The organism is Mycobacterium sp. NGS33, assembly GCF_059812885.1.
Window position 1 is genome coordinate 338899 of sequence record NZ_JCALDN010000003.1, and the last position, 55425, is coordinate 394323.

Sequence of the window (55425 nt, forward strand, 5' to 3'; positions counted from 1 at the left end):
GCGGCCACGCCGACCCAGGGGCCCGTCATACTCTTGTCGAGCGGCGCACCGCTGCTGTCGACGGCGCCCACCGACAGGACGTAATCGGAAAACCACGACGGCGCCGAGACGATCTTGACCTCATGCCAATCTCGCGGATCCGACGGGTCCAGCGGGTCATACATCGGGTTGTTGTTGCAGCCCGCTTCCCCATCGTTGCCGGCGGCCGCGACGATCACCGCGTCCTTCGCGGTCGCCGCGTACCACAGCGCTGCACCGAGGGCGCGCTGATCGGCCGGGGCCGCCGCGGGCAGGCACGCGGTGACCGAAATGTTGATCACCTTGGCCCCCATGTTGGCGGCGTGAACCACCGCGCGCGCAACCGAATTCAGCGTTCCGGCCTTGACCTTCTCGTCCGAGTAGGGATCCCCCGGCGGCGGGTTGACCGGCTCGAAGGCTCGTGACGACTGTCGGATCGAGATGATGGTCGCGTGCGGGGCCACGCCCACCACCCCGTCGGGCGCGCCCGGGGGAAGCGGCGGCACCGCGGGCTCGTCCTCGGTCTGCGGGTCGGGCGGTCCGTTCGACGCGGCCGTGGCACCGCCCCCCTCCGGCGGCGGGGGCGGCGGTGGTGGCGGGGGCGGAAGCACCTGGGTGATCGTCACCGGCGGCGGCGGTGGTGGGGGAGCCACCGGGGGCGGAACCTCGACCGGTGGGGGCGGCGCGCCGACGACCGGCGGCGGCGCGGCCGGCGGGGGGAATGCGGGAGTGGCGGGCATCGGTCGCGGCATCGGCAAGATCCCTTGGGGCGCAGCGCCGATGATCGAGCTGACGATCGTGCCGTGGGCGTCGCAGTCCGATAGGCCGTCCTCTCCCATGATGTAGTCGCCGCCGGGCACCACCGGCAGCCGCGGGTTCGGGGTGACGCCGGTGTCGATGACGGCCACGGGGACGCCGTTGCCGGTGCTGTACTGCCAGGCCTTCGTGATGTTGAGCAGGTTGAAGCCCGGGGCCATCTGCGCCACGTCGGGGTTGCGCACGGTGATCGGGGTCGAGCAGCTGTTGGCACGGCGCATCGGCTGATCGGATCGTGGCGGCCCGTCCGGCGGCACCATTCCCGGATCCACCGCGGGCGGTGTAATGGCAAGTGCGACAGGGGTATTGGCTGCTAACGCGACCAGGGTGACAGCGGCGGTCATCGCCGCGGCCCTTCTCAGTGGCGAATCCACGTGAAGAGCCCTCCCAAGGCCGCCGCCGCTGGCAGCAAGACGATGAACGCGAGCACTTCCACCCATTCCACGGTCAACCGGATGAATGGCCGAAACCTCATGGCCGGCACCAAAAGGGCTGCGGCCAAACCCAATGCGGCGAAGGTCGCCACCGCCACCGCGGGCCACATCAACCCGGTCATCACATCCCTCGGCGCGGCGACGGCGTATTTGACCACGCCCGCGCACACCGCGGCCGATGCCCCGCACACCAGGGCGATGGCCTGGTATTTGGCGGCGAATCCGCGTCCCTGGGTGAGGAAGATGCCGGCCACGAGCCCGGCCACCACCAACGCCAACCATGCCCATGGGCGTCCCGGCGCCAGAACCCCCCACACCGCGGCGGGCAACACGATCGACACCCCGACGCACAGGCCCACCTGCACCGCATTGACCAACCGCGCCGAGGCGGCGATCGCGGCGCCGCGCGCGGTGATGTCGGTCAATTCGTTGTCCTCGTCCTCGGATTCGTCCTCGCTGACCGGGGAGACCGTGTCGACGGGCATTCCCTCGCGCCGTGCGAACAGGTCCCGACCGGTGATCGATCCGAAATGCGGCGGCCGGACCCGTGCGACCCACAGCGCGATCAGCGGAGCCATCCGGACCAGCACCAGCAGGCCTACCAGGACGCAGACCGCCAGCACCTGGGCCGAGGCCGGCCGGAACATCCGGACGGCGGCGACTGCGGCCAGGACCCCGCAGACCGTCACCACCGCGGTGACCACCGCGGTCTGCCAACGGTTCCGCGCCGTGATCCCGATGGCGATGGCGCCCAGGATCACGATGACGGCGCCGATCAGCCCGTGCGCCGCGCCGAGCCTGCCTGGCGGCGCGCAGCCGCCGGCGGTGGCCAGCGACAGGACCGCCAGCCACGCGAAGCCGCTGAACAGGTCGCGCCGCTCCCGCCACCCGCTCCGCACCACCAGCGTCGCCACCAACAGCAGGAGACCGACGGCGCCCGCCACCGCGGCCGGAATCGGGCCGTCGGTGAATGTCCGGGCCCGCAGGGTCAGGGCCACGACGACCCCGACCGCCATTGCGATCACCGCGACCGCGGTATGGGCGGCGGTCAGCGGCGTCACCGGCGCGAACATCCGATCGCCGCCGTCGCGGCCCAGCCACTTTCCCATCGCCGCCAAACCCGTCGACAGCGACTCGTACTGCGGTTCGAAGGACTCGCCGTCCACCCTGGGCACCAGCACCAGGGTGTCGCCGTCCTGGACGCCCAGCTCGTCGAGGCTTTTGTTGATATCGAGCCGGACCCCGTTGATCTTGTGTAGTTCGTAGCTGCCCGCGGGCAAGGCGATGCCCTCAAAGCCTTTGCGCTTCAGGTCGGCGTCGAACAGCTCGACCATTCCCTCGAAGAATCCCTCCATCGGAATTCCGGCGGGAAACACCTGGGAACACAGGTGCTTTTCGTAAGAAATGTTGACCGCACAACGCGCCGGGAAAGCGACCTTATGCGGCGCTGTCACGGCACTGACCGCTCGGCGTCAGGAATGTATTTGTCCGCCAGCCCGGCGGTGATTTCGAAGAGGCGCAATCGCGTTTTCTTCTTCAGTTCGTGAACGGTATCGATGATGCCACCTTTGGCGAGGTGGGGATCAAACGGCAGCGCTTCGACCGTCGCCCCCACCTTGGTGAAACGCTCGGTCAAGTACGCCAACGCGTCCTTGTCGGTGATCTGGTCGGTGTGGTTCACAATTACGGTGCTGCGCGAAACCAACTCGTGGTAGCCCTGCGAGCGCAGGTAGTCCACCGCCCGTAACACCGGACGGGACCGGTCCGCGGTGATGCCGGAGACGAAGACCAGGGTGTCGGTGTTCTCCAATACCGGCTTCATCACCTCGTGTTCGAGGTCGGGCGAGGTGTCGACGATCATCACCGTGTGGGTGCGACGCAGGCGCGACAGCACCCCGGAGAACATCGCGGGCACCAACGGCCTGGGCTGGTCGGAAGTGCGGTTGCCGGCCAGGACGTCAAGCCCAATGACGTTCTGTCCCAGATGTTCTCGAATATCCGCGTAGCCCTGGACATCGGTGTCGTTGATGATCGCGGTGTAGTCGCCGGGCGGGGATTCATCGATGCGGTCGGCCAGTGTCCCGAAGCCCGGGACGGCGTCGATCGCAATCACGTTCTGCGGGCGGCATTCCCGGAACACACCCCCGAGGCAGGCGACCAGCGTCGTGACGCCCACGCCGCCCTTGCCGGAGACGACCGTGATGACGTATTGCCGTCGAATATGCCGCCGGATGCGATTCTGCAAATCCCGGTAGTGCCGTTCCCGGGGGGACTCGCCCGGATTTATTTGATGAAAAGAGATGGTGTAAATGAATTTCCGCCAGCCCGACCCTGGTGGAATTTTCCGCGGCGCGGCCAGATCGGTAATACGCATGGTGTCCGATACCGAATCCGGGAAGTTGCTGGCCCCTGACGGATCCCCCCGTCTGAGCGCTCCTTCGTCCGACATATTCGGGTCATTCCAAGGGCTCGTCACGACGAGATGCTAACACGGTTGGGGATACCGCGTTTACCCGTTCAGAAACCTTTCAAGTTCGACAGACGTTGCTATTCCAAGACTTTGGTTATCTAAGTTACTTTCGTCAGTTCGCTTCCGGCGCACCGTCACACGACTCGCCGATACGAGTGCCACTCGTCGCCGGCGGGCAGCCGGCGGATGAGCCGTTGAATCGCTCCGCCGATGTCCGTGCGCGACCCGGGCGAGAGAATCTGGTACTGGCGCTGCCCCGAGGTGACGCTCTCGATGCAGATTCGCCCCGCGGGGGTGTCGACGATGGACACCGTCGCATCCCCGACGGCGATCCGCGCCAATGCGTCCGGCCCCACACCGGCCTGCAGCCCGACGATGTTGGCGTGTGCGGACCGCGCAGGATCGGCGGCCGTCAGCACCATCTGCAGCTGGTCGGCGTCGAGGCGTTGTTCCAGCAGGAACGATCGCAGGCTGGCGGTGTCGCGCACCGAGTTCAGCAGCTGCTCGGTATCTAGGGTGACCGGTTTCAGCGGCGCCGCCTCGGCCACCCCGCACAGCCGCTCGATCTGACCGACCACCAGGTCCCTGGCCGATGCTTCGTTGGTGGCCGTGCCGGCGGGATACAGCCGCACCATGTCGGCGTGGCGTTCCAGGACCACCCACCACGTCGCGAAGCGGCAGATCGATGCCCGGGTCGGCTCGCGGCCCGGGACGCCGATCATCAGCAGCAGCCCCAGGTCGCGCCGCAGCAGGACCGTCAGCCACTCGCGAATCATCGGGTCGACGTTGCCGGCCTCGTCGAGCGCCCCGGCGGCCACCAACTCGGCGGCCGCGGGGTGGCTGCGCGCGCGCTCCGGGGTGTCCAGACGCGGCAGCATGGGCCGCAGCCCCAGTTCAGGGCAGGTCTGCTCCACCCCGGTGATCGCCTGCAAAACCCATAAGCCGTCGACCGTGGTGGTCAGCATGTCGCCTTACCCTCACTCAGTGGGTCCCCCGACCGGTGGATAAGAGACCAAAAGGTGGGGCACACACGCCCGGCGCATCTGCCCCACCCCCGCTTGTCGGTGTGGTCGAGCGGGCTCAGAACAGCCCAGCGATGTGCTGGTCGGTGCTGAGCGCGTTGTCCAGCACGTGGGAGGTCGTCACCCCGTGCTGGCGGATGGTGTCGATGAGACCCTGAAGGCCGGACAGCATCTGGGCCTGCGCCTCGAAGAAGCCCGATGCGCCGTGGCCGGCGAAGAATTCCTGCAGGGCGTGCGTGCGGTTGGAGGTGTCGTCGAAAATCGACTGCAACTGGCCGGCGCGGGAGGCGACATCGGTGGCGAAGTCGGCGACGGCTCCCGGGTTATAAGTGATCGGGTCGGACATGATGAAAATCCTTTCAAAAGACCATTAATGAATTGATGAATGACTGGGTGATCAGGAGCCGTGGCCGCCGAATAGCGCGCTAAAGGCGTGCGAGGAATCCGCCTCGTGGCCTTCCATCAGCGCCGCCGCCTTCGTCAGGCCCTCGGCCAGACGGGTGCCGCCGGTCAAGACTTTGTTCAAGTCGTTTTGAACCTCGATGGCCGTCGCGTGCGACGCCGTCACAGCAGAACCAGACCAGGTGGACGGGTTCATCACGTTTTCTTGATTCGCGACGTATCCCTGGCCAATCCCGATCGCGTGCTCCATGTTCGCTTGGATAGCGTTGGAAGCATCGCGAAGCATTTGCGGTGTTACTTTGATTGTCACGGAATTCTCCTTCTCCGGTGGGCCGCCCCCCGTGAGGGCATGAAGCGAAGTGTATGGCGGCTATTTGGACCTGTCGATTCACCTTTCACCAGGGGTTGGCTTCACACTCGAGCGTCGACGACCCGCACGGTCGCGGGCTGGTCGGCCTTGTCACGGGAGCCGCGGTCGCCTCCCGCCCCGTGCCCCACGGGCATACCGCCCATCGGGGCACCACCCATCGTCGTGGTCTGCGGTCGCATGGCCTCGGCGCCTAATGCCCCGGCCGGTCGCAGGCCCACCGGCCGGCCACCGGTGGCCGGCTCGAAGGCGCTCACCGGGCGGGTGAAACTCGTCGCGGGCACGCCCGCGCCGCCCACGGATGCGCCCCCGCCGGCACCGGCCTCCGCCGCGGAAAGCCCCGTGGTGGCCGACACCGTCGAAACGGCGGGGGTCGCCCCGCCCATGCCGAGGGCGCCCGGATTGGAGAACATGCCCATCAGCGGCTGCATCATCTGCATCGGCGCCTGCATCATCTGCATGGGAGCCTGCATCACTTGCGGGACCGCTCCCATCAGTTGCTGCGCCGGCTGCATCAACGAGGTGGCCTGACTCATGAAGTCCTGTCCACCCGAGGCCGCCCGACCGGCTCCCTGCGTCCCGGTCTGCGCGCCCTGCATCGCGGCGCGCATGCCGTCGCCGGCCCCTTGTTCCGCGGCGGATTCGCCGATCGCCGCGGCGGCCTGGGCGGGTGCGGCCGGTGATGCGCCCATGGTGGCGATCGGCGGCGGAATGGTCAGGCTTTGCGACAAGGCCGTCAGGATCGTTCCGTAGCTGGCGCCGACGGCGGAGTTGTTCGGCCACATGGACCCGAAATACTCGAGCTCCAGCGACGTGATGCGCGGCGTCAGCGCGCCGAGAACCAGCGGGTTGATGCCATAGTCGGTGGCCGTCTCGGTGCGGTTCTCGATGCACTCGGGTGCGGGACGCATCGAGCCGTACGCCATCTGGTACGCCGAGACCGCGGTCGACACCACCGCCGGCTTGACATCGACCCAGCCGGCCAGCCCATGCAGCGATGCGTTCAGTGCGGTCGCGTTCGCCGCCGAGGCCAACGAACCCGAGCCCGTCCAGCTCGCCGACGTCGCGACGGTGTTGATCGTTGACGCGATGCTGGAGCCGTGATGGGTCGCCGCCAGGACGGTCCAGGCCGCCTGGTTGGCCAGGTGCGTGATGACGCCGGCCCCCGCCTTGAGTAACAGGTCGTTTTCCTCAGGCGTACGCGCAGCCCACCCCGGATCGGCCATGCGTACTTCCCCCTTTTACGTCCCTAGGTCCTAGGCCCCGATCGCCATCGTCAGGCTGCGCATGAGCTCGGTGACGACGTACGTACTCGACGCGATGCTCTGCGCGCCGGCGAACAAACCGCGCTGGGTGGCGTGCTCGGACACTACGCCCAGGTAGCTGCCGCCGCAGGCGTTGAGCGCCGCCGCGAACATGGCCGAATCGGGGTCGCCGCCCATGGGCAGCACCCCCAGCAGGACGGGTGCCGCAGCCGAAGCCGCGGCCTCAGTCTCCGCGCTGATCGCCGTCTCGGCGCTCGACGACGCCAGAACCGCCTCGGGCTGCGCTGACAACACCATGATTTCCCTCCGAACGCTCAACCCAAATCCACGTGCTTGGGGCCTTAGTGTAGTGCGCTTTCACTGATCTTGTATTCACTACGGTTTTGGCCGGACTTAAGGCCCGGAATTCGGTTATCTAGCGCTGGTCCCGCGCGTGAAAGCACTGGATTCCCAGACGGAGTCGTCAATAAACCCCAGTCGCCACTCAGGACCCGGGAGCCACAAATGCACCTCGACCACCTTCCGTGCGGCGCAACGGTCGCATTGTTTAATCGCGGTCGTGGTGGCATACGGCTTCGAGTTTGATGCCGAATGGGTCATACCAGAATGTGGCGTAGTAATGGCCGGGATACTGCGGGAAATGACCGGGCGGATGAATGACCGTACTACCGATTCCCACGACATGGTCGTGCACGGCGCGCACCGACGACCGGTGCCGCACAATGAAAGCCAGATGTTGCAGCCCGGTTTGTTGCGCCGAGTAGTCATGCGACTCCAGCGCCGGATAGAAGAACAGGAATGCGCCGGGCTTGTTGCCGGCGGGCCGATACGAGAATTCGTCGACGGCATGAAAAAACGGCTCAAAACCGACCAGGGGCATCAGCGCGTCGTAGTACCGCTTTGCGGCTGACAGATCGGGCACGTTGATCCCGAGGTGGCCGAGCATGCCTCATTGTCCGATATCCGCGGCGCGGGTGCGGGGCCGGCCCGGCCGGGGCGATCCGCCGCTAGGCCGGACCGCGCCCGTCGCCGGCCAGCCGCAGCAGCAGCCGGGTGCCACCGAGCGGACTGGTCTGCAATGCCGCTGTGCCACCGTGCAATTCGGCCTGCTGGGCGACCAGCGCCAGGCCCAGCCCGGAGCCCGACCGCGAGGCTGTCGAGCCCCGGGCGAACCGTTCGAAGACCGTGGCGCGTTCGGATTCCGGAACGCCGGTGCCGTCGTCGTCGATCGCGATCTCCACGCCCTCACCGGAACTGCCGACGGTCAGCAGGATCTTGCCGGCATTGCCGTGCTTGACGGCGTTGGCGATGGCGTTGTCGATCACCAGCCGCAGCCCGGTGGGCAGCCCGATCATCAGCACCGTCGGCGACGGCACCAGCGAGACCTCCACGTCGGGATAGACGCGCAGCGCGTCGTGAGCGGCGCGATCGAGCAGCTCGGTGATGTCGAACGGGACGAAGTCGTCAACGGTCGTCAGCTCACCCTGGGCCAGCCGTTCGAGCGCGGTCAGCGTCGCCTCGATGCGGCTTTGCGTGCGGATGACGTCGCCGATCACCTCCTGGCGCTGCTCATGCGGCAGATCCAGCGTGGAGAGCACCTCCAGGTTGGTGCGCATGGCGGTCAGCGGCGTGCGCAACTCGTGGGAGGCGACCGCGGCGAAGTCGCGGGCGGACTCCAGCGCGGCCTTGGTGCGCTGCTGCTCCTTGCCGATGCGGGCCAGCATCCCCTCGACCGCTTCGGCGATCTCGACGGCCTCGCGCACGCCGCGAACCTGCACCTCGTCGGGACTGGACTGGGCATTGATCGCGCGGGCCTGCTGGGCGAGCAGCAGGAACGGGTTGACCATGATCAGCGAGATCACCCAGCCCACCACCACGGTGCCGCCGATGACGCTGGCGCAGATCAGCAGCACCCGCAGGTGCAGTTCGTTGATCCGATGCTGGGCTTCGGCCAGCGGCGCGGCCAACGCTATCGAGGCGGGGCCCGCGGTGAAGGTGCGGACCCGGTACTGCACCCCGTTGATCGTGGTGTTGGCATAGCCGTCGGGAAGCTGAGGCAACACGATGCCGCTGGGCACCGACACGGTCACCCCGCCGATGCGCGCGGTGCGCACCAGGTTGCCGTCCGGCGCCGGCCGATCGGGACTCGCGTGCTGCGCGTTGTTGAGCAGGCTGCTGATGTCACCCAGGCTGCTGACCGAATCGAGCCGACGATCGAGCTGGTTGTACTGATCGTTGGTCACGCCCACCCACACCCAGGTGCCCAGCAGGACGACGAGCGTCATCACCGATATAGCGGCGACGATGACGATGGTGCGCAGCGACAGCACCCGCATCGGTAGCTGTACACGCGGTAGGACGCGAATGTCAGGCTCCTTCGGACGATCGCCGGTCCTTCTCAATCAATCCGGCTACCACCCTCACAGGGGTACCGGTCCGGCGCGATCAAGCGCGGTGGCGTTTCGCAAGAATTTAACGCTAACCGCATCGCCTTCCCCTCCGTCACGTGCCAAAACCGCTCCGATTTTGCCCTGACCAGGGTGAGTGAGTACTCTCTCACCATGCTCACCGAGCCGGGCCGGGGACGCGACCGGCTGCTCTCCGCGGCCCTGCGGCTGTTTGCCGCCAAGGGCTATGCGGCGACGTCGGTGGCCGACATCCAGCGGGAGTCGGGGCTGGCGCCGGGGTCCGGGGCGCTCTACAAGCATTTCGGCTCCAAGCGCGAACTGCTCGAGGCGGCGGTCGCCCACCGGATCGACAGCATCGTCGCCGCGCGCGAGCAGTACGACGCCGGGCAACCGGGCAGCGTCGAGCGGGCGGTGCGCATCGCTGGCCAGCTGATCTGGAGCAACCTCAAGCAGAGCGAGGATCTGCTCAAGGTCATGCTGCGCGAACCCGACGAGCTCGGCGATCTCGGTGAGAAGACGTGGCAGGTCATCACCGACAACGCCTACCAACGCTTCGCCGACGAGCTCGCCGCTTCGAATCGGTCCGGCCGCACCAGCATTCCCGACCCCGAGGCGGCCGCCGCCGTCGCGATCGGGTCGCTGTCCTATGCGGCGACGCTGCAGGCGCTGACAGGTCGCCTTCCCGGTAACACCGACGAAGAACGCTATTTCGAGGCGTGGGTCAACCAAACGGTCAGCGTCCTCGCCCAGTACAGAAACCCTCAAAACCCTTGAACACCAATGATTCAGGAGCACAGCTGTGACATTTTCCATGCAACTGTCCGACGACGTGATCGAAGTCCGCGATTGGGTGCACAAGTTTTCGGCCGACGTCATCCGCCCGGCCGCGGCCGAATGGGACGAACGGGAGGAAACCCCGTGGCCGGTGATCCAGGAGGCCGCGAAGGTGGGGCTGTACTCCCCGGACTTCTTTGCGCAGCAGGCCGCCGAAGAGACCGGGCTGGGGATGCTGACCGCGTTCGAAGAGATGTTCTGGGGTGACGCCGGCATCGCGCTGTCGATCATGGGCACCGGCCTGGCCGCGGCGGCGTTGGCGGGCAACGGAACTCCCGAACAGCTGGGCCAGTGGCTTCCCGAGATGTTCGGCACGCCCGACGACCCTAAGCTCGGCGCGTTCTGCTCGTCGGAGCCCGACGCCGGTTCTGACGTCGGCGGCATCCGCACCCGGGCGCGCTACGACGAGGCCGCCGGCGAATGGGTGCTCAACGGCACCAAGACCTGGGCCACCAACGGCGGCATCGCCAACGTCCACATCGTGGTGGCCTCGGTTTACCCCGAGCTCGGCAGCCGCGGCCAGGCCAGCTTCGTCATCGGACCGGACACCAAAGGTCTGGCGCAGGGCCAGAAATTCAAGAAGCACGGGATCCGCGCTTCCCACACCGCCGAGGTGGTCCTCGACAACGTGCGCCTGCCTGAGGATGCCATCCTGGGCGGCCGGGAGAAGTTCGAGGCCCGGATCGCACGGGTCAAGTCCGGTGCTTCCACCGGCGGCCAGGCGGCGATGAAGACGTTCGAGCGCACCCGGCCCACGGTCGGAGCGATGGCCGTCGGCGTCGCGCGGGCCGCCTACGAGTACGCACTCGAATATGCCTGCCAGCGTGAGCAATTCGGCCGCAAGATCGGTGAGTTTCAGGCGGTGGCGTTCAAGCTCGCGGATATGAAGAGCCGTGTCGACGCGGCCCGCCTGCTGGTGTGGCGGGCCGGCTGGATGGCGCGCAACAACCAGAACTTCGACTCCGCCGAGGGGTCGATGGCCAAGCTGGTCGCGAGCGAGGCCGCGGTCTACGTCACCGACGAGGCCATCCAGATCCTGGGCGGCAACGGCTATACCCGTGACTACCCCGTGGAGCGCATGCACCGTGACGCGAAGATCTTCACCATCTTCGAGGGCACCAGCGAGATCCAGCGGTTGGTGATTTCGCGGGCGGTGACCGGTCTGCCCATCCGTTAGCGGGCGTACCCGTCCCTGACGTCTGATAGCTTCTGCGGCACACCAACCGTTAGGGGCTGACGTGAAGCGTGCGGTCATCGCGGCACTCGGATTCGTCCTCGTCGGCTGCTACGTCGGCGCGCCCCGCGCGAGCGCGGATAACCCGGCGTGCACGGCGTCGATGTGCGCCTTTTTGTCCCCGTCCCGCAACATCAGTTGCGAGATCAATTACCAGCGCGATCCCGGCATCCCCGACGAGGCCTACTGCCAAACCAACGAGCCGCCCGCGTCGGTGCGCCTGTCGAGCACCGGTGCGGTGACGAACTGCACGGGCATCTCGTGTCTCGGCAACGCCGGGACCGGCACTCCGGTTCTCCCCTACGACCACACCGCCGGAGTCGGCCCTTTCGGCTGCGCTTCCAAGACCGACGGCGTCACCTGCACGGTGCCCTCGGGCCATGGCTTCACGATCTCCAATACGGGCATCACGCCCATCGGGTGATCGGGTGCGCCAGGCAGACATGATGACCGAATGAGCACCGAGATCCGGGTTCTCGACACCGAGGACGACCTCCTCGCCGCGGCCAAGTTGTTTCGCACCGCGATGGTGGGCCTGCCGCCCATCTCGAACCTGCCGCCTGGCCAGATCACCACCATGCTCGACCCCGGCCGCACCATCGGCGCATTCGTCGACGGACGACTCGTCGGGACCGCGGACGCCGTGACGAGCACGCTGACCCTGCCCGGCGGAGCCGCCGTGAACCATGCCGCCGTGACCCACGTCGGCGTGCTGCCGTCGCACACCCGACGGGGCGTCGCCACCGCGCTGATCGGTCACCAGCTGCACGACATCGCCGCGCGCGGTGAGGTGGTGGCGTCGTTGCGGGCCTCGGAGGCCACCATCTATGAGCGATACGGCTACGGCGTGGCGAGTTCCTTCCAGAGCGTGGAGATCGCGACCGCGCGGGCGGCGTTTCGCCCCGACGTCGGGTCGGGCGGTCCGGTGCGGTTGCTCGACGCCGCCGAGGTGTGGGAGGTCTTGCCCCGTGTCTATGACGCCCATCGACCGTCCCGTCCCGGCACCATCGCCCGCCCCCGGACGTGGTGGGGCAGTGCGCGGCGTCGCACCGAATCCTCGTCGGGCGCTTGGTATGTCGCCGTTCATGGCGAACCGGGCGCCGAGTCGGGGTTCGCCCGCTACCGGCCCGTCGACACCGCGAATTGGTTCGTCAGTGACCAGCGCACCGTCGTGGTCGAGGATTTCTTCGCGCCGACCGCGGACGCCTATCTGGGATTGCTGCGTTTCCTGCTCGGCCTGGATCTCGTTCACCGCGTGCTGTTTTGGATGCTGCCCCTCGATGACGCGTTGCCCTGGCTGTTCCTCGATCGCCGGGCGGCGAAGGTCACCGCGGTCCACGACGAGACGTGGCTGCGGATCATCGATGCGCACCGGGCGCTGGCGGCGCGCTCCTATGTTGGCGGCGGAACCGTCACGATCGCGGTGAATGACCCCCTGCTACCGCACAATTCGGCGACTTTCGTCATCACCGGGGACGGTGCCGAACCGACGACCCGCCGCCCCGATGTCCGGGTGGGGATCGAGGGGCTGGGCGCCGCGCTGCTCGGCGGCACGCGCTGGCGCAGTCTCGCGGCCGCGGGGCTGGCCCGGGCTGACGATCCTGTCGCGCTCGACGTGGCCGATCGACTGTTCGCGGTGCCCGAAGTGCCGCATGCCGGCACGTTCTTCTAACGGGCTCAGCGCTGGGGGTCCGACCTCTGCATCGCCAGGCGTATCCCGGCCACGACCAGATCGGGCTGGTGAATCTGGATGAAGTGGTCGCTGCCGGTGGCGATCAGGTGCGGGGTCTGGGGCCGCAGCGCGATCAGATCGGCCGAGGCCTCCCGCCATGCCTGCTCCAGCTTCGCGCCCTGCTCGGGCGAAGCGGTGCCCGGGATCGCGAACGGCTCGGTCCTCGTGAGCACGACGGTGGGGACGGGCGGAAAAGCCGGTGCCGCACCGACTTGTTCGACGCTCTTGTCGATGTCGATCTCCTCGAACGACGGCGCATTCGCAAACTGGGGCAACGGCTGGTCGAGCGCCTGGCGATAGGTCGGCCAATCCGGTCCCAGCAGGCCCGGTATCTCGACCGGGAAGGCATCGACGAACGCCAGCGCCCGCACCTGATCCGGATGCGTCTGGGCGTACAAGCGGATGAACAACCCGCCGAGCGAGTGCCCGACCAGAACGTACGGCCCCGGCAGGTGGGCGGCGGCCAGCAACGCATGCAGATCCCCGACAACGTCCTGCGCGGTGCGCGGCATCGGAACCGGTGAGCTGCGGTCGGTGATGCTGGGCGGATCGGGATAGCGCAGCGTGCCGGGTCGGTCGTAGGCGCAGACGCGGTGGTCGGCCGCCAGGGCAGTCAGTACGGCCGGGCCGGTGGCCGGTGCGGTGGCGTCGGAGTGACTCCACGGATCCGACGAGTTGTGATAGCCGGACTCCAAAATGACTGTGGGGCCGCCCTTCCCGTGGCACTCAAGATACAGGTGCCGACCGTTGCCGATCTCGACCGGACCGGCGAAGACACCGCCGGACGACGGTGCGCCGCGCTGCGCGGGATTCGCGCAGCCCGCCACCGCAATCAGCAACGCGAGGGTCAACAGGTGCCGCGGAACACCCGCAGCAATTCGTCGGATCTCCCGCACGGCGTGCATCGCGCTATTGTGCGGGTAAGCCGCCCCGCGTGAAAGCGTGGCCTGCCTATTGCCGCCCGGCGGGCCCACCGGCGCTGCTGACGCTGTGCCCGACAACGCAAGGGACCGCGCCGTTTTGGGTACCGCTTGCCTGCTGAGGCAAGCCGGCCGGCCGCGGTCAGCCGTGCGGCGCCTCAGAGATCTTGGTGTCGGGCTTGCCGAGCGTCTGGCAATACGTCGTCACCGACAGACGCGTCGCGGAAATCTCCACATTGGTCGGGTCGGTACCGCTCTTGTCCTTGAGCATCTTGCTCACTTCGTCGTTCTGCTTCTTCTCGTCCTGCGTGGTGAAGTCCTTGCACTTGGTGTCCCCGCCGGTGTTGATGATCTGTGAGGCCGAACACGCGCTGGACAGCAAGGCGGAGATCGCGATCGCGGCTGCCGCAATGTACTTCATCATTTGCCTTCCTAGGTGCGAGTAGTGGTATCAGTACACCAAATGACCTGATTTCAAACCCCGAACGGTGACCCGGACCGAAGACCGCCGTGTTTGCAGGACGGCGTGGAATCGGCCACATCGCGGTGCGATGCCCCCAGCGGGAATAACCGCCCGGGTGACCTCGCGTTCTACCATCGGCGGTCGGCCGCGCACGCACTCGGTGGGAAAGGGGAGAATCTCAGTGACCTCATCGAACGTGCGCGCCGGGCGCGCTGGCGCCACCGGAGCTCGCCGCGAGCCGACGGGTGCCCGGGCGCTGTTTGTCAGCGTGCTGGCTCTGCTGCTGGCGACGGGATGGGTCGCCAACCACTTCGTCGGGTTGATGCCGGTGATCAGCGACCGGGCCCACCTCAGCACGACCACGCTCGACGGGATCTTCGGCATTTACGCGCTGGGGTTGCTTCCCGGGTTGCTCGTGGGTGGGCGCGCATCCGACGCGCTGGGGCGCCGCACGGTGGCGCTGGCGGGTTCGGGGGCCGCCCTGACGGGGACGGCGGTCATGCTGTCGTCCCAGCACGCGGACGCGCTGCTGCTGGGTCGCCTGATCGTCGGGATCGGTGTGGGCCTCGCCATCAGTTCGTGCACCGCGTGGGCCTCAGACTTGCGCGGCCCCGCCGGCGCCGCGACCGCCGGCGCGGTGCTCACGGCGGGTTTCGCGATCGGGCCGTTCGCGGGGGGATTCATCGCGTGGGCCGGACGATCCGGGATCCGGGTGTCGTTCGGTGTCGCCGCCGCCATCGTCGTGCTGGCCACGTGTGCTGTCATCGCCGCGGCCCGGCGCACCGAGGTGGCGCGCCCGGCTGCCGAGTACGACTCGGCGGGGGCACCGCCCGCGCAGGGAATCAGCCGGGCCTTGAGTTGGGCCCTGCCCCTCGCGCCGTGGGTATACGCCTCGGCGACACTGGGATTCGTGACCATCCCCACCCGGTTGCACACCGCCCTCGCGGCTCCCCTGGCCGCCGGCACCGCCACCCTGATCGTCAACGGCGTCAGCGGCGTCGTGCAGGTCGTGGCCCGCGCGCTGCGGTGGGGTCCGCAGTCCGGCACCGTCGGTGCGGTGCTGGCGGCGCTCGGCTACGCCATAGCCGCGCTGGCGCCCCCGGGTCTGACGCCGGCGCTGGGCCTACCGCTGCTCGTGGTGCTCGGCTGCGCGTCGGGCCTGTGCCTGCGCGAAGGCCTCATCGATTTGGAGGCCGCCGCGCCGCCGCACCTGCGCGGCGCGCTGACCGGAGTGTTCTACGTCGTCACGTACGTCGGTTTCGCCCTGCCGCTGATCCTGGCCACGGTCGGCTCGGCGGTGTCGGTGATGATCCTGTCCGTGATGGCCGTGCTGGCTTCGGCAACGGCGGTCGCCCGCGCGGTGCGGTTACGGCGAGACAGCCACCGCCAGGACTGATTCGAGCCCGGCGGGTGCGATCAAACCAAGTCGCGCAGCGTTTCGATCAGCCTGATCCGCTCCGCCGTCGTCGACGCGATGGGCGCCACGTTGAGGGTGGTGACCCCGGCGTCGCGGAACGCCGCCAGGCGCTCCCTGACGAATTCGCGGGTGCCGATCAGATTGACGTCGCGCACCAGATCGTCGGGCACCACCTTGGCGGCGCCGTCCTTGTCACCGGCCAGGTAGAGCTCCTGAATCCGGTCGGCCTGCGGGCCGTAGCCATATTTGGTCGCCAGGGCATGGTAGAAGTTCTTGCCCTTGGCGCCCATTCCGCCGATGTAGAGGGCCAGGTGCGGTTTGACGAATTCCCTTAGCGGCTCGACGTTTTCGCCGATGGCCAGGACGGGACCGGCATAGATGTCGAGCTCGCCCAGGGCCGGATCGCGCTTGGCCCGGCCCGCGGCCAGGGCGTCTCCCCACACGTCCTGCGCTTTTTCGGGCAGGTAGAAGATCGGTTGCCAGCCCTCCGCGATCTCGGCGGCCAGTTCGACATTCTTGGGGCCCAGGGCGGCTACCAGTATCGGGATCCGTTCTCGGACAGGCGTATTGATGAGCTTGAGCGGTTTGCCGAGCCCGGTGCCCTGGTCGGGCGGCAACGGGATCGTGTAGTGCTTGCCCTGGTGTTGCACGGCCTCGCGGCGCCACACCTGGCGGCAGATGTCGATGACTTCGCGAGTGCGGCCGATCGGGGCGTCGTAGGGCACGCCGTGAAAGCCCTCGATGACCTGCGGGCCGGACGCGCCCAGGCCGAGGGTGAACCGGCCGTCGGAGACGTAGTCCAGGCCGGCGGCGGTCATCGCGGTCAGGGTGGGGGTGCGGGTGTAGAGCTGCAGGATGCCCGAGGCCAGGCCAACCCGTTGGGTGCTGGCGGCCAGGTAGCCCAGCGCGCTCACCGCATCGAACGAATACGCCTCGGGCACAAAGACAATGTCGAGCCCGGCGCGCTCCAGGTCGGCCACCTCGGCGGCGACGTCCTTGAAGCCGCCCGCATAGTTGATGCTCAGTCCAATCCGCATGGTCATACTTCTACGCGGTGCCGGATTGATTGGCCAATTCCAGCGCCTCCTGCTGGATGCGACCGAATTGGGCACCCATCGCCTCGGACAGGGCCGTCGCGCCCGACAGCGGCCGCACCATCACCATGAAGTCGTCGATGCGCCCGTCGTCGTCGAAGTGCAGGAAGTCGCATCCGGTGATCGTGACCCCCGGCGCCCCGACTATCCCGGTCTCGAACACGAAGGCGTGGTCGCGACCGCCGGGGTCGTGAATCTCGCGGACGTAGCGGAAGTTTTCGAAGATCCGTAACACGCCGCGCAGGATGGCGGCGGTGATCGGCTTGCCGACGTAGGGCTTGAACGCCACCGGGCTGGTGAAGACCACGGTGTCGGCGAGCATCGCCTGGATGGCCCCCTCGTCTCGCTCTTCGACGGCTTTGCGGAATGGGTGCATGAGGCGGCCTCACATAGTCAACTAGTTGAGTAGGTGCGCGTCTGACGCTAGGGCGCCGGCCGCGCCATGTCCAGAGTGCGATTAGTCACTTTGTTGAATAGTCGCACCGTTGTAGCATCGACCGATGTCGCTGCGTGACGCGGTGTTGGCCGCCCTTCTCGAGGGCGAATCGTCGGGTTACGACCTGGCCAAAGACTTCGACGCTTCGGTCGCGAATTTCTGGCCGGCCACCCCGCAGCAGCTGTATCGCGAGCTCGACCGGCTCGCGGAGCAAGGGCTCATCCAGGCCCGGGTCGTGCATCAAGAACGCCGGCCCAACAAGCGCATGTTCTCGTTGACCGAGGCCGGCCGTGACGCGATCCGGCAGTTCACGACCAAGGCGCCGAAGCCCTCGGTGATCCGTGATGAGCTTCTGGTCAAGGTGCAAGCCGCCGACGCCGGCGATATCGAGGCCGTCCGCGAGTTCATCCGCGAACGACTGCACTGGGCGAGCGCCAAAGTGCAACGCTACGAACGTTTGCGGGCGCGAATGCTGGACGACCGCAGCGAAGAGGAATACCTGCTCCACACCGAACGAATCGGCCCCTACCTGACGCTGAGCCGCGGAATCTCGTTCGAACAGGAGAACATTCGATGGGCCGAACGCGCGCTGAGCATCGTCGAACGCCGCCTGTCGGCCACTTCCCGCTGAGTTCGCCGGCCACCCCCGGGTTCAGCGTTCCCGGACCGCGGTGAAGAACCTGGTGCGCAGCAACCGGTCGAACACCACCGGCAGCTCGTGGAAGGGCCGTCCGTATTCGGTGGCCGCTTTGTCCACCAAGTCCACGCCGGTGACCCGCCAATGATGTTGGGCAAGAAACTCTTTGGTGTCCGAACGCGGATCGTCGTACCACAGCTCGGCGACCGGCGGGTGGTCGGTGTCCTGGCTGATGGTGGGGACGTTATCGGCGAACTCCTGCACTTCACCGGGGGCCGGCCCGAGCTCCGCGGCGATGTGGCTACCGGGACCCGAGAGCTCCTGCAGCGTGTCGAACAGCGCATCCTGCGCGGCCCCAGGCAAATAGGGCAGCAGGCCTTCGAGCGCCCATGCCGTCGGTTGGCCGGGGTCGAACCCCGCCGTGATCAGTTCTCCCGCCCAGTCGTCGCGCAGGTCGGTGGCGACGGTGACGCGCCGGGTCGACGGTACGGCGCCCCGCTGGTCGAGGACCCGCTGCTTGAACTCGAGCACCCGGGGCTGATCGACCTCGAACACCGTATGGCCGGCGGGCCATTGCAGACGGTATGCGCGAGAATCCAGCCCGGCCGCCAAAATGACCGTTTGGCGGGTGCCGGACCGAGTGGCGTCGCCGAAGAAGTCGTCGAAGAAACGCGTGCGCACCCCCACCCACTGTGCGTTGAAGGCCGCGGCGCTATCCATGTCCGCGCTGCCCACTGCCGCAATCAAATTCGGCTCGCCGGCGGCGGCCACGAAGCCCGCGGCGAAGTCGTCGTTCGCCAATGGCGGCTGCATTGCGGCGTCGAGGGCGCGCGCTGCGCAAACGGCCAACGCGGTGAAGCCGACGCTCGTCACGATGTCCCAGGTATCGCCGGCACTTCGGGCCATCACAACCTCCCATCGAGTCATCAACCAGGCGCGTCACGAGTTCGTTCGCACGGCTAACGATATCGTACGCCGGCCGGTCGCGGTGCCCGAGTCGGCCCGCGGCGCGACGCCCGGGCGAGAGGCTGGTCGGTGCCCGGGTGCGCCGCCGAGCGCGGCGTTAGCCTGAGGAATGACCGAATACCGCTCGCCTTCGACCGGCCGGGTCGTACGTGCCGTTGTGTTCGATACCTTCGGGACGGTCGTCGATTGGCGATCCGGAATCGCCGCCTCGGTGCGGCAATTCGCGCAACGCCACCACGTTGACCTCGACCCGGACGCGTTCGCGCTCGACTGGCGGAGTCGCTACCTGCCCTCCATGTCCGAGATCCATTCGGGTCGCCGGGAATTCGTCTCCCTGGATGTCCTGCATCGAGAGAACCTCCTGGCATCACTCGAGGAGTTCGGCGTCGCCGCCGAAACGCTGCCCGCCGACGAGGTGGACGCGCTCGCCCGCTCGTGGCGCTGGCTACCGCCGTGGCCGGATAGCGTCGCGGGCATCGCGGCCATGAAGCGGCATGTCATTGTCGGGCCGCTGTCGAACGGCAACACCGGACTGCTCGTCGACATGGCCAAGTACGCCGGGCTGCCGTGGGACGTGGTGCTCGGTTCCGATGTCGAAAAGGCCTACAAGCCCGACCCGCGCGCGTACCACGCCCCGGCACGCTTCCTTGGTCTGGAACCGGGCGAAGTGATGCTCGTCGCGGCGCACCCCTCCGACCTCGAGGCCGCCCAGAACAGCGGGCTGGCGACCGGTTACGTCGCGCGGCCAGACGAATACGGCCCGGGCTCCGAACCGCAGCTCGACTCCACCCGCGCCTGGGACGTCTCGGGCGCATCGCTGGGCGAATTGGCCGGCTTGCTATTCGATGCGGCGGGTCCGCGGTGAGGTGAGCCCAACCACGGGTGCGGTCCAGGGTCCTTGCAAAGTGGTTGTGCTCTAGCTACTTCCATGCAAACACAGGTTGTTCCAGCCCGTCGACCGGATCGGGCCGCCCTTCCAGGCCCAGCCAGCGCAGCTGCAGCAGCACGGCGCCGGTCGGTGCGTGGATGAGGTCGTTGCCCAGCGGGATCTGCACGACCGGTCGTGGGCTTTCCGGGATGGTGATGAACCGTGGCGAGTCGTCGCGCTGAAGTTGGTGCAACCCCACCCGATACACGGCCACCACCTCGTCGGGCGCCGGATGCAGATCGAGCCGTCCACCTCCCCACAGCACCACCGGGGTGATCACGTAGCCGGAACGGGTGGGGTAGTCGTCGAGCAGGCCCAGGACGGCCGACTCGGGCAACTCGACGCCGACCTCCTCGCGCAGTTCGCGCAGCGCGGCGTCGACAACCGTCTCGTCCGGGTCCAGCCGGCCACCGGGCAGAGCCCACTGTGCCGCATGCGTGCTGAGCCGAGATGCCCTGCGGCACAGCAGGAACGCGGCGCCGCCGGAGACATCGACCATGCGGCCATCTAGGTGAGCGGCCGGCAACGGGCGGCCCGCGTTCCAATCGTCGACGGCCACCGGGTCCACCCGGTCCTCCCCCACCTCGGAGTCCACGAGCACCACCGCGACGGCCGCGTGGCGCTTCGTCGGGTCGGTTACTGCCCGGCGGCGGTGGCCGGCCAGATTGTTTCGTATCCGCTCGCGCAGCGCCCGGTCATAGGGGATGGTCACGGCTCGAGCCTAAGCCGAGGCGTTTTCGCGCCGCGGAGGTCCGTGCTTGGTCGTCACCGGCGCCAGTGGTTAACTGCGAACATGCGACGACAACCGGTGCTGGCCCGACGCTTCTTCGATCGCTACGAACCGGTGCATGCGGTGACATATTTTGCGCCCGAAGCGCGGGCGGCGTTGGACGCGCTGGGTTACCGGGGTTTTTGGATGGGCTATTTCGCGGCCCGGTCGGCGCCGTTGGGTGAGGCACCCCGGGAGTTGGTCACGGCGATCTTCTACAACTTCGCGCCCGAACGGGTCGCCAAGGCGCTGCCGGCGGCATGGGAGGTCGCGGGCCCGCAGGCCGCCCTGCAGGCGCGGCAGGAGTCCGCGGTGGCGGCGCTGCGCCGCTACGGCCTCGGCGCGGACGAAAACGTCTGCGTGGCAGCCGAACTCGCCGGCAAGGCGGCCCGCCACGCGCCCCTCGATGCGCGTCCGCTGTTCGCCGCGAATCTGGCGTTGCCCTGGCCGGAGGACCCCTTGGCCGCGCTCTGGCACGCCACGACGCTGCTGCGCGAACAGCGCGGCGACGCGCACGTGGCCGTGCTCGCCGCGGCCGGCGTATCCGGCCGGGAATCGAACGTCTTACATGCCGCGGCCGGCAACGTCTCTCGCGACTACATCGCCCGCACCCGTGACTACGACGAGACATCCTGGCGGCAGCACGAGCAACGACTCGCCGAGCGGGGGCTGCTCGACGCAGAAGGGGCGCTGACCCCGGCCGGACGGCAACTGAAGGACCGCATCGAATTGATGACCGACACGCTGGCCCTGTCCGCGCTCGACCCCCTCAGCGACGACGAGGTGGAAACGCTGTTCTTGGCGCTCACCCCGATCACCCGCGCCGTGGTCGCGCGAGGCGACGTCCCCGCCCTCACCCCGATGACGTTACGGCGCGACGAATTGCACGACGACAGCGCGCATTTGGCGGCCAGATGAGCGGCCAGCGGCTGCCCGGTGGGGTGGTACACAAATTGCCCGCGGATCTGCGCGACGCGTTGACCGGCAACGCCACCGCGCTCGCCGCCTGGAAGGACATCACGCCGTTAGCCCGCAACGAGTTCATCTGCTGGGTCGAGGATGCCAAACAGCAGGCGACACGGGAGCGCCGCATCCGCCGGACCCAGGAGGAGCTGGAGGAGGGCAAGCGCCGTCCCTGCTGCTGGCCGGGCTGCAAGCACCGCGAGCGCACCGGAAAGTAGTGCCGCACCGGCACTCTCGGCGAGGGCCCGGCTACCTGGACAGCGGTGTGTAGAAGACCAGGCCGTTGCCCTTGTTGTCGTAGACCACGGCTCGTCGTTCGTGGGCGTCGTCGTAGGGGCCCTTCACGATGCCCCCACCGCTGGCCTCGACGGCCTGTGCCGCGGCGTCGACGTCCGCGGCCTTGATCCCGACCACGACCTGCCCGGGAAGGGGATGGTCCACCGCGGTCGCCAGTGCCAGCGTGACGGGGCCCGCATCGAGGGCCGCGAAGTGCGCGCCATCGCGAAACTTCAGCGGCATCCCAAAAGTTTCGGTGTAGAACCGGATCGACTCGTCCAAGTCGTCGGTCGACAAGATGATCATCTTCGCTTCGCACTCGCTCACGGCGCCTCCAATGTCCGGGTCGCTACCAGACTAGGCGGTCCGCGCTTCACGGAACGGGGGACGGCCGGTACCCCAACGGCGGCTCAGGCGGCGCCGGCCGGAAGGGCTTGGCCGTCAAGGTAATCCATCGGCGGAGCCTCACCATGTCCCGCGCCACGGTAGGCAACGGCGGTAGCCAGAGCCTTGCCGCCCTCGATCGTCCCCACCACAACGACCTTGTCGTTGACCGTGAAATGCGGTGCGGCGGTGATGGGTTGGCGGTTACCGTGGTTGACGACGGTGGTGCTCGGGGTGAAGCCATACGTCTCCACATGCCCGTCGGCGCTGCGCATGGTCACCGAGTCCGCCGTCACGGCCACCACGGTTCCTTCCTGGCTTACCGGCTGCGAGATGGCCGGCGGTTCGAGATTGGCGGCAACAGCGCGCTTCTCGGGGTTGCCTGCGTTGAGCACCAGCGCCATCAGGCAGGCGGCGCCCAGCAGCGACGCGGAGACGAGCTCGCACGCCGCCGCGGCGCCGGAGAGCCCACGCCGCCGACCACCATCGGTCGGCGACGGGTCTTGCTCGGGCGGCTCCGGCATGCGGTGTTTGGCGCTCACGGTCAGTCCTTCCAGCGGCGTTGCACCAAGGGACATCGGCGCCCACCGAATCAGGTTGTTGCCCGGAAATTACCCGCGGCTTGGGTGAGGTAAACCCAGGTGCGCTGCCGCGGGCACGGCTAGGGGGCTATCGAGTACTGCGGCGTCGGTCCCGCGGGTGCGGTCAGCAGGGCGCCGACGTCCGCGAGCGAGACGGGGCCGGCGACCAACTCGTGCCACGGGAAACGCGCGCGTGCGGAGCAAAAAACTCAGCGCCCGCCTTGGACGTCGAGACCGCACGCGAACCGGCGCACAGACCGAAACCCCGTCGCCGGCACGGCTTTCGGTCTGAGGGTCAACAGACGCGCGGTCAGCCCTTGGTCAGGGTGAACTGCGCGACGTCGGTGTAGCCCTCGCGGAACAGGGCGGCGCATCCGGTCAGGTACTTCATGTACCGGTCGTAGACCTCTTCGGACTGGATCGCGATGGCGTCGTCGCGACGCGCCTCGAGCGCGGCCGCCCAGGTGCCGAGGGTGCGGGCGTAGTGCAGGCGAAGCGGCTGGTAACGGTCGAGGCCGAAGCCGGCCCGCTCGGCGTGCTCGACGACTCCCTTGGCCTGCGGCAGGTCACCGCCCGGGAAGATCTCGTCCATGATGAATTTCATGAACCGGATCTTGGTCATGGTGATGGGCAGTCCGCGCTCGGCGAATTCCTCATCGCTGGGCTTGATGATGGTGTGCAGCATCATCACCCCGTCGTCCGGCAGCGCCTCGTAGGCCATCTTGAAGAAGTCGGGGTACCGATCCCGGCCGAAGTGCTCGAAGGCACCGATCGACACGATGCGGTCGACCTTCTCGTCGAACTGCTCCCAGCCCTGCAGCAGCACCCGCTTGGTTCGCGACGACGGATGCTGGTCCAGGCGCTGCTGGACGTGCGCCTGCTGGTTGCGGCTCAGTGTCAGGCCGACGACGTTGACGTCGTAGCGCTCGAGCGCACGCACGATCGTGGTGCCCCACCCGCACCCGATGTCGAGCAGTGTCATGCCCGGTTGCAGGCCGAGCTTGCCGAGTGAGAGGTCGACCTTGGCGTATTGCGCCTCTTCCAGCGACATGTCCTCGCGCTCGAAATAGGCGCAGCTATAGGTCCGCGTCGGATCCAGGAAGAGCGCGAAGAATTCGTCGGACAGGTCGTAGTGCGCTTGAACGTCCTCGAAATGCGGTTCCAAGCTGACGGCATCGCCGGGGTTTTCGGACAAGGCACAACCTCTGACTGATTCTTATTGTTTTAACGGGCGCGATCGAAGGTGATCGCCTGACGGACGGCCCCAGTGTATCCGCCCGGATAACCGGGCCTGCCCAGTGCGTTCCTGTTCAGGGCCGTTGCGCGTACGAACGGGGGCTGACGGCGTCACCGGCACCGCATGGTCACCGGTTGGCTGACGGCGACGTCAAATTGGTGAAGGATCCGCGCCGCCGCGCAAGCCGGTCCCGGCTCGGACTCCAGCCTGAATGAACGCAGTTGACGGAACCGGCGCCGGGTAGTTACCTCGGCTGATAATCCGGGTAAGCCCCGGCCGACCGGTATTCGTAAGAGGCGGGACTTGTCCGATGGCTGACATCACCATGTTGATCCTGGCCGACCATGAATGGTTCCGCGAACAGTTCGCGCGGCTAGACGACCTGCAGGCGCATAGCCCCGACGACCGGGCGGCGCTCAAGCGGGTATGGGGTCCGCTCGCCGACAAGCTGGACGTGCACGCCTACATCGAAGAAAAGATCTTCTATCCGCAGTTGCTCAAACGCGGGGGTGAGGATGCCGAAGGCGAGACGCTGGACGCGATCGGTGATCACAACGACATTCGTGACGGCGTGCGCGATGCCAACGCCGCCACACTCGGCAGCGAGCAGTGGTGGGCGGCCGTCGGGCGGACTCGGGTGGCCAACGACGATCACATGGGCGAGGAGGAACGAGAAGGGCTGTCGGATTTCCGCCGCAATGCCCCCATCGGGCTTCGCGAAGCGCTCGGGCGTCAATACAGCGAGTTCATGGCCGAGCACCCCACCACCGAGGGGCTGCCCATCGCGGACCGCGACCCCCGTCGCTACGTCGAGCAATTCGAAGAGCCGTCCCAGGCCAAACCCACCGACTTCTCGCTGCGCATCGGGAGCCTGAAAGGCCAATGAGGCGCGGCCCGCCCGGTGGGACGTGATGCGAATAACCCGGCCCGGCCGCCGCGCCGCGGCGTGCCAAACTCGCCGCCGTTCGCGAGCCACGTCTAGCTGGCGTTTGTCGGACGTGACCGCGTCCGGCCAGCACCCCGCGGCACCGTCGCGGCGGCCCGCCAACGCGCGCGGTTACCCGACCCCGCTGGTTCGTCGCGGGAACGTTTCGGGTAAGCCATCATTCGATGGGTACTCGACGGCGCCGCAGGAAATGGGCACGTAAAGACATCAGGGTCGCCGATCCGGCGATGCGGCAGACCATCATGGGCACCGCGATCGGCAACTTCATGGAGTGGTACGACTTCGGGGTCTACGGCTATATCGCCACCACCATCGCGCAGGTGTTCTATCCGGGCAAGAGCGTCAGCGGCGTCCACCTGATCGCGACCTTCGGCACGCTGGCGGCAGCGTTCGTGGTGCGCCCGCTCGGCGGGTTCATCTTCGGGCCGCTCGGTGATCGCATCGGCCGGCATCGCGTGCTGGTGGTCACCATCCTCATGATGACGGTCAGCACGACCATGACCGGCCTGCTGCCCACCTACAGCACCATCGGAATCTGGGCGCCGATTCTGCTCGTCATCGCCCGAATATTTCAGGGCCTGTCCACCGGCGGTGAGTACGTCGGCGCGATGACCTACCTGGTCGAGCAGGCCCCCGACCACAAACGCGGCAAGATGGTCGGGTTCTTACCGATGGGCAACCTGGTCGGATTCGTCCTCGCCGGGTTGCTGGTGACGGGCCTGCAAACCTGGCTGCCGGACGACGACATGCTCGCCTACGGATGGCGGATTCCGCTGTTGCTCGGGCTGCCCTTCGGCCTGGTCGCCCTGTTCTTGCGGCTACGGCTCAAGGAGTCCTCCGCCTATCAGAGCGCGCACGACGGCGCGCCCGCGGCGGGCGATCACGGCGGGCAGCAGATTCGGCACACGATTTTGGCGCAGTGGCGCCCGATGCTGATCTGCGCGGCGCTGGTGCTGACCTCCCAGGTCGCCGACTTCATGCTCACGGGGTACCTGCCGACATATCTGAGGCTGTTCGTGCGCGTCGGGCACAGCGCCGGGCTGGTCATGATCGTGTCGACGCTGGCGATCCTGATGGTCACCGTGGTCCTGGTCGCCAGCCTGTCTGACCGCATCGGCGTCAAACCCATCATGTGGACCGGCTGCGGGCTGCTGATCGTGGCCTCCATCCCCGCGTTCCTGCTCATCCGCTTCGGTGGCGTGTACCCGGTGATCTTCCTCGGCGTCCTGCTGATCGGCCTGATGGAGCTGTGCTTCGACAGCACCGGGCCGGCCATGCTGCCCGCGCTGTTTCCCACCAACGTGCGCTACGGGGCGCTGGCCATCTCGTACAACATCTCGATTTCCCTGGTCGGCGGCGTCACCCCGCTGATCGCCCAAGCGCTGGTCTCCGGCACCGGCAACGTGATGGTGCCCGCGTACATGCTGATCTTCGGCGGCGTGGTGGGCGCCATCACTTTGCTGTTCACTCCGGAGGTCGCGGGCAAGCCGTTGCTCGGTTCCGGGCCCGCCGTCGAAACCGAGCGTGAGGCTCGCGAGCTCGCCGAGGACGTCAGGTAGCGGACAACCCGGCAGAGCTTTTGTTTTGCTCGCGGCGTTAAGTTGGCCGCGGCGGGCTATTCGGTGGGGATGAGGACCGGTTTCCACCAGCGGCTGCGCACGCTGACCGAACAGCTCGCCCAGATGTGCGCGATGGCCGCTGAGGCGATCAACGAGGCGAGTGACGCGCTGCTGAAAGCCGACCTGACGGTGGCCGAAGCCGTCATCGCCCGTCATCGGGACATCCTCGCTATGGACGCGCACGTCGAGGAAACCGCGTTCGCGCTGCTGGCGTTGCAGGCGCCGGTGGCCACCGACCTCCGCGCGGTGGTCAGCGCCCTGCGGATCGCCGCGGATGCGCGACGGATGGTCGAGCTGGCGGTGCACATCGCCGAGATCGCCCGCCGCCGCCACCCGTATCCCGCCGTTTCCGCCGAGGTGCGGCCATATCTCGCCGCCATGGGTGAGGCGGCCGAAGCGCTGGCGCTGGGGGCGCGGGAGGTGCTGGTGTCCCAAGATCCGCGCCGGGCCGCTCAGATTCGCCGGGGCGACGACACGATGGACGACCTGCACCGGCGCCTGCTGGCGGTCCTGAAGGATCCCGCGTGGACGGAGGGGGTCGCCGCCGCGGTGGACGCCACCTTGTTGGGGCGCTTTTACGAACGCTTCGCCGATCACGCGGTGCAGATCGCGCGCCGCGTCATCTTCCAGGCCACCGGTCGCGAGCCGGCGCTCGACGAATGACGCGGCCTGTCGGCCAACCGGCGCAAGAGAAATGCCGCATCGAGCCGCTGCTGCACGCGAAGCGCGCCCTGGTCGATGGTCTACAAGACCACCAGGTGTCGAAAATGATTGCCGTCCAATGTGTTCGAGGGGCGGTGTCCGGTGTGCGACGACCACGAGCGCCCCGAGTACGCCGGCATCTCGACCCCGTGGAGCGTCAATGCCCGCACACAAGCGCGCCAACCTGGGGCCAGTCCGGTGGCTCATTCGCGATTAGCAATCGCTCGCTGCGGCTAATACGAGAGGGGCATGTGCTTGACGGACGGCACAGCGGACGGGATGGGAACGACTATGGAACCGATATCACCGACGGACGCGTTGTTCCTCATCGGCGAGTCACGAGAACATCCGATGCACGTGGGCTCGCTGCAGCTCTTCGAACCCCCGGAGGATGCCGGTCCCCATTTCGTGCGCGATGCGTATCAGGCGATGCTCGAGTGCACGGACGTGCAGCCGGCCTTCTGTAAGCGTCCGGCCTTCTTCGGCGGCATCACCAACGTCGCGTGGTCCTTCGACAAGGATGTCGAGCTCGATTACCACCTTCGCCGCTCCGCTCTCCCCGAGCCCGGACGAGTTCGCGACTTGCTCGAGCTGGCTTCCCGGCTGCACGGCAGCCTGCTCGACCGGCATCGACCGCTGTGGGAAGCGCACCTGGTCGAAGGCCTGAAGGACGGGCGGTATGCGGTCTACACGAAGTATCACCACTCCCTCATGGACGGTGTTTCCGCGCTGCGCCTGCTGCAACGCGCCTTCACCGCCGATCCCGACGACGACGAGGTGCGGGTTCCGTGGAGTTTGGGTCCGCGCAAGCGCAGTGGGCGGCGCCAACAGCCATCCCTCTTTGACCGCGTGGGTCGCACCGCCGGGTCGGCGCTCGCCTTGGCACCATCCACACTCAAGCTCGCGCGCGCCGCGCTCCTCGAACAGCAACTGACACTGCCGTTCCGGGCGCCCCGCTCGATGTTCAACGTCCGGATCGGTGGCGCCAGACGGGTAGCGGCACAGTCTTACTCGTTCGAGCGCATCAACGCCGTCAAATCGGCCACCGGCACCACCGTCAACGACGTCATACTGGCCATGTCCGCCGGGGCCCTGCGCGCCTACCTCCTCGATCAGAACGCCCTGCCGGATGCGCCCCTGACGGCCATGGTCCCGGTGAATCTACGCAAGCCGGACGACGACCGCGGGGGCAACAACGTCGGGACGTTCCTGTGCAATCTCGCAACGGACGTCGACGACCCGGCCAAGCGGCTGGAGGTCATCAGCGCGTCCATCCGCGACACCAAAGAGGTGTTCTGGCAGCTGCCTCCGGTCCAGCAGCTGGCCCTGTCCGCGTTCAACATCGGCGGCTTGTTCTTCGGCCTGATCCCCGGCTACCTCGCCGCCGGCTCGCCGCCGTTCAACATCGTCATTTCGAACGTATCGACCGGCAACTCGGACCAATTGTACTGGCGCGGAGCGCGATTGGATGGCAACTATCCCCTGTCGATCCCGCTCGACGGCCAGGCCGTCAACATCACGGTGACCAACAATGCGGACAACCTCGACTTCGGCCTGGTCGGATGCCGCCGCAGCGTCCCGCACCTGCAGCGCATGCTCGGCCATCTGGAGGCGTCCCTGAAGGATCTGGAGCTCGTGGCGGGCGTCTGAAATGCGTTGCGGCGCTCGATGAGCGGCGCAACCGCTTACGATGCGATACCATCGGTGGTTCGGCGCGCGCTTCCACCAGCCGGTCCTTACTGCGCACCAATCGCAGCAGCGGCGTCTTTTGTGGGAATATCACATCACCTACTGTAAGGTCCACGGTAACTCGGAGCATGCGGGAGAAGGGGCGACCGTGCCAAGCACTACTGATATGCGCGGCCAGCAGCGGCCCGACGTCGATCTGACCGACGGCGCCTTCTACGCGGGCGACTCGCGACCGGTCTATCGGTGGATGCGCGAAAACGAGCCGGTCTTCCGGGATCGCAACGGCCTGGCCGCCGCGGCGACCTACCAGGCGGTGATCGACGCCGAGCGCGCACCGGAGTTGTTCTCCAACGCCGGCGGTATCCGGCCGGACCAGGACGCACCGCCGATGATGATCGCGATGGACGATCCCGCACACCTGCTGCGGCGCAAGCTGGTCAACGCGGGCTTCACCCGCAAACGCGTCAAGGACAGGGAGCACTCGATCGGCGCGCTATGCGATGCGTTGATCGACAACGTCTGTGAACGAGGCGAGTGCGACTTCGTCTGGGACCTCGCGGCTCCGCTTCCCATGGCGGTGATCGGCGACATGCTCGGGGTGCTTCCGGAGGAACGCCAGATGTTCCTTCGCTGGTCCGACGACATGGTGACCTTGCTCAGCAGCACGACCGCGCAGGAGGATTTTCAGGTCTCGGTGGACGCATTCGCCGCCTATACCGAATACATGACGGACATGATTGCGGCGCGCAAGGCGGAGCCGACCGACGACCTGGTCAGCGTGCTGGTGCATGCCGAGGTGGACGGCGAGAGGCTGGCCGACCACGAGATCGTCACCGAGGTGTTGTTATTGCTCATCGGCGGTGACGAGACGACTCGGCACACTCTGTCCGGCGGCACCGCGCAGATCCTGCGCCACCCGCAACAGCACCGGCAACTGGTCAACGACCTCGCCCTGCTACCCAACGCGATCGAGGAAATGCTGCGCTGGACCGCCCCCGTGAAGAACATGGCCCGCACCATGACGTCGGATGTCGACTTCCACGGCACGCACCTCAAAGCCGGCGAGAAGATCATTTTGCTGTTCGAATCGGCGAACTTCGACGAAGTGGTGTTCGGCGATCCGGAGAACTTCCGGATCGACCGCTACCCCAACAACCACCTGGCGTTCGGGTTCGGCACCCACTTCTGTCTCGGCAATCAGCTGGCCCGCCTGGAACTGTCGATGATGCTCGAGCGATTGCTGAAACGCCTTCCGGATAATGCGGCTGGCGTCACCGGACCCACTTCCGCTGCGGCCGGCCAACTTCGTCAGTGGTCTGGAAAAAATGCCGGTCGCATTCACGCCGACCGGGCGCTCCGGTGCCTGACCGGGGTGGTTCGCCGGTTCATTGCCGCTGACCAGCAAGCTCCGCGTCGGTCGCGTAATCCAGGTAGACGCTGGTGCCGTTGGGCCGGGCATGGATGGTGCAGTGATCCGACAGGCGGTGCATGAGCATGATGCCGCGCGACGAGTGCGGATCGTTCGACTGCCTCGACGAGGGGTTGCGCCAACTGCCCCGGTCGCTGACGCACACCCGGATCGACTCGGCGACCGGGTCGTAGCTGGCCTGCAGTTTCATGACACCAACCTGGTGATGCGACCGATACGCGTGCTCAACGCAATTCGCCAGCGCTTCGTTGACTCCCAGGACGACGTCCTCGAGGATCTCTTCTGGCGCGTGCACCTCTTGCTGCAGCCACCGTTGCAGCGCACGACGCCACTTCGCCACCGTATCGGGGCGGGCTGTGCCGGCGAGCGTCAGCCGCACCGGCGCGGCGGTCTCCGGCTGTAGTGGACTCATGACAGCCGCATACCCAGTTGCAGTTGGGTCAATAACCTTCTGCGAGTATCGCTTCGGCCACAGATCGATAGCCGTCCCGAATGAGCAGGTCATGGCGCCGCACACAGTTCGGCAGGCGCTAAGGGCGCGGCGAGAGGACCGGTGTGACCAGCTCGCCCGTGCCGAGGTAGCTGTCGAGATTGCGGATCGCCAGCAGTGCCATGGCACGCCGGGTGCGCGCGGTGGCGCTGCCGATATGCGGAAGAAGCACAACGTTGTCCAGGCCGAATAATTCGGCCGGTACCTGCGGTTCCTCCGCGAAGACGTCCAGGCCCGCGCCTGCCAGTTCACCCGCGGCCAGCAATTCCACCAGTGCGTCCTCGTCGACCACGCTGCCCCGCGCGATGTTGATCAGGTAACCCTCGGGCCCCAGAGCCCGCAGCACCGCGCGGTCGACCAACTTGCGCGTTTTGCGGTCGCCCGTGGTCGCGACGACCAGGACGTCCACCGACTCGGCGAGCTCTAGGGGCGACTCGGCATAGCGGAACGGTGACCCCTCGATGCGGCGGCGGTTGTGATACGCGATGGCGCAGTCGAATCCGAGCAGCCGGGTCGCGATCGCCGACCCGATCCGGCCCAGTCCCAGGATGCCGACCTGGAGGCCGCTCACGTCCCTGGCGTAGGGAAACGGGCCCTCGCGTGCCCATCTGCCCGCGCGGACGTAGCGGTCTGCGGCGCAGAAACGGCGCAGCGTCATCAGGATCAGGCCCACCGCGGTGTCGGCGACTGTGTCCGACAACACGTCAGGGGTATTGCTCACACCGATGCCACGGCGTTTGGCCGCCTCCAGATCGATCAGATCCACCCCGGCCCCGTTGTTGACGATGACCTCCAAATTGGGCAGCGCCGCCATGGTGTCCGCATCGACGCCGGGCGATCCCGACGTCACCAGCACGCGCACGTCGGCGCCATGTTCGGCCAGGAACGGCGTGCGCGCGCCACCACCGGGCAGCTGCGGAATCGCATACCTGGCGGACAGCTCTTCTGCGAAGGTCGGCTCCATCTCGCCGACCCTGAGCACCCCGCTGACCTTCTTCGCCGTCACGCCTTCATCATGCTCGACGGCGCCATCGGGCCGGCCGAGCGCCGGGGCACGGCCCGGCAAGCGACCACTCGCACTAGCGCGCCGGTTTTACCGGCTGCCCGCCGCGGACAACTCCTCGACCAGGCTCAAATGCGCGTTGCGGCGGCCGGCGGTCGGTCGCTTCGGCGCGGGCTCAGCCGCTTCGACCGTGTCTCGGATATGGACCTGCCCACCGGTAGCGCAGTGCCGTCGTTGCCAGTCGCTGATCGCTTGGTGCGCGGCGTGATCGAGATAGTTCGTCAGCAGGTGGATCGTGACCGACGTCCGTTCGGGAACGGACGCCAGCACGCCGGTCAGCCGGGGCAGCGCCAGGAAGGTGCACGCGCCTTCGACGATGACGTGCCATCCGTCCCCGACGGGCTTGGCCTCGATCCTGGCTCGCACCACCCGCCACCCGGTGATGACGACGGCGAGCGCGAGTCCGATCATGACGCCGTGCAGCAGATTGAGGAAGACGACGCTGGTCACGGTCACCAGGTAGACGGCGAGATCGCCGTTGCGCAAAGCGGTTTCGATGTGCGCAGGCTTGAGCAATTCGATGCCGATGACGATGAGCAGGCCGGCAAGCGCCGCCGTGGGTATCTCTTCGACCAGTCCCGCGAAGGGCACGGCGAACAGCAATATCCAAATGCCGTGCAGGATGGTCGATGCGCGCGTTTTCGCGCCGGCGTTCACGTTGGCCGCGCTGCGCACGATGACACCGGCGATGGGAAGCCCGCCGATGGCGCCCGACGCGATGTTGGCCGCACCCTGCCCGATCAGCTCGCGGTTGAAGTCGGTCCGCGCTCCGGTGTGCATTCGGTCGATCGACACCGCGGTCAGCAGACTCTGCACGCTGGTGATCAAGGTGACCGTGATGACGGCGATGGCGACGGCTCCCCAATTCCCGTGCGGCAGCGACGGTAACCGCAACGCCTCGAGGACGGAGCCCTCCAGGACGATCCGGGACACGTGGAAGGGGAAGATCATCGAGATAGCGGTGACCGTCACGATCGCCACCAGCGGGCCCGGGATGCTGGCCACCCTTGCCGGAACCCAGCGCCAGGCAACCAGAATCGCGATCACCAGCAGGCCCAGGACAACTCCGGGGCGGTGCGCATCGAGAATCTGGGCGGGCAGGCCGGTGACATTGCTCCAGGCCGAGCTTTTCGAAGCGCCTCCCAGCAATACATGAACTTGCTGCAGGGCGATCGTGATTCCGATGCCCGCCAGCATGGCATGCACCACGACGGGCGAGATCGCCAGGGCGGCCCGGGCGATCTTGCTGAAGCCCAACAGGACTTGCAGGGCCCCGGCAATCACGGTGATGAAACATGTTATGGCCCACCCGAACTGGGACACCAGGTCCGCGACCACAACGGTCAGCCCCGCGGCAGGGCCGCTCACCTGCAGCGGGGAGCCGCCGATCCAACCCGCGACCACGCCTCCGACAATCGCCGCTATCAACCCCGCGAGAACCGGTGCGTCCGAGGCGATCGCGATCCCGAGTGACAGCGGAAGGGCGACCAAAAATACCACCAGCGAGGCAGGCAGGTCGTATCGAAGCGTCTCTCGCATCCGGTCGATCCGGGACGGGGCAGCATCTACCGTGTCCTGTCGACGTGGCTGTTTCACGTTGTGCACCGGCCTTCCCGAATTGGTCGTAAGCGGTGGGCATTTAGATATCCGCCCGGGTCACGGCAGGTCGGTAATACGTAAAAGCCGCATAGCACAGGCGGTTTCAAGTGCCACGAACGTCATTGTTCGGCTGGGCTTGCCTGGCCTATGCGTTCGAAGGTAAGTGGGCGGCCGCAAAGGGGTCAACCGGACGGGCCGGGCGCATATCGAATGCAAATTTTTCGGTGGCCGCTACTGGCAGCAGCGCCATCCGGTGGAAAGTGGTTATTCGAGAACGAAAACCGGAATCTGCCGTGCGGTTTTCGCCTTGTATTCCGCGTAGGGCGGAAAGGCCTCAACGGCCCGCTGCCACCACTGCTCGCGCTCGGCGCCCTCGAGCTCGCGCGCCGTCAGCCTGAGCACCTTGTCGCCGTCCTGCAGCGTCACGGCCGGATTCGCCTTCAGGTTGAAGTACCACAGTGGGTGTTCGGGGGCCCCGCCGTGTGACGCGACAATGACGTAGCGGCCATCCTTTTCGACCCGCATCAGCGGTACATAGCGCTGCCTGCCGGACTTCGCCCCGGTGACGGTCAGCAACACGATCGGCCGGTCGAAAACCTCGACTCCGTCGGTGGTGCCCTGATTCAAGATCTGTTCGGTCTGGTCGCGGACCCAGCCCCTGGGGCTCAACTCGATTTCGTCAGCCATACCTACACCGAACACCTGGGGTCCGCGACTCCATTCCCGGGGCCCGTTCCACCCACCGGCCCCGCTCGAACGCCGGTTCCCGCAATCAGGCGTACAGTCGAGTCGTCAACTTATACGAGCTAACTAATTGCGCGGCGGTCGCGGAGAGGAGACGGGCGTGGCCCGCACCGAGAACGACACCTGGGACCTGGCGTCCAGCGTGGGAGCGACCGCAACCGCGGTGGCCGCGCAGCGGGCGATCGCCTCCAGCCCGCCGGAGGCCTTATTGAATGACCCGTGGGCCGACCCCCTCGTCCGCGCAGTCGGCAGCGACACCTTCGTCAAGCTGCTCGACAACCGGATCGACCGCAGCGACGATCCGCTGCTGAACCGTCAGGCCGTGAAAGAGCAGATCACGGTGCGCACCCGGTTCTTCGATGACTTCTTCGTTCAAGCGACCGAATCGGGCATCAAGCAAGCGGTGATTTTGGCCTCCGGGTTGGACACCAGGGCCTATCGGCTGCCCTGGCCTGCGGGCACGGTCGTATACGAGATCGACCAACCCGAGGTGATCGAGTTCAAGACGCGGACCCTGGCCGACCTGGGCGCCACCCCCGGCGCGGAGCGCCGCACGGTGTCGATCGACCTGCGCGAAGACTGGCCGTCGGCGCTGGCCGCCGCCGGATTCGATCCTGCGCAGCCGACCGCCTGGAGCGCCGAGGGGCTGCTCGTCTACCTACCGCCCGAGGCGCAAGACCGCTTATTCGACAGCATTGCGGCCGTTTCGGCGCCGGGCAGCCGGATTGCCGCCGAACACCTGGACCTGAGCAACATCCCCTCGGACTGGGCGCAGAAGTTGACCGAACGGTCTCGGCGGATCGGCTCGAGTATTGATCTGGCCGAGCTGTTCTACACCGGCGAGCGCAACACCGCCGCCGAATACCTGGCCGCGCGTGGTTGGGACATCGATATCCGGACAACCGAGCAGGCATTTGCCGCGCACGGGTTCGCAGTGCCGAACGACGAATTGGCCTCATTCGGCGACGCTTCGGGCTACCTGACGGCGACCCTCAAGTAGTTAAGCCGTCCGACGGCTCTTTCACCGCGTGACGACGGCCGCCCCTTATATCAGCCTGATTGACATGTATCAGGCGCGTTGATATAAACGATGGCATGACCCAACCCACGCAAGAGATGTTCGAATCCGCCTACCGGGGCGAGGCTCCCGAAATGGGCGAGGGCAACCGGCCGCCGTGGAGCATCGGCGAGCCGCAGCCAGAGATCGCGGCCCTCATCGACGAGGGCAAATTCCACGGCGACGTGCTCGACGCCGGTTGCGGTGAGGCGGCCGTGTCGATGTACCTCGCCGAGCGGGGATTCACCACGGTGGGACTGGACCAATCCCCCACCGCCATCGCGCTGGCGACGGAAAAAGCGGCCCGGCGAGGCCTGACCAGCGCCACCTTCGAGGTCGCGGACATCAGCTCCTTCACCGGCTACGACGGCCGCTTTGGAACCATCGTCGACAGCACGCTTTTCCATTCGATGCCCGTGGAACTGCGTGAGGGCTATCAGCAGTCGATCGTGCGGGCGGCAGCGCCGGGCGCCTCGTACTTTGTGCTCGTCTTCGACCGCGCCGCGATGCCCGCCGACGGGCCCGTCAATGCGGTCACCGAAGATGAGCTGCGCGAGGTGGTCTCGAAGTACTGGGTGATCGACGACATCCGGCCGGCCCGCATCCATGCCAACGTGCCCGAGAGCTTTCTGTCCGGCTTCCAGGCCTTCGCCGGCGCCGACATTCGCGACGAGGACAACGGCCGCAAGTCCGTGGGCGCCTGGTTACTGTCCGCTCACCTCGGCTGACGCGCGCGTCTGAGCGGCACGGTCGGTGTCGGCGGCTGCGCGGGTTTCAACGCTCGTCATTCGGGCGAACCTGACGAAGACATCGCAGACGTTCAGAGGAGATCTCGGTGGATCAGCAAGTCAATTTCGACCCGCCCGCAGCGCCCGAGGACGCTCGAAAGGCGACCGAGGAACAGCGCAAGCTGCAGGAGCAGCTCGAGCACCAGGACGAGGATCCGGACGGGCCCGGGTTGCACCAGTCCCGACACGACCTGCCCGACGAGAGCACGCGGTAGTCGCCATTCGTCGGCGGGCAATCGGTCCACTGAACCCCGTCACAGGCAGGGTATTTCGCGGAGGGAAGCTACGGCCGGGCGCGATGGTGCCGAGTGCGCTTGTGGCCCTTCCGGTGTCGAGCGTCGGTAATCGTGAACAAGCACCAATCCTGCCCGCCACATCAACGTCAACCCGCCCAGTGCCGCAGCGGGGATGGCCCACAACCGTCTAACCAAGAGCGCGTTACCGCATTGGTCGACGAAGTTGCCGCCCACCGCGCCGACCGCGGTGGACGCTTGAGTCAGGTCGGTCGTAAAGCCGCTGCCGCACTTGACCTGCCAGCCGTACTGATCGAAGGCGGCGATGAAGACCGGCAAGTACAGCGCGAAGAGACCCCCGGCCAACAACACCACAGCAGCGGAGACGAGCAGCGGTCCCCGGTTGGTCATGCGCGCCCCCTAGGTCATGCAGACGTTGGCGAAAAGCAACACCGGCCATGACACGATCGAGCCGAGGAAAGAGACCACCAAATCGACGCCGTGCATGTCGTGCAGATGCTGGGTGTGGGTGCTCGACCAGATGACGCCGACGATCAGGTACGGCGTACCTAACAGTATCGCCAGGCCCAACAGTTCGGCGATGGTCAGTTGATACTCGAGCACTGTGCGAATTCTGCTCAGCATGGGCATGCCTTTCACACGGCGCTGCCGGATTCGAAGCCGCCCTACACCGATGCGATGAGGACCCGCCGCGTCCCGGCGTGCGGACAAGACCTCTCTATGTTAATGGCTGTTCGGTTGATTTGGTAGTGCCGCGGGCCCGATAGACGCCCGCAGCCGGAAGCTCAGATATGGTGCCGCAAGGTGCTCTTCGGTCTGCGTGACTGCATCCCGGGGACTCAATTTTAAGAAACAAGTTTAACTGGATTCTGTCGCGGACATCCCGCGAAGTCATGTCAGCGGCGTTGACGGGCGGCGCGAGGCGTATCGCGGGAAGTTTTGGCCGGCCGTCCCAGCACCGTGACCTCCATCAGGCGGCGCACCGTGAGGCCGGCGGCCACACTGGCGTCGGGATACACCAGGCGCCCGATGTCCACCGCAAGCGCGAACGCGGCGTGGACGGCGTATCGCGCGCGGCCGAGGGTAAGTTCCGGCCTGGCCGCGACCGCGAGGCTGGCCCAAGATTCGACGGTGGAACGCTGAATGTTGTACAGCAGCACCGCGTCCGTGTCGGGCAGATTGTGACGCTCGGTGTAATAGACGCATGCCAATTCGGGGTTGGCGAACGACCGGTTGACGTAGGCCTCGATGAGTTGTGCGAGCGCCTGTTCCGGGTCGGCGTTGGTGGCCAAGATGCTGGACAGGTCGCCGGAGAGTTGATCGGCAGCGCGCCTGTAATAGACCGCCAGAATGGCGGCCTTCCCCGGAAAGTATTGATAGATGCTGGCAACCGGAATGCCAACCGCCGCGGCGATGTCCTCCATCCCGGTTTCGCGATAGCCGCGCTCGTTGAACAGGCGCATCGATTCGTGCAAGAGCAGCTCATAGCTTCCGGCCGCACTGGTCAGCGTCGCCGCCCGGGGCTGCTCGAGTCCGCGACCACGTTGCGGCGGCAAGTCGGCCCGCAACACCGCGCCCGAGATGTCGGCCAGCGCCGCGCGGATCTCGGAGTTGCCTAGCCGGGACCGGTGGTCGGTGATGCTGCCGATGACGCTCAGTGTGGCCGCCGACAAGATCCAGCGTTGGCGTGAGGTGAGTTTCGGTCGAAGTCTCATCAGTGGCCGCTGCAGGCGCCGGTTGATCAACTTGATTTGATCGGCCAGCGCGCGCTGGTCATCGCCGCGCAGATAGCGGCCCTCCCACCGATATAGCCCACCGGCGGTGCGATTGACAATCGTGCTGTCGATCAGCGCCCTGATGAGGGCGCCGAGTTGCTCCTGGGGGTCGCCATCGGCGGGCAAATCGTCGGCGAACGCGGTGGCGTCGACCAGTTGCTGCCCCAGTGCCAAGAAGACGTCGCGGAACAGGTCGTATTTGCCTTGCGAGTGTCGGTACAGTGCGGCCGCGGAGATTCCGACCCGCGCCGCGATGTTTTCCATACTGACCGCGTGATAGCCCAATTCGCTGAACGCATCGGTGGCGGCACGGGCGATCTGAAGCTTGCGGTCCTTCGGGCGCCGCCTCACTTGATCTGCGGACGAGCGGCTAGCCGAGGGCATACTGATCACCGTAGCCGCAGCAGGGGCCGTCCGGGCGGTCGGTAGACAACCGAAATCACCGAGCCGGCAGGCTGACCACCTGCGGCCGGGCGCAGCGTCGTGCCCGAGGTCATCGGACGTCTGGCCCCGTTACGCCCCGCCGAATTCCGGGCGCAGGATCGAGCTAAGTGCGCTGAGCGGAATGTGCGGCTCCACGGAGCCCCCGTCCATCGACCACTGCTCCGCCTGCCCGTACTGGATTGGGGAATCGTGCCCCACGGGGTAGTCCGGCATATACAGGATCAGCTCATCCGGTGTGAGCGCCCACGCCTTGTAGCCGCCCGAGAAGACCTTGTCCGGTGTCCACCGATCGAGGGTGAACGGATACGTTCCCGGATTGTGCTGCCATGCGGCGTGGTCCAGTGCGTCCTGAATGAACGGTTCGGCCAACGGTGGAACTGCGGTCAGTGGGTCAAGGCCCGGTCTGGTGATGTCGGCCAGCTGCAACCGCCTCCCGCCCGCCATGTCGAAGGTAAACGTCCGATACGCGTTGTTAAATGCCGGGCCGTCGGCGTGGTAGTCCTCGTGGAAGGCCACGCTGAGTGCGCGCCCGTGCGTGAACACCTGATAGTTCTCCTCCCCCCAGCTGTCTTGGACCATCGACGCGCCTTTGCTGCGCCAGTTGTTCATCAGGTTTCGCAGGTATTCACGGATGGGCGGGCCGCTGGTGGGGTTCTCGACCAGATCGCCGGGCAGCGCCATCTTGATGTCCCGGACGGCCTTCCGCTCGGACAACACCGACGTGTGGCAGTACTGCCCGTCCCAATCACCGCCGAGCTCGCCGCAAAACGACTGCGCCGAGGCCGATGCCCTCGGTGCGCTCAACACCACGGCTGCCAGCATCGCCACACTGGCCGAGAGCCGAATCACCCGCATCACCGAAACGTCCTAGGGCAGTTCGACTTTGCTGGCCAGCCAGCGGCCGGTGACGTTCTCCATGGTGATCTTCATCCGGCTCCGGTCAACCCGGCCGTCCGGGCGCACGGCGTTGCTGACGGTTTGGTCGACCATCAACAGCACGACCACCTTGGTCTTGGTTTGCGATTGAATCGCCGAGTCCACCACGGTGCCATGCGCCGCGGCTTTGTTGTCGATGAGCATCTGGCGAAGCTGCGCGCTGGCTTTGGTGTACGTCTCCTTGAAATCCCCTGTGGCCCCGTTGAGTACGGCCGAGAAGTTCTGGTCGACCTGACCGGAATCGATACTGGTCAGCACCTGGGCGTAGTCGATCGCGGTCCGCAGGGCCGCCTGCCCGGCCTGGTCCACCGCGTGCTCGTCGCACAGCTTCCAGCCCAATCCGCCCGCCAGGGCGAACGTTCCGGCGAACACGGCCGCGGCCACTGCGATCCGGCCGCGACGCTTCCACCGCCCCGCGTGGGCGTTCACGTCAGACCCGTCAGTCTCCGCGGAAGTTTTCTGCTCGTCGTCAGGCGATGTCTCGATGTCTTCGCTCGTACTGCGATCGTGGTCGGCGGTCGGCGTCACGGCGGTGTCTCCTTGGGGTCGTGAAGGCTCGTGGGATTAGCGGGGCGGCTCTATCGGCAGGGTCGGTCCGCCGTACGGGGTGGGGATGGTGAAGCGCCCCTTGGGCGTTGGATCGGCGGTCTTGCCTAGGTCGGCGCCGGGCGGTGGACCCGCGGTGTCGTCGCCACCCGGTCGGGGAGCATTCTTGGCGCCCCGGATCAACACCTGGGGGTCATCGTCGCGGCAGTAGGTGTACAGGAAGGGCTCGGGGTAGTCCGCGGATGACGACGGCCGTCGCGGGGTGCCGTAATCGCAGGTATAGCGCGGGTAGATGTCGGCGGTCAGCCACAGCCCGTGCTCGTGAATGGCCGTCATCAGGGCCTCGAGTGTCGAACCGCGGTAGTCGGGGAAGACCGCATCGAGCGCAGGCACACGCAGATAGACGATCCGCGCGGTGGTAACCAGATTGGCCAGCAACCCGACCATGGTGTCGGAATTGTCGTCGAACAGGTTGTCCACCGAGGACAGGGCGGGCGAGGTTTGATCGACGAATCTGCGGTAGCCACCGTCCATTTTGTTGACGCCGGTCATGAAGTCCCCGATATTGCGCGACGTGGCGCCGAGCCCGGCATTCTTATCGGACAGCGTGGTCAGCACCACCCGGCTGGTTTTGAGCATGCTCACGGTCTGCGGCAGCACCGGGTCAATTGTCGACAGCAGAAAGGTGGCACCGTCGATGATGTCAGTGAGCTTCTGCGGCCCTTCGTTGCTCAAACTCATTTCACGCTTGACGATTTCGAGTTTCTTCGAGTCGGTTTGGGCCAGTAACCCGTCCGCGTCGGCGAGCACTTGTGACAGCGGAATGGGTGTCGCGGTGTGCTGTGGGCCGACCACGCTGCCGTTCGACAGGAACGGCCCGGCGTTGGATGCGGGCTCGAAGTCGATGTACTGCTCCCCGGCAGGGGACAGGCCGGATACTCGGACGGGGCTGGCGGTGGGGATCTTGGCGTCCGCGTCGATGTTGGCGATCACGTCGACGCCGGTGGGTGTGGCCCGCAGCGATTGGATCCTCCCGACCCGGATCCCCCTGACCGCTACGTCTTGGTTGGCCAGCAGCCCACCGGATTCGGGGAGCCGGATGGTGACCCGGTAGGTCGACTCCAAGGGATTGATCCGCAGCGCCCCGATCGCCAGGTACGTCACGCCGACCACGAGGGTGAGGGCCAGCGCGAGGCCGGATAGCCAGGCACGCCGCCGGTGCCCCGCTTTGACCGCGCCGACGATGAACCGGCCGAGGGTGTCGATCACCGCGATGGCTCCGGAACCATGGGATCCGGCGGCGCCTGGCCGGCGGGTGCCGGCGGAAGCGGCGGGCCGACCGGCGTCCAGGGGCTTTGGCCCGTCGGCGTTTGCGGACCTCGGCCGACGACCCGTTCTTGCAGGCGCCACAGGACGTATTTGATGGATCCGATCATGTAGTTCCAGTCTCGGCGCATAGGCCCATGAAAGGCGGGATCGCCCTTGAATCCCCCGGTCTCCGCACCGGTACCGGGCCGCGAGCCCATGACCAGCCGATCGAAGCTGCCGCGCACCGAAATGGCGTCGCTGGGTGTGGCTTTCACGAACGGCGGTATCAACCTGTTGAGACCGGCGAGGGTGGTATCGGGGCTCAACACGACGTCATTCCATGCGGCGGCGATCGTGTTGGCGTCCTTGATGACACTGCGGCCCGTCTTGTCGGTGCCGGCGACCGACGGGAATTTGGACAGCTGATGAGTCGTGGCTCCGAGCTCGTCGACCACGTCGGCGATTTCGTCGGCATCGCTGGACAACACGTTAGTCGCCGGGCCGACGGCTTGCAGGATGTCGGTGAGCGCCTGATCCTTCTGTTCGAGCCGGTCGGCGAGTCCCGCCGTTTCGGTTACCGCCGAATCGATCTGCTCCGAGCGCGAATTGAGCTTGCTCAGCAGCAGATTGGTCCGGTTGATCAGGTCGCCGAACGCACGTCCCTGATCGCCGGTGGCCTTGCCGGCACCGTTCACGACATTGGTGAAGTTGCGGACCGCCCCGCCGTTGACCAGCAGCGCGGCCGAGCTCAGCACGCTCTCCACGGTGGCGGCGGCCCGCGTCGCCGGCAGGTCGATGGTGTCACCGCTTTTCAGCAGTGGCGCGCCAGGGTCCATCGGGGTCGGTGGCTTGATCGCGACGAACACGTCGCCAAGCGGTGTCGCCGATCGCAGCTCTGCGGTGCTGCCGACGGGGACGCGCACGCCGTCCATGATGCGCAGCGTGATGACCGCGGTGTAGTTGAGCGCGACCATCGATTCGAGCTGTCCGACGTCGGCGCCGGCGAGTTTGACTTTTGCGTGGGCAGGAAGGTTCAACGCGTTGGAGAAGACCGCGTTGAGCAGATATCCACCGCTGCCGATTCCCGGTGCGGGCAGCGGCAGGCTGGACAGCCCGTTGGTGGCGCAGCCGGAACTGACCATGACTGCGCTGAGCGCCACTGCCAGCGTCTTGCGCTTGACCAGATTCATCGTCACTGCCCCATCGCCGAGAGACCATCGAGAATGTAGGTCAGGCCGAAATCGGGTCCGTAGTCTTGCAGTGTGCCTGTGCTGCAGCCGAGTTGGCGCAAGTGCATGAGATTGCAGAGTTCCTTGGCGGACTGGCTGTCGGTGAGGGCCTTGTCGAGCAGCCCGTGCACCCGTATCGCACCGTTGTTCCGATCGACGGTGTTGTAGAGGTTTTCCAGCGTCATCGGAAGCACGTCGAGCATTTCGGATACTCCGCGCTGATCCTCGACGATCGTCTTGGCGACGGTGTCGCCGTTGCGGACCGCCTGCTTGAGGTTCTCCCGGTTCTGCTCGATCAGTGTGGTGACTTCTTCGAGGATTCGGTTGATGGTCCGCCCGGTGGCGCCGGTACCGAACTTCTCGTCGGCGACCATCTGGCTGAGTTGGCGTGTCGTCGAACCGAATTGGCGTAGTTTGGTGTCGCTGCGCGCCGCGGCCTCGGTTATCGAACTGAGGTCGGTGATGATCGTGGTCAACTGCTCGCGCGTGGTCCCGCCGCGCTCGGAGCTGAGGCGCAGCGCGTTCGAAAGCTGGTCGAGAGCAGACAGGATCTTCTTGCCGTTGCCGTCGGTGATCGCGACCGCGGAGTCACTCAGGTCGGCGACGGGTCCCCCACCCTTTCCGTCACCCTTCAGCGATTTAGACACCTTGTCGAGCATGTCCAGTACGCGATCAAAAGCCACCGGCGTCTTGGTTCGGGTCAGGCCGATCGTGTCGTGGTTCCTCAGCACCGGGCCGCCCCGGTAGGGCGGAGTCAGTTCCACCTGCCGGTCGGTGAGGATGGAGGTGGTGATGGTGACCGCACGGGCGGCCGCCGGGATCTTGACCTTCTCGTCCACCGTCAACTCGGCCTCGACGTAGCTGCCTTTGGACGTGACCTTGCTGACCTTACCCACCGGCATCCCCAGCACCGCCACCACGTTTCCCTCGTAAAGTCCCGCGGCGCTGTCGAATTGCGCGATTACCGTCATGGTGTCCAGACGCGACTTCACGTAGTGGCCGACCAACCCGATGGCGACGGCGGCCAACGCCGCGACCGCGACGCCCACGGCGATGAGTTTGCGCCTGCCGTTGGTCATTTGCAGTCCTTGAAATACTGGATCATCTTGAATTCTTTGGCGCGCCCGCTGATGGCGCACATCCACGAATCGATTGCCAGACCGTTGGGAAGGTTGAACTCGACGACCGGACCATAGCCGGTGGCGTTGGTCAGACCGCGCAGCGTCACCGGGGCGACCTGCAGCAGGTTGCGCAGCAAGTCGTCGTGCTGGCCGACCATGTTCGTGAGTTGGTGCAGATTGGCGAACAGCTCGTCGAGCAGCGGCCGGTTGTTGACGACGACCTTGTCGAGCTGATCGACCAGGTCCGTGAGTCCGGCGAACATGGCGTGAAAGGTAGCCTCGCGGGCAACTAGGTGGCCGAGCAGATCCTGGCCTTGATCCATCAGATGGCCGATATTGGTCTGCTGGCGGCGCAGCGTATTAACCACTCGCTGAGTGCTTTTCAGCAGCGTCCCGAGTTGGCCTCGACGGTCGGCGGTGATGGTCGACAGGGTCTGCAGATTCGCGACCGCCTGTGGTACCAGCGGCGGCACGCCACCGAGCTGCTTGCCCAGCACCGCGAGGGACTGCGCGAACTGGTCGGAATCGACCTGTTCGAAGGTGGTGGTCGCGTCCTCGAGTAGTGACTGCAGATCGTAGGGCACCTCGGTCTGGCTCAGGCTGATCGTCTTGGCCGGCAGGGAGCCCGGGCCGTCGGGCACCAGCTCGAGATAGCGCGAACCAAGAATGGTCATCACCTTGATCACCGCTCGGGTGTCCTTGCCGAGGGCGATGTTGTTGCGGACGCTTAACCCGGCTTCGACGTGGTCGCCGTCGAGCTTCATGCTGGTGACGTGCCCCACCTCGATGCCCGCGATGGTGATGGGGTTGCCGGGTCGAAGCGTCGCGGCTTGCAGGAATTCGGCGGTGTAGTGGGTGTAACCGATACCGAGCAGCTTGATTCCCAACGACACCGCGACGAGGACGGCGACCAGCGCCAGGCCCGCCAGCCCCAGCCAGGTCCTGTTGTACGACTCCAGCGGACGACGCCGCGACCACCACGCCTTGAATGACTCAGCCATTGGCCATGTTCCTGCATCGCGGGGTATGCCACCCCATGTTCTTTGTGGTGATCGGATAGGCGTTGCCGGGGGTGGCCGCGTTGACGATGAATGTCGTGATGTCGTTGAGCCCAGGGAAGAAGCCGGTGGCGTTAAGGTCGCACGCGTAGGCATTGCCGTAGGAGCCCTCGCTGACGGCGCGCGCGAAACCCTTGAGCAGCAGCGGGAGGTTATCTCCGGTGAAGGCCAGCTGAGGTTCGATGCCGACCATGTGCTTGCTGAACCCCGGCTCGCGGGTGATGAGTTCGTTTAATGACGGATCCACGTCGTCGGCGATCGCCGAGAGCCGACGGGTCACCCGTGCGATCGAACCCACGGAGTCCTGTAGGGCCGCGCGGCGGTCGTCGAAATTGGCCACCGCGTCGCGGGTTTGGTCGAGCGCATGGTCGAGGTCGTCGTTTTGGCGGGCAACGGTGTCGGTGACTTTCGTGAGGCTGCTGATGAGATCGCCCAGCGATTGATCGCGGGCAGACAATGTCCGCGTGATCGACGAGGTCTGCTCCACCAGTAGCGGGATGGATGCCCGATCACCCTGCAGTGACTGCAGGACGCCCTTGGTCAGGTCATCGGCGTCCTTGGCATTGAGCAGGGTGAACAGCGGCTCGAAGCCGTTGAGCAGCTTGCCGACGTCAAAGGAGGGGTCCGTCTGCTGCACCGGTATCACGCTTCCGGCGGAAAGTGTTCCCCTGTTACCGGTTTCGCCCAGCGACAAGCCTAGGTACCGCTGCCCGATGATGTTCTGATAGGTCACCGATGCGACGGTGTTGCCGTACAGGTGCTGGTCGTTTTCGACGATGAACGCGACTTTCGCCAGTTTGCCGGTGAGTTCGATGTTTTCGACGCGCCCGACCCGCACGCCGGCCATCCGGACGTCGTCGCCGATGCGTAATCCGTAGACGTCGGTGAACATCGCCGCGTAAGGCGTGGTCGGTTCGGCCACGTCACGTCGCAGGGTGGCGTAGACCATCCACGTCACGGCGACGGCGATCGCCATGAAGATCGACAGGCCGATCAATGGTCCCCGTGCTTTCATCTCGGTCCGCCCGCTGGCTGTGATTGCGCGGGTTTCAGCGAGACGGACGTACCGCGGGCCACCGGGCCGAGCAGCAGTTGGGTCGCTACCGACGCGGGGCGTCCCTGGCCGGTGATCAAGCCGAGTTGGTCGCGTTCGTATTGGCTGCCAACGGGTCCGACGTTGCCGCCATAGCCCGACGGCGCGGCCACACCGGGCGGGCCGGGGTTGGGAACCGGCGATGGACCCGGCGGAGGTGACGGGGCGTCGTCGGGGTTGGCGGTCCCCGGTACTCGGGGGGCCGGACCGATGGGCCACGGCCACCACGGCAAAGGCGGGTTGGGGTCTTGCAGGCTTGGGTTCGGGTTGTACAGGGGCGGTCCGACCGGAACGAGGTTGCCGTCGGGGCCGACCTGGGTGCCCGAGGGCGGCGACAGATCCGCGGGCGGGTGATAGTTCTGCGGTAACAGAACTTCGGGCAGGTCGGGCCGGACCGCGATAGTGGGGGCGGTATAACAACTGGGGCCCAGTAACTGGCCGTAGCGCGGGCAGTCAGCGCGGGTGTAGGTGTAGGTCGGTGTCAGCGCCAGATTGACCCGCATGTTTCCCGTGTCGAATTCGGGATCCCACACCTCTTCAAAGAACTTGTCCGACAACCGGTTCAATCGAGTGAAGATGGGCACGAACTTGTCGCTGTGCAAGGCGAACACGCCCAGGACCGGTGTGAGGTTCTGCGTCATCTCGATCAGTTGATCGGTGTGGTTGTCGAACGCTTGCCGGTTGACCCCGATGGTGTGCTGTGAACCGGTGACCAGCGCGCGAAATTGCTCACGCTTCTCGGCGAGCGTCTGCATCGGTTTGACCGCGTCATGCAGGACATCGACGAGGTCGGGCGCGGTGGACTGCAGACCCCGTGTGGCATCCAACAGCGCGGAGACTGTGGAGGGACCGGGATCGGCGGCGACGATGGAGTTGAGCTCGTCGAGCACCCGAGTCAATTGCGCACCCGCGGTGAGCAACGCACCCCGGCGGTTGTTCGTCGCGGCCGCCACGGCGGCCAGAAGTCCGACGCTGTGGTCCTCGCGGCCCCGGCCCGTGGCGGCGAGAATGTCACGCAGCTTGCTGATGGTCGTCTGGAAGATCACCGTCGAAAGCTGCTGGTCTTCGGGGATGCGCGCCCCGCTGCGGATGCTCGCACCGGGACCGCCGTCGACGAGTTGCACCGATGACACCGCGAACACGTTGCTGGGTACCACGCGCGCACTGACGGCGTCCGGAATATCCTGGGCGTATTCGGGTTTGAGGTTGATGTGCACGTAGTTGGGTTTGCCGTAGGCCGACGGGACGACGTTGTCCACGGCGCCGACGAGCAACCCGTGATACTTCACATCCGAGCGGGCGGGCAGGCCGTCACCCACATTGGTCAGCTCGGCGACGACGCGGATGTAGTCATTGAGTCGTCCGGTGGACTTCAACAGCAGGGCGCCGGTAACCAGTCCCGCGATCAGCAATACCGTGACGCCCATGGCCAGCAGCTGATGATCGGAGGGTCCCCGCCCGTCGAAATCTAGCGAATTCGGCATTCAGCCACCGAATCTCGCGCCCGCGTCGATGCTCCACAGTGCCATGGTGAGCAACATGTTGACCATGATCACGACGGTGATGCTCGCCCGCATGGCGTGCCCGGCTGCCACCCCAACGCCCTCGGGGCCGCCCGTGGCGTAGAAGCCATAATAGCACTGCACGGTAGACGACAGCCACACGAAGACAACACATTTGAGCACCGAATAGGCAATATCTTTGGCATTCAGCATCATCGTGAAGTAGTGCAGGTATGGACCGATGGATCCACCGCTGATCACCTCGGCGACCACCTGGCACGTCAGGTAGGTCACCGCCAGGCATGCGATGTAAAGCGGGATGACCGCGATCACGGAGGCCATCAGCCGCGTCGTGACCAGGAAGGGGATGGGGCGGATAGCCAACGATTCCAGGGCATCGACCTCCTCGGCAATGCGCATGGCACCCAGCTGTGCGGTGAAGCGGCAGCCGGCCTGCATCGCGAAGGCCAGCGAAGCCATGATCGGCGCCAACTCCCGGGTGTTGACCAGCGACGAGATGATGCCGGTCGCTGGACCCAAGCCGAGCAGATTGAGGAAGTTGTATCCCTCGACGGCGACGAGAGCGCCCGCGGTGAAGCCGAGCACCACCGCGACACCGGCCGTCCCGCCGCCGACCACGATCGAGCCGTTGCCCCAGGCGATGTTCGACAGCAGTTGCAGGAATTCCGCGCGGTACTGACGCAGCACGGACGGTACGGCGAGCACCGCCCGTCCGAAGAACACCATCATGTGCCCCAAGCGCATCGTCGGGGCGGCGGCGGCGCGGTAGGCGCCGACGATCGGGCGGGCTAGCGTCGGGACGTACGCGGAGGCCGTCATGTCACAACCCCGTCCTGGGATACAGCGCGTTGTAGAGCTCGCTGATCCCGACGTTGACGATCATCAGCACCAGGATCGATTCGACCACCGCGGCGTTAACCGAATTCGCGACACCCGCGGGGCCGCCCGTGGTGAAAAGCCCTTTTTGACAGGCGATTACGGCCACAATAGCGCCGTAGATGACGGCCTTGATCAGAGCTACGATCATGTCTTCGGTGGTGGCGAACGACGAGAATGTCGCCACGAAGCTCCCCGGCGCGCCGCGCTGAAAATAGACGTTGAACAGATAGCTGGCCAAAAACCCAACGAAGCAGGTGATTCCGGTCAGGGCGACCCCTACCATGACGGCCGCGACGAAGCGGGGCACGACCAACCGGCGGATTACCGAAACACCCATCACTTCCATGGCGTCGGTCTCCTCGCGCATGGTGCGGGAACCGAGGTCGGCGGTGATCGCGGAACCGACGGCGGACGCCATGAGGACTGCGGCCACCAGCGAGGCGGCCTGACGGATGACCGCGAGTCCACTGGCGGCTCCGGCGAGTGACGTCGCACCGACTTGGTTGGCCAGCAGGGCGAATTGGATGGACAGGGTCACCCCGATCGGCAGCGCCACCAACACCGTCGGCAGCACCGCCGTGGCAGCCATGAATGCGCCCTGGCGGATGAACTCGGTCCATTGGAAGCGCCCGGTGAACAGGTCGACCACGCAGTACTCGATGGTGCGGAGCGCGAGGATGTACTGCTCGCCGAGGGTGTTGAGTGAGGCCAGGGGGTGCCGCACGACGTATCCCGCGGACCACTCCTGGATAGTGGCCACGCTGTCGGCCGCTCGCGGGTGCCGAGACTGGTCGGTGAACGTTCGCTGTGCCGCCACGGGAGGCTATGTTAACCGCTGCTCAGCTTCTGTGGAAGGTCCGAATTCGGACACGTGTGGACAGCTTGTCGTCGGGCTTCGGCGCGATCCCGCGTAGTGGCTAGTAGTTGTTCGCGCGCAGGCCCTGGTCGCGGCCCTTGACGCATCGGTTGCTTCGCGAGAGGATCGCCTATCATGGTGCCGATGTTAATCGGCATTTCGGCTCCAGATTGGTGGTTCGGTATTCGGCGACCGCGGGATACCGTATTTCCGGGGGAAGGGCGGATGGATCTGACGAGGTGGCGACGAGCGGGTGGCTGCCTATCGTGCGCCGCGCCGGCACTGGTCGTTGCCTTAACGCTTTCGGGGCATGCCGCCGCCGATCCCGGCCAGCCGCCGCCATTGCCCGTGTTCACCCCGGCGCCTAGCGAATGGTCACCGAACTTCGACATCTGGCCGTACAACACCTTCACGGCGCGGGTGACACCGGAGATGATCGGCGGAATGTCGGACTCGTGCCAGTGGTTCAAGGCGCAGTTCGATCCGCTGATGGGCGAGATCAACGATTTCAACCGCTATCTCGGCGACCAGCATGACGACTACTCGATCGGCGGCGTGCAGGACAACGCCCGCGCCGTGGTCACCAACATCGACCAGTCGACGGCGTTCCTGGCGCCTCGAGTGAAGCCACTGATCATCACCAACCAGCCCGACAACTTCGGGCCGTACTCGCCGGTATACGGCGGCGAAGCGTTGGTGCACTTGACATTTCAACTGTCACGCATCAGCGATAGCATCGAGAGAAAGGATCCGTCGGGAGTCACCCACGCGAACATCGTCTCGGCCACCGGCTGGGCGAACTCGCTTCGCGACTCCGGCGCATGCAACTGATGAATCACCACCCAGCACTACGCCCAGCCGGCAGCCCACGGACGTGGTTGGTAAATCGCTTTCGCCGCACCGCCGCCGCTATCGAAGATGGCGTGACCCGTCCGCCGGCAGCCCCCGACGCCGAGACCGACGAGGCCGGCGACGACGCGACACCCGCCGACGCCTCACCGGATACGAGCGATGACGCCGAGCGCCCGGCCGACGAGCGCCCGGGCGCTCGAAAGTACCGACGCGCCACTGGTGTTCGCTGGGCCACCGCGGCGGTGTTGGCCGTCGCCCTCACGGGGTCGGGGTATGAGGGTTGGCTGTTGTTTCAGCACCACCAGAAGGAAGTCGCGGCAGCCCAGGCGCTTGCCGCGGCGAAGAAGTACATCCTCACACTCACCAGCGTGGACACCAATGCGATTGACAAGAACTTCACCGACGTCCTCGACGGCTCAACCGGTGAATTCAAAGACATGTACACGAAATCCAGTGCCCAGCTGCGCCAGACGCTCATCGATAACAAGGCGGCGGCGCACGGGAGTGTGATCGAAGCCGCGGTCCAGTCCGCGACCGAGGACAAGGTGGACGTCGTGCTCTTCGTCGACCAGTCGGTGAGCAACGGGTCCGCCCCGGCACCTCAGCTGGACCGCAGCCGGGTCCGGATGACCATGGAGAAGGTGGACGGCCGCTGGCTGGCCAGTAGGGTCGAGTTGCCTTGAGGCTGGTGCCCTTCGAGGCCCTTCATGCTCAAGGACGCCAGGCGCGTCGAGCCACCCGGTAGAAGTTTCCGCCGAGCACGGCATCGATGTCGCTGGGGCTCCATCCCCTGCGGTGGAGGTGCGCGCCGAGCATCAGGAATGTTTCGGGCGCCATCCACTGGATTGGACCCCAACGGGTGTAGCTGTTCATCGAACAGCTCGGGATTGCGTTCGAGTTCGTCGTTGAAATCGGCGGCGTCGAAGGAGAAGTCGGTACTGATCCCGACGTGCTCGCCGCCGATCAGGCCGACGGCATATTCCAGATGCCGTGTCATCGCTTCCAGGGTGGGGGGTGTTGGGCCCCAGGAAGATGCCGACATCGGTGATGCCGACGACACCGCCGGTCTCCGCACAGGCCCGCGCCTGATCGTCAGTGATATCACGGGGGTGATCCCAGAGTGTTCGCATGCACGAATGGCTGTAAATGACTGGTCCCGTGGATACCTCGCACATATCGAGACCGGTGCGAGCGCTGCAATGCGACCCATCCGGGACGATGCCGGCGGCGTTCAGCTCGGCGATGACGGCACGGCCCCACGCGGTCAGGCCGCCATCGGTGTGGTCGAGGCACCCCCTGCCGGCGCGGTTCGCGTTGTTATACGTGGGCAACAGCGTGCGTACGCCGAGATCGGCCAGCCTTTGCACATTCTCGAGATCGTCGTCGAGCGGGCGTGAGTCTTCCAGGTCGAACACCACCGCGATGCGCCCCGCCACCGTCGCGGCGTCCACATCGGCGATGGTGGTCGCTAATACGAGGTCGGGGTGGCCCGCGATCGCGTCACGATAGTGCCGCAAGAGCGCCGCGGCATCGCTGAAGCTGTGCGGTGAATAGCCGGCGTTGACCGAAAGCAATGTGCCAGCGCCACGTTGGTAGCGGGTCAGCGGGTCGATGTCGGCGTCCGTTTTGAGCGGTAGACACGTGTGCTGGTCCCACAGCAGGGTGGTCATCGAGCGCGTCCTGCCGTGGAACCGCGATCCGGGTGCGCGGCGAGGGCCGAGCGGATGGCGTTATCGGGTAGCTCGGACCAGGCCAACGGCTCTCGCGGTGCCGGGGGCGGTTCGAGCAACCGGCGCTGCCACCAGCCGACGTCCCACCACGTTTCGTGTTTGAACCCCACGCCGCGGAAGGTGCCGACGGGGGTGAAGCCCAGCGCCTCATGCAAGCCCACGCTGGCGGCATTGGGTAGCGCGATGCCCGCATACGCGTTGACATAGCCCTGCGCGGCAAGGACATTGAACAGCGCGGCGTAAAGCCTGCGGCCGTGGCCGTGGCGGTGAACCGATTCGTCCAGGTACAGCGAGACGTCAACGGACCAGCGATAGGCCTCGCGCGCCCGGTGCGGGCTGGCGTAGGCAAAGCCCTTGACGCCGTCACCGTCGGTGGTGACCAGCCACGGCAGACGCGCCAGCGTCGTGGTGATACGGAAGCGCATCTCCTCGGCACCTGGGGGCGTCACCTCGAAGGAGATCGCCGTGTCGCGTACATACGGCAGATAGATCTGCGCCACCGCGGTTGCATCCTGCGGCGTGGCCATTCGCACCCTCATGGCCACACCACGCTAGTCGGGCGGTGATGTTCAGGAAAACAATTTAGTCATGAGCTTTTCGGCGAGCCACCGGTGTGCGGTGTTTTGCGAGGCGACGAGTTGCCAGCGACCGTCCGTCCGCACGGCCACGCTGGTGTTCACGCGGGCGTTGCGCCGGTTTGGCCGTCGTCCCGCTCTGAGAACCGACGCGTTCGCGTGGATCAGGGCGATGTCGGGGGTGAGGAATCGGACTCGGGTGATGTCTACCCGCAGCTGTGTTCCCTTGAGGAGCTTCCTGAACAGCGGAACATACGATGCCGCGATGGCATCGCGCCCCACGTGCTGGCTGCCCAGAAAGGTGATGTAGTCCGCATCGGTCGTGAAGACGCTTGCGTAGTCCGCATCGGTCGTGAAGACGCTTGCGTAGCCCGCGGGATCGCTTGCGGCCCAGGCCTTTACCTGCTGGTCGACGAGTGCCCGAATGGCCTGCTCGTCGGAGCGCTGGTCACCGCTTGTCATGATGCCTCCCGCAGCTGGGTAATCCGGCTAGGCGATCTCGGGGTTGAGCATCGACGCGATCGCGTTGCGCGGCACCGATACTTGCGTCGCCTCCATCGCCGGCTGCAACGCGTTCTGATCAAAGAAGAACACGATCGCGTCATTGGTGATCGCGAAACTCTGGTAGTTGGTCGGCTGGAGTCCGGTGGCCGGCGGAATCGACACCGTCGCCCGATACCGGTCTGCCAGCGTCTTCTGCACGATCGGCATGATTGTTTGCAGCGGTTGAGTTTCCGGCCGGAACAACGCGTCGAAGGTGATCGGCTGCTGGTTGGCCAGATTGAAGTTGAAGGATCTGTACCACACCAGCGGATGGGCAGCGCCGAGGTTCTGATAGATCTCGGTGACGACCGACTGGGTACCTGTCGCCTGGGGGCCCGAGCTGTACCGGGTGCCGGTGACCTTCAGCGCAGTCGGCGATTTCAGCGTGTTCAGTGGTCCGCGGGCATTGCCGAAGTCGTCGGTGACCTTGTTCAGATAGCCGATCATCGCCTGCTCATCGGGATAGTTCGCCGGAAACACCATGCTGATGTCCGACAGTGGACCCGAGGCGTCGAAGTGACACATTTGATTCGCATCGACGCTCGCCGGGTTGCACAGCTGCGCGTCCGCGCGGGCGACGGTAGGGCACGTCAACGCGGCAGCCGATGCAAAGATTGCCGCCGCGACCCACCGCCATCCGGTACGACGCCCGCTGCCAAAGTTCACCCACGCCTCCATCGCCTATTCCGCAGGATGCATTCTCACAGATCGGCGGCGTGGGATGAACGGATGGTCGACAAGCTATCGGCAACGGCGCTGCAGGCAACGCCCCCGTGGTCTCAGCGGGGTACGCCCTGCAGCTCGGCCTGCGCCGGCGTGGCGGTGGGCGTGCTCGTCCTCGCCGGTCGGCGCCGGCCGGACGCCCGGGAGTTGATCCAGCATGCGAGCCCGCCCAGCACCAGGCCGACCGCGATGCCCGCATCGGGACGTTGATCCAGGATGATCCACGACAACACTCCGGCCACGGCGGGAATGATCGCAAACAGCATCGCCACCGCCGTTGCGCCGTGGGCATTGATAGCCCGCACGTAGAGGCTCACCGCGAGCGTGGCATTCAACAGCACCATGCCGCTGACCGCGATCACCGCCTTGACGCCATCGTGCACGGTGAACGGCGTGACGATCGCGAAGGCCAACGCGGGCAGCAGCCCCACGGCATTCTGCATGGCACTCATCACCCGAAAGTCGACGCCGCTGCAGAATCGCTGTTGATAGACACCGCCCGCTGAAAGCCCCAGCAACCCAACGACAAGCAACACGATGACCGGGTCGGCGCCGTGGGTGCTCATCAGCCTTCGCGAACAGGCGGCCAGCACCGCGACGACGCCGAGCACCAGCGCGACCGCACGCAGCGCGCCGAGCGGTTCCCGCAGGAAGGTCGCCGCCAGGATCGCGGTGGCCACCGGATTCATCGCGATCACCACCGCACACAGCACCGCCGGAGCCCCGAGCTGAACAGCCTCGTACAGGCAGCAGAACTGCACCCCCTGGATCAGCAGGCCCGTCACCAGGACGTGGCCGAACTGCGCGCCGCGTGGCCAGCCGGCCCTGGCCACGATCGACCAGGCCGCCAGAATCATTGCGGCCAAACTGAACCGCAGCACCAGGGCGGCCATCGGCGTCATGGCGGTCACCGCCAGGGTGCCGATCGGATATCCGAGGGCGTAGAAGAACGTCACCGCCGTGGCTGTGATCACCGGCATGCGCGGCAGAGGCATGTCACCCATGTTCGCGTGATCGACCGACGCAGTCCAACGATTATTGGCGATCGGGATTGATCGCGAAACCTTATCGGAGGTGCGACCTGGCACACCTATTCGCCATTAGATACCGCTGATTGATTAGCCGCCGCGATCGGATTACAGTGCGGCTATGGGCCAGGTGCTCGATATCGCGCCGCTGCGCAGCCTCGTCGCCGTCGCCGACTGCGGCGGTTTCCATCGCGCCGCCGCCGCCCTGCACCTGAGCCAGTCCGCGGTCAGCCAGCATCTGCGCCGGATCGAGGCGGTGGTCGGCGAACCGATAGTGCAACGCTCCGGACGCGGGGTCGCCTTCACCGAGGTCGGCCAGAAGGCACTGCGACATGCCCGCGCGATATTGGCGGCGCACGACAACGCGCTCGAGGACCTGGGTGCGACCGAGCACAAGGTCCTGACCATCGGCGCCACCGAACACGGCGCCGACGTGATGCTGGCCGGCCTGTCCCGGGTGTTGCGTGAGCGTCTCCCTGACCTGCGGGTGCGCTTCCGCCTCGACCGCAACGTGTCGCTGGCCGATTCGATCGATCGCGGTGTGGTCGATCTGGCCATCATGCTCGACGGGGCGGGCCTGGATCGCGCTAATGCATCGGGAGTCGTTCAGTTGCAATGGGTTTCAGCGCGCACGCTGACGCACTCGCCGCGAGAACCGCTGCCGCTGGTGATCTTCGCCGAGCCGTGCACATTGCGCGAGCCGGCCTTCGCAATTCTGGAAAGCCACCATATCGGGTATGAGATCGCCGCCGA

The 55425-nt window shown here is 66.3% G+C and carries 58 protein-coding genes and 3 pseudogenes (2 of these 61 cut by a window edge); 20 read left to right on the forward strand and 41 right to left on the reverse strand.

The features are described 5' to 3' along the window. The 10 genes from mycP2 to AC5Y5B_RS09125 form a co-directional block, all read right to left on the reverse strand. Positions 1 to 1178 carry the 5' portion of a type VII secretion system ESX-2 serine protease mycosin MycP2 gene (mycP2, locus tag AC5Y5B_RS09080; RefSeq protein WP_289176310.1) on the reverse strand. The gene continues 454 nt to the left of window position 1, outside the view, so only the first 1178 of its 1632 coding nucleotides appear in the window; it begins with the start codon at positions 1176 to 1178; the stop codon falls past the left edge of the window. Between the two features lie 14 nt (positions 1179 to 1192). Then, a complete protein-coding gene (gene eccD, locus AC5Y5B_RS09085) occupies positions 1193 to 2722 on the reverse strand; it encodes a type VII secretion integral membrane protein EccD (protein WP_112632525.1) in 1530 nt (509 codons plus the stop codon). Beyond that, positions 2719 to 3744, reverse strand: coding sequence for a MinD/ParA family ATP-binding protein (locus tag AC5Y5B_RS09090; protein ID WP_112632524.1), 1026 nt, complete (start codon positions 3742 to 3744; stop codon positions 2719 to 2721). Before AC5Y5B_RS09090 ends, eccD begins: the two co-directional genes overlap by 4 nt. A gap of 128 nt (positions 3745 to 3872) precedes the next feature. Beyond that, on the reverse strand, positions 3873 to 4703 hold the full coding sequence (locus tag AC5Y5B_RS09095) for an ESX secretion-associated protein EspG (RefSeq protein WP_112632523.1): 831 nt from the start codon (positions 4701 to 4703) through the stop codon (positions 3873 to 3875). Between the two features lie 115 nt (positions 4704 to 4818). Next, a complete protein-coding gene (locus AC5Y5B_RS09100; protein WP_007771836.1) occupies positions 4819 to 5106 on the reverse strand; it encodes a WXG100 family type VII secretion target in 288 nt (95 codons plus the stop codon). 51 nt (positions 5107 to 5157) lie between these two features. Further along, on the reverse strand, positions 5158 to 5472 hold the full coding sequence (locus tag AC5Y5B_RS09105; RefSeq protein WP_040630553.1) for a WXG100 family type VII secretion target: 315 nt from the start codon (positions 5470 to 5472) through the stop codon (positions 5158 to 5160). A gap of 101 nt (positions 5473 to 5573) precedes the next feature. After that, positions 5574 to 6755, reverse strand: a complete 1182-nt coding sequence (locus tag AC5Y5B_RS09110; RefSeq protein WP_500005170.1) for a PPE domain-containing protein — start codon at positions 6753 to 6755, stop codon at positions 5574 to 5576. A 30-nt stretch (positions 6756 to 6785) separates the two neighbouring features. Continuing rightward, positions 6786 to 7091: a PE domain-containing protein gene (locus tag AC5Y5B_RS09115; protein ID WP_112632521.1), complete on the reverse strand. Its 306-nt coding sequence runs from the start codon at positions 7089 to 7091 to the stop codon at positions 6786 to 6788. Positions 7092 to 7341: 250 nt separating this feature from the next. Then, positions 7342 to 7740 carry a VOC family protein gene (locus AC5Y5B_RS09120; RefSeq protein WP_112632520.1) on the reverse strand — a complete coding sequence of 133 codons (399 nt, stop codon included), beginning with the start codon at positions 7738 to 7740 and terminating at the stop codon, positions 7342 to 7344. A gap of 61 nt (positions 7741 to 7801) precedes the next feature. Further along, positions 7802 to 9130 carry a sensor histidine kinase gene (locus tag AC5Y5B_RS09125; RefSeq protein WP_112632519.1) on the reverse strand — a complete coding sequence of 443 codons (1329 nt, stop codon included), beginning with the start codon at positions 9128 to 9130 and terminating at the stop codon, positions 7802 to 7804. A gap of 225 nt (positions 9131 to 9355) precedes the next feature. Here AC5Y5B_RS09125 and AC5Y5B_RS09130 point away from each other — a divergent pair. The 4 genes and pseudogenes from AC5Y5B_RS09130 (at position 9356) to AC5Y5B_RS09145 (ending at position 12942) form a co-directional block, all read left to right on the forward strand. Continuing rightward, positions 9356 to 10005, forward strand: a pseudogene (locus AC5Y5B_RS09130) (TetR/AcrR family transcriptional regulator). Then, complete coding sequence (locus AC5Y5B_RS09135; RefSeq protein ID WP_112632517.1) at positions 10002 to 11213, forward strand: acyl-CoA dehydrogenase family protein; 1212 nt, start codon at positions 10002 to 10004, stop codon at positions 11211 to 11213. The pseudogene AC5Y5B_RS09130 and the gene AC5Y5B_RS09135 overlap by 4 nt, the downstream one beginning before the upstream one ends. Before the next feature lie 61 nt (positions 11214 to 11274). Then, the gene (locus AC5Y5B_RS09140; RefSeq protein ID WP_500005174.1) at positions 11275 to 11694 is read left to right on the forward strand and encodes a hypothetical protein; all 420 of its coding nucleotides are present in this window, start codon (positions 11275 to 11277) and stop codon (positions 11692 to 11694) included. Positions 11695 to 11724: 30 nt separating this feature from the next. Next, positions 11725 to 12942, forward strand: coding sequence for a GNAT family N-acetyltransferase (locus AC5Y5B_RS09145; RefSeq protein ID WP_500005176.1), 1218 nt, complete (start codon positions 11725 to 11727; stop codon positions 12940 to 12942). Positions 12943 to 12947: 5 nt separating this feature from the next. On the opposite strand, the gene AC5Y5B_RS09150 is transcribed toward AC5Y5B_RS09145, so the two are convergent. After that, the gene (locus tag AC5Y5B_RS09150; RefSeq protein WP_500005178.1) at positions 12948 to 13907 is read right to left on the reverse strand and encodes an alpha/beta fold hydrolase; all 960 of its coding nucleotides are present in this window, start codon (positions 13905 to 13907) and stop codon (positions 12948 to 12950) included. A gap of 157 nt (positions 13908 to 14064) precedes the next feature. Beyond that, positions 14065 to 14346, reverse strand: a complete 282-nt coding sequence (locus AC5Y5B_RS09155; RefSeq protein ID WP_500005180.1) for a hypothetical protein — start codon at positions 14344 to 14346, stop codon at positions 14065 to 14067. Between the two features lie 220 nt (positions 14347 to 14566). Here AC5Y5B_RS09155 and AC5Y5B_RS09160 point away from each other — a divergent pair, with 220 nt between their 5' ends. Next, the gene (locus AC5Y5B_RS09160; protein ID WP_500005182.1) at positions 14567 to 15781 is read left to right on the forward strand and encodes an MFS transporter; all 1215 of its coding nucleotides are present in this window, start codon (positions 14567 to 14569) and stop codon (positions 15779 to 15781) included. Positions 15782 to 15801: 20 nt separating this feature from the next. Here AC5Y5B_RS09160 and AC5Y5B_RS09165 read toward each other — a convergent pair whose 3' ends face one another. Both AC5Y5B_RS09165 and AC5Y5B_RS09170 read right to left on the reverse strand, forming a co-directional pair. Next, a complete protein-coding gene (locus tag AC5Y5B_RS09165) occupies positions 15802 to 16839 on the reverse strand; it encodes an LLM class F420-dependent oxidoreductase (RefSeq protein WP_112632536.1) in 1038 nt (345 codons plus the stop codon). Positions 16840 to 16849: 10 nt separating this feature from the next. Further along, positions 16850 to 17272 carry a nuclear transport factor 2 family protein gene (locus AC5Y5B_RS09170; RefSeq protein ID WP_112632512.1) on the reverse strand — a complete coding sequence of 141 codons (423 nt, stop codon included), beginning with the start codon at positions 17270 to 17272 and terminating at the stop codon, positions 16850 to 16852. A 124-nt stretch (positions 17273 to 17396) separates the two neighbouring features. Here AC5Y5B_RS09170 and AC5Y5B_RS09175 point away from each other — a divergent pair, with 124 nt between their 5' ends. Beyond that, positions 17397 to 17963: a PadR family transcriptional regulator gene (locus AC5Y5B_RS09175; RefSeq protein ID WP_112632511.1), complete on the forward strand. Its 567-nt coding sequence runs from the start codon at positions 17397 to 17399 to the stop codon at positions 17961 to 17963. A 21-nt stretch (positions 17964 to 17984) separates the two neighbouring features. Here the strand turns inward: AC5Y5B_RS09175 and AC5Y5B_RS09180 are convergent, their stop codons facing one another. Continuing rightward, complete coding sequence (locus tag AC5Y5B_RS09180) at positions 17985 to 18875, reverse strand: SAM-dependent methyltransferase (protein WP_500005185.1); 891 nt, start codon at positions 18873 to 18875, stop codon at positions 17985 to 17987. Positions 18876 to 19044: 169 nt separating this feature from the next. Here AC5Y5B_RS09180 and AC5Y5B_RS09185 point away from each other — a divergent pair, with 169 nt between their 5' ends. Beyond that, the gene (locus AC5Y5B_RS09185) at positions 19045 to 19800 is read left to right on the forward strand and encodes a haloacid dehalogenase type II (protein WP_112632510.1); all 756 of its coding nucleotides are present in this window, start codon (positions 19045 to 19047) and stop codon (positions 19798 to 19800) included. A gap of 55 nt (positions 19801 to 19855) precedes the next feature. On the opposite strand, the gene AC5Y5B_RS09190 is transcribed toward AC5Y5B_RS09185, so the two are convergent. Further along, entirely contained in the window at positions 19856 to 20575 is a 720-nt protein-coding gene (locus AC5Y5B_RS09190) for an NUDIX hydrolase (RefSeq protein WP_112632509.1), read from the reverse strand. An 81-nt stretch (positions 20576 to 20656) separates the two neighbouring features. Here AC5Y5B_RS09190 and AC5Y5B_RS09195 point away from each other — a divergent pair, with 81 nt between their 5' ends. Together AC5Y5B_RS09195 and AC5Y5B_RS09200 are read left to right on the forward strand one after the other, a co-directional pair. Then, a complete protein-coding gene (locus AC5Y5B_RS09195) occupies positions 20657 to 21550 on the forward strand; it encodes an SCO6745 family protein (protein ID WP_500005188.1) in 894 nt (297 codons plus the stop codon). Then, on the forward strand, positions 21547 to 21813 hold the full coding sequence (locus AC5Y5B_RS09200; RefSeq protein WP_500005190.1) for a YdeI/OmpD-associated family protein: 267 nt from the start codon (positions 21547 to 21549) through the stop codon (positions 21811 to 21813). The genes AC5Y5B_RS09195 and AC5Y5B_RS09200 overlap by 4 nt, the downstream gene beginning before the upstream one ends. Positions 21814 to 21844: 31 nt before the next feature. On the opposite strand, the gene AC5Y5B_RS09205 is transcribed toward AC5Y5B_RS09200, so the two are convergent. The 3 genes from AC5Y5B_RS09205 to AC5Y5B_RS09215 all read right to left on the reverse strand — a co-directional run bounded on the left by AC5Y5B_RS09205 (position 21845) and on the right by AC5Y5B_RS09215 (position 24031). Next, positions 21845 to 22198: a VOC family protein gene (locus AC5Y5B_RS09205; protein WP_500005192.1), complete on the reverse strand. Its 354-nt coding sequence runs from the start codon at positions 22196 to 22198 to the stop codon at positions 21845 to 21847. Positions 22199 to 22281: 83 nt separating this feature from the next. Then, positions 22282 to 22797 carry a hypothetical protein gene (locus AC5Y5B_RS09210; RefSeq protein ID WP_500005194.1) on the reverse strand — a complete coding sequence of 172 codons (516 nt, stop codon included), beginning with the start codon at positions 22795 to 22797 and terminating at the stop codon, positions 22282 to 22284. A 349-nt stretch (positions 22798 to 23146) separates the two neighbouring features. After that, the gene (locus AC5Y5B_RS09215; RefSeq protein WP_500005196.1) at positions 23147 to 24031 is read right to left on the reverse strand and encodes a cyclopropane mycolic acid synthase family methyltransferase; all 885 of its coding nucleotides are present in this window, start codon (positions 24029 to 24031) and stop codon (positions 23147 to 23149) included. 352 nt (positions 24032 to 24383) lie between these two features. On the opposite strand from AC5Y5B_RS09215, the gene AC5Y5B_RS09220 reads away from it, so the two are divergent. From AC5Y5B_RS09220 to AC5Y5B_RS09240, 5 genes and pseudogenes are all read left to right on the forward strand, one after another. Further along, positions 24384 to 24959, forward strand: a complete 576-nt coding sequence (locus tag AC5Y5B_RS09220; RefSeq protein WP_112632503.1) for a hemerythrin domain-containing protein — start codon at positions 24384 to 24386, stop codon at positions 24957 to 24959. Positions 24960 to 25246: 287 nt separating this feature from the next. Further along, entirely contained in the window at positions 25247 to 26578 is a 1332-nt protein-coding gene (locus AC5Y5B_RS09225; RefSeq protein WP_112632502.1) for an MFS transporter, read from the forward strand. A 69-nt stretch (positions 26579 to 26647) separates the two neighbouring features. After that, positions 26648 to 27301, forward strand: a complete 654-nt coding sequence (gene phoU, locus AC5Y5B_RS09230) for a phosphate signaling complex protein PhoU (protein WP_500005199.1) — start codon at positions 26648 to 26650, stop codon at positions 27299 to 27301. Between the two features lie 330 nt (positions 27302 to 27631). Continuing rightward, complete coding sequence (locus AC5Y5B_RS09235) at positions 27632 to 28990, forward strand: WS/DGAT/MGAT family O-acyltransferase (RefSeq protein ID WP_112632500.1); 1359 nt, start codon at positions 27632 to 27634, stop codon at positions 28988 to 28990. A 205-nt stretch (positions 28991 to 29195) separates the two neighbouring features. Then, positions 29196 to 30396: pseudogene (locus tag AC5Y5B_RS09240) on the forward strand (cytochrome P450). Positions 30397 to 30414: 18 nt separating this feature from the next. Here the strand turns inward: AC5Y5B_RS09240 and AC5Y5B_RS09245 are convergent. The 4 genes from AC5Y5B_RS09245 to AC5Y5B_RS09260 form a co-directional block, all read right to left on the reverse strand. Beyond that, positions 30415 to 30837, reverse strand: coding sequence for an ATP-binding protein (locus AC5Y5B_RS09245; RefSeq protein ID WP_205869067.1), 423 nt, complete (start codon positions 30835 to 30837; stop codon positions 30415 to 30417). 151 nt (positions 30838 to 30988) lie between these two features. Continuing rightward, positions 30989 to 31912, reverse strand: a complete 924-nt coding sequence (locus AC5Y5B_RS09250) for a 2-hydroxyacid dehydrogenase (protein WP_500005280.1) — start codon at positions 31910 to 31912, stop codon at positions 30989 to 30991. A gap of 129 nt (positions 31913 to 32041) precedes the next feature. Then, positions 32042 to 33550 carry a SulP family inorganic anion transporter gene (locus AC5Y5B_RS09255; RefSeq protein WP_500005203.1) on the reverse strand — a complete coding sequence of 503 codons (1509 nt, stop codon included), beginning with the start codon at positions 33548 to 33550 and terminating at the stop codon, positions 32042 to 32044. Positions 33551 to 33874: 324 nt separating this feature from the next. Then, positions 33875 to 34297 carry a nitroreductase family deazaflavin-dependent oxidoreductase gene (locus tag AC5Y5B_RS09260; protein WP_112632495.1) on the reverse strand — a complete coding sequence of 141 codons (423 nt, stop codon included), beginning with the start codon at positions 34295 to 34297 and terminating at the stop codon, positions 33875 to 33877. A 157-nt stretch (positions 34298 to 34454) separates the two neighbouring features. Here AC5Y5B_RS09260 and AC5Y5B_RS09265 point away from each other — a divergent pair, with 157 nt between their 5' ends. The 3 genes from AC5Y5B_RS09265 to AC5Y5B_RS09275 all read left to right on the forward strand — a co-directional run bounded on the left by AC5Y5B_RS09265 (position 34455) and on the right by AC5Y5B_RS09275 (position 36414). Continuing rightward, positions 34455 to 35354 (forward strand): class I SAM-dependent methyltransferase, encoded by a 900-nt coding sequence (locus tag AC5Y5B_RS09265; RefSeq protein ID WP_500005206.1) that lies wholly within the window; start codon positions 34455 to 34457, stop codon positions 35352 to 35354. Positions 35355 to 35449: 95 nt separating this feature from the next. Further along, entirely contained in the window at positions 35450 to 36139 is a 690-nt protein-coding gene (locus AC5Y5B_RS09270) for a class I SAM-dependent methyltransferase (RefSeq protein ID WP_112632494.1), read from the forward strand. 107 nt (positions 36140 to 36246) lie between these two features. Then, positions 36247 to 36414, forward strand: coding sequence for a hypothetical protein (locus AC5Y5B_RS09275; protein ID WP_165821776.1), 168 nt, complete (start codon positions 36247 to 36249; stop codon positions 36412 to 36414). A 39-nt stretch (positions 36415 to 36453) separates the two neighbouring features. On the opposite strand, the gene AC5Y5B_RS09280 is transcribed toward AC5Y5B_RS09275, so the two are convergent. The 13 genes from AC5Y5B_RS09280 to AC5Y5B_RS09340 all read right to left on the reverse strand — a co-directional run bounded on the left by AC5Y5B_RS09280 (position 36454) and on the right by AC5Y5B_RS09340 (position 49182). After that, complete coding sequence (locus tag AC5Y5B_RS09280) at positions 36454 to 36843, reverse strand: hypothetical protein (protein ID WP_500005207.1); 390 nt, start codon at positions 36841 to 36843, stop codon at positions 36454 to 36456. A 9-nt stretch (positions 36844 to 36852) separates the two neighbouring features. Further along, on the reverse strand, positions 36853 to 37077 hold the full coding sequence (locus AC5Y5B_RS09285; RefSeq protein ID WP_112632533.1) for a hypothetical protein: 225 nt from the start codon (positions 37075 to 37077) through the stop codon (positions 36853 to 36855). 272 nt (positions 37078 to 37349) lie between these two features. Then, a complete protein-coding gene (locus AC5Y5B_RS09290) occupies positions 37350 to 38579 on the reverse strand; it encodes a TetR/AcrR family transcriptional regulator (protein ID WP_500005208.1) in 1230 nt (409 codons plus the stop codon). 162 nt (positions 38580 to 38741) lie between these two features. Then, complete coding sequence (locus tag AC5Y5B_RS09295) at positions 38742 to 39527, reverse strand: mannan-binding family protein (protein ID WP_500005281.1); 786 nt, start codon at positions 39525 to 39527, stop codon at positions 38742 to 38744. Positions 39528 to 39539: 12 nt separating this feature from the next. Further along, on the reverse strand, positions 39540 to 40136 hold the full coding sequence (locus tag AC5Y5B_RS09300) for an Rv1363c family protein (RefSeq protein WP_112632492.1): 597 nt from the start codon (positions 40134 to 40136) through the stop codon (positions 39540 to 39542). Positions 40137 to 40172: 36 nt separating this feature from the next. Beyond that, positions 40173 to 41423, reverse strand: coding sequence for an MlaD family protein (locus AC5Y5B_RS09305; RefSeq protein ID WP_500005209.1), 1251 nt, complete (start codon positions 41421 to 41423; stop codon positions 40173 to 40175). Beyond that, the gene (locus tag AC5Y5B_RS09310) at positions 41420 to 42652 is read right to left on the reverse strand and encodes an MlaD family protein (RefSeq protein WP_112632490.1); all 1233 of its coding nucleotides are present in this window, start codon (positions 42650 to 42652) and stop codon (positions 41420 to 41422) included. The genes AC5Y5B_RS09305 and AC5Y5B_RS09310 overlap by 4 nt, the downstream gene beginning before the upstream one ends. Positions 42653 to 42654: 2 nt before the next feature. Continuing rightward, a complete protein-coding gene (locus AC5Y5B_RS09315) occupies positions 42655 to 43770 on the reverse strand; it encodes an MCE family protein (protein WP_500005210.1) in 1116 nt (371 codons plus the stop codon). Continuing rightward, positions 43767 to 44813, reverse strand: a complete 1047-nt coding sequence (locus AC5Y5B_RS09320; protein ID WP_112632488.1) for an MCE family protein — start codon at positions 44811 to 44813, stop codon at positions 43767 to 43769. The genes AC5Y5B_RS09315 and AC5Y5B_RS09320 overlap by 4 nt, the downstream gene beginning before the upstream one ends. Then, positions 44806 to 45885 (reverse strand): MlaD family protein, encoded by a 1080-nt coding sequence (locus tag AC5Y5B_RS09325; protein ID WP_112632487.1) that lies wholly within the window; start codon positions 45883 to 45885, stop codon positions 44806 to 44808. Before AC5Y5B_RS09325 ends, AC5Y5B_RS09320 begins: the two co-directional genes overlap by 8 nt. Next, a complete protein-coding gene (locus AC5Y5B_RS09330; RefSeq protein WP_500005211.1) occupies positions 45882 to 47447 on the reverse strand; it encodes an MlaD family protein in 1566 nt (521 codons plus the stop codon). The genes AC5Y5B_RS09325 and AC5Y5B_RS09330 overlap by 4 nt, the downstream gene beginning before the upstream one ends. Then, the gene (locus tag AC5Y5B_RS09335; protein ID WP_112632485.1) at positions 47448 to 48305 is read right to left on the reverse strand and encodes an ABC transporter permease; all 858 of its coding nucleotides are present in this window, start codon (positions 48303 to 48305) and stop codon (positions 47448 to 47450) included. Between the two features lies 1 nt (position 48306). Further along, the gene (locus AC5Y5B_RS09340) at positions 48307 to 49182 is read right to left on the reverse strand and encodes an MlaE family ABC transporter permease (RefSeq protein WP_112632484.1); all 876 of its coding nucleotides are present in this window, start codon (positions 49180 to 49182) and stop codon (positions 48307 to 48309) included. A gap of 264 nt (positions 49183 to 49446) precedes the next feature. On the opposite strand from AC5Y5B_RS09340, the gene AC5Y5B_RS09345 reads away from it, so the two are divergent. Together AC5Y5B_RS09345 and AC5Y5B_RS09350 are read left to right on the forward strand one after the other, a co-directional pair. Then, positions 49447 to 50052, forward strand: coding sequence for a hypothetical protein (locus AC5Y5B_RS09345; RefSeq protein WP_112632483.1), 606 nt, complete (start codon positions 49447 to 49449; stop codon positions 50050 to 50052). After that, positions 50043 to 50756, forward strand: coding sequence for an Rv1363c family protein (locus AC5Y5B_RS09350; protein WP_500005212.1), 714 nt, complete (start codon positions 50043 to 50045; stop codon positions 50754 to 50756). The genes AC5Y5B_RS09345 and AC5Y5B_RS09350 overlap by 10 nt, the downstream gene beginning before the upstream one ends. A gap of 28 nt (positions 50757 to 50784) precedes the next feature. On the opposite strand, the pseudogene AC5Y5B_RS09355 reads toward AC5Y5B_RS09350, so the two are convergent. From AC5Y5B_RS09355 to AC5Y5B_RS09375, 5 genes and pseudogenes are all read right to left on the reverse strand, one after another. Further along, positions 50785 to 51743, reverse strand: a pseudogene (locus AC5Y5B_RS09355) (dipeptidase). Then, positions 51740 to 52330: an arsinothricin resistance N-acetyltransferase ArsN1 family B gene (locus tag AC5Y5B_RS09360; protein ID WP_500005213.1), complete on the reverse strand. Its 591-nt coding sequence runs from the start codon at positions 52328 to 52330 to the stop codon at positions 51740 to 51742. The pseudogene AC5Y5B_RS09355 and the gene AC5Y5B_RS09360 overlap by 4 nt, the downstream one beginning before the upstream one ends. Before the next feature lie 42 nt (positions 52331 to 52372). Beyond that, positions 52373 to 52840, reverse strand: coding sequence for an SgcJ/EcaC family oxidoreductase (locus tag AC5Y5B_RS09365; protein ID WP_500005214.1), 468 nt, complete (start codon positions 52838 to 52840; stop codon positions 52373 to 52375). Between the two features lie 27 nt (positions 52841 to 52867). After that, positions 52868 to 53599 (reverse strand): esterase, encoded by a 732-nt coding sequence (locus tag AC5Y5B_RS09370; RefSeq protein ID WP_500005215.1) that lies wholly within the window; start codon positions 53597 to 53599, stop codon positions 52868 to 52870. A gap of 101 nt (positions 53600 to 53700) precedes the next feature. Then, complete coding sequence (locus tag AC5Y5B_RS09375) at positions 53701 to 54648, reverse strand: DMT family transporter (RefSeq protein ID WP_500005216.1); 948 nt, start codon at positions 54646 to 54648, stop codon at positions 53701 to 53703. A gap of 145 nt (positions 54649 to 54793) precedes the next feature. Between AC5Y5B_RS09375 and AC5Y5B_RS09380 the strand changes: the two genes are divergently transcribed. Continuing rightward, a protein-coding gene (locus AC5Y5B_RS09380) for a LysR family transcriptional regulator (RefSeq protein ID WP_500005217.1) crosses the window boundary here: on the forward strand, positions 54794 to 55425 show its 5' portion. It continues 220 nt past the right edge of the window; only the first 632 of its 852 coding nucleotides appear in the window; it begins with the start codon at positions 54794 to 54796; its stop codon lies beyond the right edge, outside the window.

Bases quoted from the DNA above. Each gene is read 5' to 3' on its own strand.
- AC5Y5B_RS09095 (WP_112632523.1), bottom strand. From the start codon at position 4,703: ATGCTGACCACCACGGTCGACGGCTTATGGGTTTTGCAGGCGATCACC.
- AC5Y5B_RS09100 (WP_007771836.1), bottom strand. From the start codon at position 5,106: ATGTCCGACCCGATCACTTATAACCCGGGAGCCGTCGCCGACTTCGCC.
- AC5Y5B_RS09110 (WP_500005170.1), bottom strand. From the start codon at position 6,755: ATGGCCGATCCGGGGTGGGCTGCGCGTACGCCTGAGGAAAACGACCTG.
- AC5Y5B_RS09115 (WP_112632521.1), bottom strand. From the start codon at position 7,091: ATGGTGTTGTCAGCGCAGCCCGAGGCGGTTCTGGCGTCGTCGAGCGCC.
- AC5Y5B_RS09120 (WP_112632520.1), bottom strand. From the start codon at position 7,740: ATGCTCGGCCACCTCGGGATCAACGTGCCCGATCTGTCAGCCGCAAAG.
- AC5Y5B_RS09125 (WP_112632519.1), bottom strand. From the start codon at position 9,130: ATGCGGGTGCTGTCGCTGCGCACCATCGTCATCGTCGCCGCTATATCG.
- AC5Y5B_RS09145 (WP_500005176.1), top strand. From the start codon at position 11,725: ATGAGCACCGAGATCCGGGTTCTCGACACCGAGGACGACCTCCTCGCC.
- AC5Y5B_RS09150 (WP_500005178.1), bottom strand. From the start codon at position 13,907: ATGCACGCCGTGCGGGAGATCCGACGAATTGCTGCGGGTGTTCCGCGG.
- AC5Y5B_RS09155 (WP_500005180.1), bottom strand. From the start codon at position 14,346: ATGATGAAGTACATTGCGGCAGCCGCGATCGCGATCTCCGCCTTGCTG.
- AC5Y5B_RS09165 (WP_112632536.1), bottom strand. From the start codon at position 16,839: ATGCGGATTGGACTGAGCATCAACTATGCGGGCGGCTTCAAGGACGTC.
- AC5Y5B_RS09170 (WP_112632512.1), bottom strand. From the start codon at position 17,272: ATGCACCCATTCCGCAAAGCCGTCGAAGAGCGAGACGAGGGGGCCATC.
- AC5Y5B_RS09175 (WP_112632511.1), top strand. From the start codon at position 17,397: ATGTCGCTGCGTGACGCGGTGTTGGCCGCCCTTCTCGAGGGCGAATCG.
- AC5Y5B_RS09180 (WP_500005185.1), bottom strand. From the start codon at position 18,875: ATGGCCCGAAGTGCCGGCGATACCTGGGACATCGTGACGAGCGTCGGC.
- AC5Y5B_RS09185 (WP_112632510.1), top strand. From the start codon at position 19,045: ATGACCGAATACCGCTCGCCTTCGACCGGCCGGGTCGTACGTGCCGTT.
- AC5Y5B_RS09195 (WP_500005188.1), top strand. From the start codon at position 20,657: ATGCGACGACAACCGGTGCTGGCCCGACGCTTCTTCGATCGCTACGAA.
- AC5Y5B_RS09200 (WP_500005190.1), top strand. From the start codon at position 21,547: ATGAGCGGCCAGCGGCTGCCCGGTGGGGTGGTACACAAATTGCCCGCG.
- AC5Y5B_RS09220 (WP_112632503.1), top strand. From the start codon at position 24,384: ATGGCTGACATCACCATGTTGATCCTGGCCGACCATGAATGGTTCCGC.
- AC5Y5B_RS09225 (WP_112632502.1), top strand. From the start codon at position 25,247: ATGCGGCAGACCATCATGGGCACCGCGATCGGCAACTTCATGGAGTGG.
- phoU (WP_500005199.1), top strand. From the start codon at position 26,648: ATGAGGACCGGTTTCCACCAGCGGCTGCGCACGCTGACCGAACAGCTC.
- AC5Y5B_RS09235 (WP_112632500.1), top strand. From the start codon at position 27,632: ATGGAACCGATATCACCGACGGACGCGTTGTTCCTCATCGGCGAGTCA.
- AC5Y5B_RS09250 (WP_500005280.1), bottom strand. From the start codon at position 31,912: ATGGAGCCGACCTTCGCAGAAGAGCTGTCCGCCAGGTATGCGATTCCG.
- AC5Y5B_RS09255 (WP_500005203.1), bottom strand. From the start codon at position 33,550: ATGCGAGAGACGCTTCGATACGACCTGCCTGCCTCGCTGGTGGTATTT.
- AC5Y5B_RS09260 (WP_112632495.1), bottom strand. From the start codon at position 34,297: ATGGCTGACGAAATCGAGTTGAGCCCCAGGGGCTGGGTCCGCGACCAG.
- AC5Y5B_RS09270 (WP_112632494.1), top strand. From the start codon at position 35,450: ATGACCCAACCCACGCAAGAGATGTTCGAATCCGCCTACCGGGGCGAG.
- AC5Y5B_RS09280 (WP_500005207.1), bottom strand. From the start codon at position 36,843: ATGACCAACCGGGGACCGCTGCTCGTCTCCGCTGCTGTGGTGTTGTTG.
- AC5Y5B_RS09285 (WP_112632533.1), bottom strand. From the start codon at position 37,077: ATGCTGAGCAGAATTCGCACAGTGCTCGAGTATCAACTGACCATCGCC.
- AC5Y5B_RS09295 (WP_500005281.1), bottom strand. From the start codon at position 39,527: ATGCGGGTGATTCGGCTCTCGGCCAGTGTGGCGATGCTGGCAGCCGTG.
- AC5Y5B_RS09310 (WP_112632490.1), bottom strand. From the start codon at position 42,652: ATGAATCTGGTCAAGCGCAAGACGCTGGCAGTGGCGCTCAGCGCAGTC.
- AC5Y5B_RS09315 (WP_500005210.1), bottom strand. From the start codon at position 43,770: ATGACCAACGGCAGGCGCAAACTCATCGCCGTGGGCGTCGCGGTCGCG.
- AC5Y5B_RS09320 (WP_112632488.1), bottom strand. From the start codon at position 44,813: ATGGCTGAGTCATTCAAGGCGTGGTGGTCGCGGCGTCGTCCGCTGGAG.
- AC5Y5B_RS09325 (WP_112632487.1), bottom strand. From the start codon at position 45,885: ATGAAAGCACGGGGACCATTGATCGGCCTGTCGATCTTCATGGCGATC.
- AC5Y5B_RS09330 (WP_500005211.1), bottom strand. From the start codon at position 47,447: ATGCCGAATTCGCTAGATTTCGACGGGCGGGGACCCTCCGATCATCAG.
- AC5Y5B_RS09335 (WP_112632485.1), bottom strand. From the start codon at position 48,305: ATGACGGCCTCCGCGTACGTCCCGACGCTAGCCCGCCCGATCGTCGGC.
- AC5Y5B_RS09345 (WP_112632483.1), top strand. From the start codon at position 49,447: ATGGATCTGACGAGGTGGCGACGAGCGGGTGGCTGCCTATCGTGCGCC.
- AC5Y5B_RS09350 (WP_500005212.1), top strand. From the start codon at position 50,043: ATGCAACTGATGAATCACCACCCAGCACTACGCCCAGCCGGCAGCCCA.
- AC5Y5B_RS09360 (WP_500005213.1), bottom strand. From the start codon at position 52,330: ATGGCCACGCCGCAGGATGCAACCGCGGTGGCGCAGATCTATCTGCCG.
- AC5Y5B_RS09365 (WP_500005214.1), bottom strand. From the start codon at position 52,840: ATGACAAGCGGTGACCAGCGCTCCGACGAGCAGGCCATTCGGGCACTC.
- AC5Y5B_RS09370 (WP_500005215.1), bottom strand. From the start codon at position 53,599: ATGGAGGCGTGGGTGAACTTTGGCAGCGGGCGTCGTACCGGATGGCGG.
- AC5Y5B_RS09375 (WP_500005216.1), bottom strand. From the start codon at position 54,648: ATGGGTGACATGCCTCTGCCGCGCATGCCGGTGATCACAGCCACGGCG.